The 42,936-nt window shown below is 64.2% G+C and carries 27 protein-coding genes and 7 pseudogenes; 19 read left to right on the top strand and 15 right to left on the bottom strand.

Annotated features, from left to right (window positions below):
• The 3 genes and pseudogenes from BLT68_RS00780 to BLT68_RS00770 form a co-directional block, all read left to right on the top strand.
• Positions 1 to 885: pseudogene (locus tag BLT68_RS00780) on the top strand (peptidoglycan-binding protein); the annotation flags it as partial.
• Positions 882 to 1,578, top strand: a pseudogene (locus tag BLT68_RS00775) (ABC transporter ATP-binding protein). The pseudogenes BLT68_RS00780 and BLT68_RS00775, both read left to right, overlap by 4 nt.
• The gene (locus BLT68_RS00770; RefSeq protein WP_050694962.1) at positions 1,568 to 2,776 is read left to right on the top strand and encodes an ABC transporter permease; all 1,209 of its coding nucleotides are present in this window, start codon (positions 1,568 to 1,570) and stop codon (positions 2,774 to 2,776) included. The pseudogene BLT68_RS00775 and the gene BLT68_RS00770 overlap by 11 nt, the downstream one beginning before the upstream one ends.
• Positions 2,777 to 2,871: 95 nt before the next feature.
• Here the strand turns inward: BLT68_RS00770 and BLT68_RS00765 are convergent, their stop codons facing one another.
• Positions 2,872 to 4,779 (bottom strand): AMP-dependent synthetase/ligase, encoded by a 1,908-nt coding sequence (locus tag BLT68_RS00765; protein ID WP_074632460.1) that lies wholly within the window; start codon positions 4,777 to 4,779, stop codon positions 2,872 to 2,874.
• Between the two features lie 195 nt (positions 4,780 to 4,974).
• Here BLT68_RS00765 and BLT68_RS00760 point away from each other — a divergent pair, with 195 nt between their 5' ends.
• Complete coding sequence (locus tag BLT68_RS00760; protein ID WP_074632458.1) at positions 4,975 to 5,991, top strand: LacI family DNA-binding transcriptional regulator; 1,017 nt, start codon at positions 4,975 to 4,977, stop codon at positions 5,989 to 5,991.
• Positions 5,992 to 6,048: 57 nt separating this feature from the next.
• On the opposite strand, the gene lacZ is transcribed toward BLT68_RS00760, so the two are convergent.
• Positions 6,049 to 9,114, bottom strand: a complete 3,066-nt coding sequence (gene lacZ, locus BLT68_RS00755; protein ID WP_074632456.1) for a beta-galactosidase, LacZ type — start codon at positions 9,112 to 9,114, stop codon at positions 6,049 to 6,051.
• Between the two features lie 197 nt (positions 9,115 to 9,311).
• Here lacZ and BLT68_RS00750 point away from each other — a divergent pair, with 197 nt between their 5' ends.
• Both BLT68_RS00750 and BLT68_RS00745 read left to right on the top strand, forming a co-directional pair.
• Complete coding sequence (locus tag BLT68_RS00750; protein WP_074632454.1) at positions 9,312 to 10,775, top strand: glycoside-pentoside-hexuronide (GPH):cation symporter; 1,464 nt, start codon at positions 9,312 to 9,314, stop codon at positions 10,773 to 10,775.
• A 1,433-nt stretch (positions 10,776 to 12,208) separates the two neighbouring features.
• Positions 12,209 to 13,873 carry a hypothetical protein gene (locus BLT68_RS00745; RefSeq protein ID WP_074632452.1) on the top strand — a complete coding sequence of 555 codons (1,665 nt, stop codon included), beginning with the start codon at positions 12,209 to 12,211 and terminating at the stop codon, positions 13,871 to 13,873.
• Between the two features lie 123 nt (positions 13,874 to 13,996).
• On the opposite strand, the gene valS is transcribed toward BLT68_RS00745, so the two are convergent.
• On the bottom strand, positions 13,997 to 16,711 hold the full coding sequence (gene valS, locus BLT68_RS00740; protein ID WP_074632451.1) for a valine--tRNA ligase: 2,715 nt from the start codon (positions 16,709 to 16,711) through the stop codon (positions 13,997 to 13,999).
• A 402-nt stretch (positions 16,712 to 17,113) separates the two neighbouring features.
• On the opposite strand from valS, the gene argF reads away from it, so the two are divergent.
• From argF to BLT68_RS00720, 4 genes are all read left to right on the top strand, one after another.
• The gene (argF, locus tag BLT68_RS00735; RefSeq protein WP_050694958.1) at positions 17,114 to 18,109 is read left to right on the top strand and encodes an ornithine carbamoyltransferase; all 996 of its coding nucleotides are present in this window, start codon (positions 17,114 to 17,116) and stop codon (positions 18,107 to 18,109) included.
• 14 nt (positions 18,110 to 18,123) lie between these two features.
• Positions 18,124 to 19,062: a carbamate kinase gene (arcC, locus tag BLT68_RS00730; protein ID WP_050694957.1), complete on the top strand. Its 939-nt coding sequence runs from the start codon at positions 18,124 to 18,126 to the stop codon at positions 19,060 to 19,062.
• A 76-nt stretch (positions 19,063 to 19,138) separates the two neighbouring features.
• Positions 19,139 to 20,758: a YfcC family protein gene (locus tag BLT68_RS00725; RefSeq protein ID WP_074632449.1), complete on the top strand. Its 1,620-nt coding sequence runs from the start codon at positions 19,139 to 19,141 to the stop codon at positions 20,756 to 20,758.
• Positions 20,759 to 20,974: 216 nt separating this feature from the next.
• A complete protein-coding gene (locus BLT68_RS00720) occupies positions 20,975 to 21,925 on the top strand; it encodes a helix-turn-helix transcriptional regulator (RefSeq protein WP_074632447.1) in 951 nt (316 codons plus the stop codon).
• Positions 21,926 to 21,976: 51 nt separating this feature from the next.
• On the opposite strand, the gene BLT68_RS00715 is transcribed toward BLT68_RS00720, so the two are convergent.
• The 3 genes from BLT68_RS00715 to BLT68_RS00705 all read right to left on the bottom strand — a co-directional run bounded on the left by BLT68_RS00715 (position 21,977) and on the right by BLT68_RS00705 (position 26,306).
• A complete protein-coding gene (locus BLT68_RS00715; protein ID WP_074632445.1) occupies positions 21,977 to 23,341 on the bottom strand; it encodes a Na+/H+ antiporter family protein in 1,365 nt (454 codons plus the stop codon).
• Between the two features lie 78 nt (positions 23,342 to 23,419).
• The gene (proC, locus tag BLT68_RS00710; protein ID WP_050694953.1) at positions 23,420 to 24,226 is read right to left on the bottom strand and encodes a pyrroline-5-carboxylate reductase; all 807 of its coding nucleotides are present in this window, start codon (positions 24,224 to 24,226) and stop codon (positions 23,420 to 23,422) included.
• 190 nt (positions 24,227 to 24,416) lie between these two features.
• Positions 24,417 to 26,306 (bottom strand): helicase HerA-like domain-containing protein, encoded by a 1,890-nt coding sequence (locus BLT68_RS00705; RefSeq protein ID WP_074632443.1) that lies wholly within the window; start codon positions 26,304 to 26,306, stop codon positions 24,417 to 24,419.
• A 209-nt stretch (positions 26,307 to 26,515) separates the two neighbouring features.
• Between BLT68_RS00705 and BLT68_RS00700 the strand changes: the two genes are divergently transcribed.
• From BLT68_RS00700 to BLT68_RS00680, 5 genes are all read left to right on the top strand, one after another.
• Positions 26,516 to 27,247 carry a ComEA family DNA-binding protein gene (locus tag BLT68_RS00700; RefSeq protein ID WP_232618774.1) on the top strand — a complete coding sequence of 244 codons (732 nt, stop codon included), beginning with the start codon at positions 26,516 to 26,518 and terminating at the stop codon, positions 27,245 to 27,247.
• The gene (locus BLT68_RS00695; protein ID WP_232618775.1) at positions 27,244 to 28,791 is read left to right on the top strand and encodes a ComEC/Rec2 family competence protein; all 1,548 of its coding nucleotides are present in this window, start codon (positions 27,244 to 27,246) and stop codon (positions 28,789 to 28,791) included. The genes BLT68_RS00700 and BLT68_RS00695 overlap by 4 nt, the downstream gene beginning before the upstream one ends.
• A 150-nt stretch (positions 28,792 to 28,941) precedes the next feature.
• Positions 28,942 to 29,919, top strand: a complete 978-nt coding sequence (holA, locus tag BLT68_RS00690; RefSeq protein ID WP_074632442.1) for a DNA polymerase III subunit delta — start codon at positions 28,942 to 28,944, stop codon at positions 29,917 to 29,919.
• 72 nt (positions 29,920 to 29,991) lie between these two features.
• A complete protein-coding gene (locus BLT68_RS00685) occupies positions 29,992 to 31,740 on the top strand; it encodes an ABC transporter ATP-binding protein (RefSeq protein ID WP_074632438.1) in 1,749 nt (582 codons plus the stop codon).
• Positions 31,740 to 33,668: an ABC transporter ATP-binding protein gene (locus tag BLT68_RS00680; protein WP_074632436.1), complete on the top strand. Its 1,929-nt coding sequence runs from the start codon at positions 31,740 to 31,742 to the stop codon at positions 33,666 to 33,668. The genes BLT68_RS00685 and BLT68_RS00680 overlap by 1 nt, the downstream gene beginning before the upstream one ends.
• Positions 33,669 to 33,915: 247 nt before the next feature.
• Here the strand turns inward: BLT68_RS00680 and rpsT (BLT68_RS00675) are convergent, their stop codons facing one another.
• The 3 genes and pseudogenes from rpsT (BLT68_RS00675) to BLT68_RS09510 form a co-directional block, all read right to left on the bottom strand.
• Positions 33,916 to 34,182 carry a 30S ribosomal protein S20 gene (gene rpsT / locus BLT68_RS00675; RefSeq protein ID WP_050694948.1) on the bottom strand — a complete coding sequence of 89 codons (267 nt, stop codon included), beginning with the start codon at positions 34,180 to 34,182 and terminating at the stop codon, positions 33,916 to 33,918.
• Between the two features lie 209 nt (positions 34,183 to 34,391).
• Positions 34,392 to 34,856 (bottom strand): annotated as a pseudogene (locus tag BLT68_RS09060) (type II toxin-antitoxin system PemK/MazF family toxin); the annotation flags it as partial.
• Between the two features lie 33 nt (positions 34,857 to 34,889).
• A complete protein-coding gene (locus tag BLT68_RS09510) occupies positions 34,890 to 35,033 on the bottom strand; it encodes a hypothetical protein (protein ID WP_165603234.1) in 144 nt (47 codons plus the stop codon).
• Positions 35,034 to 35,152: 119 nt separating this feature from the next.
• Between BLT68_RS09510 and BLT68_RS09350 the strand changes: the two genes are divergently transcribed.
• On the top strand, positions 35,153 to 35,794 hold the full coding sequence (locus BLT68_RS09350) for a hypothetical protein (protein ID WP_242649295.1): 642 nt from the start codon (positions 35,153 to 35,155) through the stop codon (positions 35,792 to 35,794).
• A gap of 512 nt (positions 35,795 to 36,306) precedes the next feature.
• Positions 36,307 to 36,537 (top strand): annotated as a pseudogene (locus BLT68_RS00660) (GTP-binding protein); the annotation flags it as partial.
• Here BLT68_RS00660 and BLT68_RS00655 read toward each other — a convergent pair.
• From BLT68_RS00655 to BLT68_RS09340, 3 genes and pseudogenes are all read right to left on the bottom strand, one after another.
• Positions 36,535 to 36,846 (bottom strand): annotated as a pseudogene (locus tag BLT68_RS00655) (GTP-binding protein); the annotation flags it as partial. The pseudogenes BLT68_RS00660 and BLT68_RS00655 sit on opposite strands and share 3 nt — an antisense overlap.
• A gap of 287 nt (positions 36,847 to 37,133) precedes the next feature.
• Positions 37,134 to 37,430, bottom strand: coding sequence for a hypothetical protein (locus BLT68_RS09345; protein ID WP_242649294.1), 297 nt, complete (start codon positions 37,428 to 37,430; stop codon positions 37,134 to 37,136).
• Entirely contained in the window at positions 37,412 to 37,681 is a 270-nt protein-coding gene (locus tag BLT68_RS09340; RefSeq protein WP_242649293.1) for a hypothetical protein, read from the bottom strand. The genes BLT68_RS09345 and BLT68_RS09340 overlap by 19 nt, the downstream gene beginning before the upstream one ends.
• Positions 37,682 to 37,732: 51 nt before the next feature.
• Between BLT68_RS09340 and BLT68_RS09335 the strand changes: the two genes are divergently transcribed.
• A complete protein-coding gene (locus BLT68_RS09335) occupies positions 37,733 to 37,885 on the top strand; it encodes a hypothetical protein (protein ID WP_242649292.1) in 153 nt (50 codons plus the stop codon).
• A 241-nt stretch (positions 37,886 to 38,126) separates the two neighbouring features.
• Here BLT68_RS09335 and BLT68_RS09200 read toward each other — a convergent pair whose 3' ends face one another.
• Positions 38,127 to 38,276 (bottom strand): hypothetical protein, encoded by a 150-nt coding sequence (locus tag BLT68_RS09200; RefSeq protein ID WP_165603233.1) that lies wholly within the window; start codon positions 38,274 to 38,276, stop codon positions 38,127 to 38,129.
• Positions 38,277 to 38,950: 674 nt separating this feature from the next.
• Here BLT68_RS09200 and rpsT (BLT68_RS00640) point away from each other — a divergent pair.
• Positions 38,951 to 39,217, top strand: a complete 267-nt coding sequence (gene rpsT, locus BLT68_RS00640) for a 30S ribosomal protein S20 (RefSeq protein WP_050694948.1) — start codon at positions 38,951 to 38,953, stop codon at positions 39,215 to 39,217.
• Between the two features lie 246 nt (positions 39,218 to 39,463).
• On the opposite strand, the pseudogene BLT68_RS00635 reads toward rpsT (BLT68_RS00640), so the two are convergent.
• Positions 39,464 to 41,390: pseudogene (locus BLT68_RS00635) on the bottom strand (ABC transporter ATP-binding protein).
• Positions 41,390 to 42,936 (bottom strand): annotated as a pseudogene (locus BLT68_RS00630) (ABC transporter ATP-binding protein); the annotation flags it as partial. The pseudogenes BLT68_RS00635 and BLT68_RS00630, both read right to left, overlap by 1 nt.

Genomic DNA, 42,936 nt, shown 5'->3' with positions numbered 1-42,936 from the left:
TCAAGAGCGCGTTCGAGGGTGTCGTTACCTCGTTGCCGACCCCCGGCACCACGCTCACTCAAGGCACATGTCTACACGGTTGCCGGCAGCAATACGTACCTGCTGCACGGCGCCACCCCCGCCTGGCGAGCCTTCGCCGAGGGCATGAGTGACGGCGATGACGTTAAGCAGTTGGAGACCGCTCTGTCGGAGCTTGGCCACTTCCGCGCCAACCCCAACGACCACTTCGACGGGAACACGATTGCCGCCATTAAGCGTTGGCAGAAGGCGCTCGGCCTTGAGCAGGACGGCACCCTGCCTCTCGGCACCGTTCTCTTTGCGCCGGAGGACGTGCGCGTCGGGGCTCTCAAGTCCCGCGTCGGTGACACCGCGACGCCGGAGACAGAGCTCTTCACGGCCTCGTCTTCGCGCCAGATTGTTTCCGCCAACCTCAAGCTTTCTGACCAGGCCCTGGGCGTCGTCGGTAACAAGGTGACCATTCGGTTGCCGGGAGCGGCTTCGACCACCACCGGAACGATCACTGCCGTGGAGCCGCCGACCGAGAAGCCCGGCGAGGAAGGCGCTAAGGAGAAGGGCCGGCAAGGAGACAAACAAGGAACGGATCATTCCGATCACTGTCACCCCCGATGACACTTCGCGCTCGAAGGAACCCAGGAAGCATCCGTGTCGCTGGGGCTCACCTCGGAGACACGCAAGGACGTGCTCTCCGTGCCCCTGAGCGCACTCGTTGCACTGAGCGCCGATCAGTTCGGCGTCGAGATCGTCGATGACAACGGCGAGGTGCGGCGCGTTCTCGTCACCGTCGGCCTGTTCGCGGGTGACCGCGTCGAGATCAGTGGCGATGGGATCACAGAAGGTCAGCGCGTGGTGGTGCCCAACAGATGAGCCACATTCTGCAACTGACCGACGTGCACCGGTCCTTCGGCAGTCCGCCTGTGCACGCTTGCAACGGAGTGTCGCTGACCGTGGACGAAGGTGAGTTCGTCGCCATCGTTGGTCCCTCCGGATCCGGTAAATCGACTCTGCTCAACCTCATCGGAACCCTCGACCGCCCTCCTCCGGGAGCGTCAGCATCAACGGTACCGACGTGTCTTCCCTGAGCGACACCGACCTGTCCGGAGTACGGTCGAACTTCATCGGTTTCGTGTTCCAGCAGTTTCACCTCACGCAGGGGGTCTCTGCCTTGGATAACGTCGCCGACGGCCTGCTCTACCGGGGGGTGCCCCGCTCCCGCAGGCGCGACGCAGCCCGCGAGGCTTTGACGCGCGTCGGGCTCGGACACCGGATGGACCACAAGCCGCACCAGATGTCGGGCGGTGAACGCCAGCGCGTCGCCATCGCGCGAGCCCTCATCGGGCACCCCGCCTGTTGCTCGCCGACGAACCCACCGGCAACCTTGACTCCCGATCGGGTGCTTCCATTGTCACCCTTTTGCGTGAGCTCAACGAAGCCGGCACCACGATCATCGTTATCACGCACGACAACGATCTGGCAGCTTCTCTGCCTCGCCAGATCGCTATCCGTGACGGACAACTTGTTTCTGACTCAGCATATTCGGGAGGTAACCATGAGGCATAGCAGGAACTCCCGCGCCATTCGCTCCAGCTTGCGTGCCAGCGACGTGGGTCGCTTAGGACTGACCGGCCTGCGTTCGCGTCCCATGCGTGCCGTTCTTTCGGCCCTGGGCATCGCCATTGGTATTGCGGCGATGGTCGGCGTCGTCGGAGTGTCCTCGTCGTCGCAGGCGCGCCTGCAGGAACAGCTGCGTGCGCTCGGCACCAACATGCTGACGGCACGTAGCGGCTCCGACCTGTCCGGTGCTGACCTGGTGCTTCCGGAAGACTCCGTTGGCCGGACCCTCATGATCCCCGGCGTCACCTCGGCGGCATCCACCTCGACACTCAAGGGTGTCTCCGTCTACCGCTCTCGGCTCTCCGATCCGAACGCGACCGGTGGAACACTGACGATGGCTGCCGATACGAACCTGCTTGACGTCGTTTCTGGGACCATGAAGCAGGGGGTCTGGATGAACGAGGCCACCGCGCACTACCCGGGTGTGGTCCTCGGCTCGAAGGCCGCGCAGCTCTTGGGCGTCGTGCGGCCCGGCACCCAGGTGTGGCTTGGGGGCACGTCCTTTACGGTTCTGGGAATCATGAACCACTTGCCCCTCGCTGAGGAGCTCGACAACGCGGCGCTGATTGGTATTCCGGCGGCGACGACGCTCTTTGGCGCGGGCAAGACCCCGACGACCATCTACGAGCGCTCCGAGGAGTCTCAGGTCGAGACGGTTCGTTCCCTCCTGGGTCCCACTCTGGCCCCGCAGGGTGCGACGGGCCTGAAGGTCTCGCGTCCGTCGGACGCGTTGGCCGCCCAGAATGCGGCTGATCAGACGCTGACGACGCTGCTCGCTGGAGTCGGTTCGATCGCCCTCCTCGTCGGCGGTATCGGCGTCGCGAACACCATGATCATCTCGGTGCTCGAACGCCGAAAAGAGATTGGTTTGCGTCGCTCGCTCGGTGCGCGGAGATCTCACATCAGCGTGCAGTTCCTAGCGGAGGCCCTGATCCTGTCCTTCCTTGGTGGCCTGGCCGGTTGCCTGATCGGCGCGGCCGTCACGTGGGGCATGTGTCTGGCCTACGGCTGGCCGCCCACCCTGCACTGGTGGGTGATTGCTGCGGGACTGAGTGCCACTCTCTTCATCGGTGCCGTCGCCGGCCTCTACCCGGCGATCCGAGCGGCCCACACGCCGCCCACCGCGGCCCTCGCCTCCCAGTAGCAACAGCGGTCGAGGCCGTGGCAGGCTCGCACAACCATCCGTCGGGTGGTGCGCGGGTCGGCCACGGCCTCGTTCGTATATGCGTATATGTGCGGTCACCCCTGGATCGGGCCGCCGTACAATTCGTCGATCACCGACGCCAATCGGCGCATTGCCTCCGCGCGTTTGACCTTCAGGGAGGGCGTGAGGAGCCCGTTGGCCTCGGTGAAGTCCGAGGTGAGCACCTTGAACTTGCGGATCGACTCGGCGCGCGAGACATGCTCGTTCGCCCCGTCCACCGCCTTCTGCAAGGATGCCAGGACCTCGACGTTCGTGGCCGCCTCGGCGACGCTCATGACCGGCAGGCCGTGGGACTCCAGCCACACGGGCAGCATCTCCGCGTCCAATGTGATGAGCGCAGCCACGAAGGGCCGCTGGTCGCCGACAACCAGGACCTGGGAGATCAGCGGGTGGGAGCGCATCGGGTTCTCCAGGGCGGCCGGGGCGACGTTCTTGCCGCCGGCGGTCACGATGATCTCCTTCGCGCGGCTCGTGATCCTCACGTACCCGTCGCGGTCCAGGGAGCCCAGGTCGCCCGTCTTGAACCAGCCGTCCTCGGTGAAGCAGGCGGCGGTGGCCCCGGGGTCGTTGTTGTAGCCGTGGAAGACCGAGGGGCCCTTGAGCAGGATCTCGCCCTCGTCGGAGACTTTGAAGGACATGGGCGGCAGCGCCGGGCCGACGGTGCCGATCTTCGACAGGCGCGGGGTGTTGACCGAGACGGGGCCCACCGTCTCCGTCAGGCCGTAGCCCTCCAGGACGGGGATGCCCAGGCCCCGGTAGAAGTGGCCGAGCCAGGTCGCCAGGGGCGCCCCGCCCGACACGATGTAGCGGGCGTTCCCGCCGACCAGTTTGAGGATGGTCTGGAACACCAGCCTGTCCGCCAGGGCGCGTTGGGCGCGCAGTGAGCGCGAGGGGCCCTGTGGGGTGTCCAGCGCCTTGGAGTACTCGATGGCCACGTGGGCGGCCCACCGGAAGACCCGTTTCTTCGCGCCCTTCGTGGCCTTCGCGTCAGCCGAGTTGTAGATCTTCTCCAGGACGCGCGGCACGACCAGCAGGTAGGAGGGCCGGAAGGAGGCCAAATCGGGCAGCAGGTTCTTGATGTTCGACACGTGCGCCATGACGCCGTTGCCGCTGATCTGGAAGACCTGCAGGAAGCGCGCGAACACGTGGGCCAGTGGCAGGAACAGGAGCAGGCGGGAGTCCTCGCCCGCCGCGATCTCGGGCATCCACGCGTGGGAGTTGAGGCACAGGTTCGTGAAGTTCTCGTGGGTGAGCACCGTGCCCTTGGGGGTGCCCGTCGTCCCCGACGTGTACACGATCGTGGAGATGTCGTCCTTCGTCAGGGCCTCGGTGCGCGCGGCGACGGTGGCCCGGGGCACGCCGGCGCCGTCGGCGACCAGGGTCTCGATGGCCTCGGAGTCCAGTGACAGGACGGCCACGTCCTTGGCCGCGTCGCGCTGGGCCGCCGCGCGCACGATCTCCGCCAGGGACACGGTCTCGGTGACGACCAGGTCGACGTCGGCGTCGGAGAGCACGTGGGCGACCTGCTCGATGGAGCTCGTCTCGTAGATGGGAACGGGGACCAGGCCCGCGCACCAGCACGCGAAGTCGAGCAGCGTCCACTCGTAGCGGGTGCGGCTCATGATCGCGACCCTCTGGCCGGGCTCCAGCCCGCGCGCGATGAGCCCGGCGGCCACCTGCTGGACCTCTTCGTGGAAGTCCCGGGCACTCACCGGCCGCCACGTCTCGCCCATGCCCAGTTTGCGCAGGATGAGGGGGCGGCGGGGGCTGCGGCCCACGCGGTCCTGAAGCAGGCAGGGGATCGTGCAGGTCTCGTCGATGCGCACCAGCGTGGGGGCGTGCCACTCCAGTGCCTCCGTGGCGCCCTCGCTGGTCGGCGCGGGCACGGCCTCGAGCTCCGTGGCGCTGTCCTCCGACGAGGCGGGGGTCGGGTTGTCGCTCATGTCTGCTCCTTCGTCCGTGGCGCGCATGGGCCCTATCTTACGGCACCGTAGGGTGGGGCAGGGGCGGGATCGGATCCGGTTGGTGGCGATCGGATCGCCATACGGGCACGCGCTAGACTAGGGAACCGATTGCGGGAATAGGCCCTCAGCGGCGCGAACACCGCGGAGGAACTGTTCTCGAAGGAGGGTAGCAAAATGGTCAGCCTCAGTGATATCGCCGTCGCCACCGGGTATTCGAAGGCGACGGTGTCACGGGTGCTCAACGGGGATCCCACGTTCTCAGTCCGGGAGGACACGCGCCGCCGGATTATCGAGGTCGGCAACGAAATGGGGTACGCGCTCAAGGGCAGGCGCGTGGGAATCCCCCAGAACGTGGCGATCCTCGACAACGTCGATCCTGAGCGGGGGCTCCACGACGCCTACTTCTTCGACGTCCGCGAGGCGCTGAAGATCAAAGCCTCCGAGCACATGATGTCGCTCGCGTCCTTCCCGGATTGCGATTCGCTCATCGGCGCAGCCGATCGCTTCTCCGGTTTCATCTCGGTCGGCCCCTCCCCTTTGAAGGGGGGCGACCTCGAAAAGCTCCACGCCGCGCTGCCCCACGGTGTTTTCATTGATATCAATCCAGCGCCGACCCTGTTCCACTCCGTGCGCCCCGACCTCCAGCAGACGGTCCTCGACGCGATCGACGCGCTGAGGGACCAGGGACGCCGGCGGATCTCCTTCGTCGGAGGCGATGGCCATATCATGGGCATGCATTTCTACGAGGAGGACATCAGGACTTTCGCGTTCGTCAACTGGATGGAGCGCCTGGGGCTGTCCGCCGAGGCGAGGGTCTGCGCGGAGGGCTCTTTCACGGTGGAGAACGGCCGCCGCCAGATGGAGCAGATACTGGCGGACTCCACCGGTCCGGCGCCGGACGCGGTCGTCGTCGCAGCGGATCCGCTGGCCGTTGGAGTGCTCCAATGCCTCGTGGCGGCTGGAATGCGTGTGCCCGATGATGTCGCGGTGGTCTCGATCAACAACCTCGAAGTGTGCGAGTACACGGCCCCGCCGCTGTCCTCCTACGCGATCAACCGCGAGGAGCTCGCCGAGTCCGCGATCCTCCTCCTCTCCGACTCGATCATCGGCCGCTACGAGCAGCGCCACCATGTCCTGATCTCCACTGAGCTGGTGGTCCGCTCGAGTTTCGTTCCCGCCTCGGCGGTCTAGGGCGCGGTCGACGGGCCCGGGGCCGGAGCGCACGGTCCCGGGCACCGGCGGCACCGTTCACAGCATCGACAGGACGACGTCCAGGACGTGCGCTTGCTCGGACGGCACAAGGTACTCCGGGTGGACTTCGGAGCCCCAGGAGTCGTCGCCCCCAACGCCCATCTGGGCCGCGAGGAGCCGCAAGTGGGTCGCCGGACGGCGCCCGGGATCGGGGAGCTCCCACCAGTGGGCGGCCTCCTCGATCTGGGCGCTCGAGTACGGTAGGAGGGAGACCTCGAACGGGTTGCCGACCGCACTCACGACCCGGATCCCGTTCCCCCGCTCATCGCTGGCCTCCGCCCACTGCGCGCCCATGTGGTTCCCGCATTCCTGCGGCACCACGTAAGGAGTGAGGTCCTCTGAGAGGGAACGCGACCATATCCCGAGGCGGCCTCCGCTGAGCCGGTCGATGTACGTCTCGTCGGGGCCGATGCCGTAGAAGCGCAAACGGGAGAGCGACGGCGGAAGCGCCCACTCGATGCCGAAGCAGGGGAGCGTCGGCAGATCCGGCGCCCCCGGGTACGAGGCGGTGAACCTGATCGTGCCGTCATCGTTGAGGCGGTAGACCACGGAGACCGGGATGCCCACGGCGGCGAGCTCGTAGCAGTAGGCGACTTCGACACCGCGGTCCTCCCGGCGCACCGAGACATCCGAGCAGCGGGCGTACCGGCCCGCGACGGTCCAGACCGCGCGCTCGAAGCCGTGGGAGGCACCCCGGTCGTTGTCCGTGAGGGGCCGGAACGTCGTGAGTTTTGGGGGATGGAGCACGAGGGGGTCGCCGTCCTTCGCCCAGAGGACCATTCCTCCAGCCGTCCGGGACAAGAGCGCCTCCTCACCGCCCGTTCTCATCCCGATGTTCCAGCGTCCGACCGTGTACGACGCGTCTTTCCGATCGGCGGCGCCCAGGGGGAACGGGGGCGCGGCGAGGGGGAGCACGGACTGGCCGAAGCACACTTCGTGCCCCGCCGGGCACCACGCGGTCCGATGGAGGTGGACCAGCGAGGCCACGAGGACGATCTCGCGGCCGGGCGCCGAGTACTCGTCAATGGGCCACGGGCACGGCACGGTGGCGCGATCGCCGGGGCGGACATCAGAAGACACTGTGATCCGCCAGACCGCTTCGCCGTCGACCAGGAGCGAGCACACCAGGTCGTAGGCGCTGCTGGACGTGAACAGCGACCGGTTCGTGACATCGACGCCGGTTGTGGACGGGACGAGTGAGAAATCCGAGTACAGTTGTTTGACCTCGCGCGCAGCGGGGGAGGGGGTGCGGTCGGCGAAGAGCAACCCGTCAGCGGAGAACTCCCAGTCGCAGGGCCGGTCCCCGAAGTCCCCTCCGTAGGCGAGGAACTCCCCGGCGCTCGCGGGGGTCGCCGGATGCCACAGGGCCTGGTCGATCAGGTCCCAGATGAACCCTCCCTGGTAATGGGGGTAGCGCTCCAAGTCCGTGTACAGGCCCAAGCCGCCGACCGAGTTCCCCATGGCGTGCATGTACTCGCAGGAGATGTACGGTTTGGTTGGCGAGGACGCGAGGTACTGCTCGATCTCGTCCGGGTGGACGTACATGCGGGACTCGATGTCGCTCACGTCGTCGTACTCCCGGTCCCAGGTGATCCCCTCGTAGTGCACTGGGCGCGCGGGGTCGAGTTCATGGGCACGCCGGCTCATGGCGCGGAAGACCTCACCGCCGTAGGACTCGTTGCCCAGTGACCAGATGAGAACGCTCGGGTGGCTGTAGTCGCGGACCATCATCCGCTCGAGGCGGTCGACGCACGCGTCCTGCCACTGCGTCCGCGATCCCGGGATGGCTGTGTCTGGCGTCGGGACGTCTCCGGGGAGGATCCACGTTCCGTGGGTCTCGAGGTTGGCCTCGTCGATGACGTAGATCCCGTACTCGTCGCACAGGTCGTAGAAGCGGGGGTCGTTGGGGTAGTGGCTGGTGCGGATCGCGTTGATGTTGTGGAGTTTGCAGAAGCGGATGTCGGCGAGCATGTCCGCCTCGTCGAGCGCGCGCCCTTTGCGCGGGTGGAACTCGTGGCGGTTGACGCCCTTGAAGACGATGCGCCGCCCGTTGAGCGTCATGATGCCGTTCTCGATTCCGAAGCGCCTGAAGCCGACGTTGAGGGCCACCGTTTCGCACGTGCGCCCATCGCGGTCGATGACGTCAAGGTGGAGGCGGTAGAGGGTGGGGGACTCGGCGGACCACGGCGCGATCTGGGGGATCCCGTCGGACACGAGGTCCGCCGCCGCGCTCCGGGGTGTTTCGGTGCTCCACACGGGCGCATCGGAGTAGTCGAAGAGCTCCGCGCGGATTGATGCGCCCCCGAGGGGGTCGACGACATCCGCTTTGATGTGGAGTCGGCCGACCTCGCTGTGGTGGTCGAAGTCGGCGTCGATGCGGACGCTGTTGACGTGGGTGGGGGGCAGGGCCGTGAGGCAGACGCCCCGGAACAGGCCGTGGAAACGCCACGAGTCCTGTCCTTCGAGCCATGAGGCGCTGGAGTGCTCGTAGCACGCGACGACGAGTTCGTGGATGGTGTCGGGGGACGCCCCGCCGATCAGGCGGGTGATGTCGAACTCGCTGGCGGTGTACCCGTCTTCGCAGTAGCCGACGAACACGCCGTCGCACCAGATGTAGAGCGCGGTGGCGAAACCCCCGAATGAGAGCAGGACGGTTCCGCCGTCGAGCGCGGCCCCCCGGAGGTCCTCATCGAGGGTGAAGAGGCGGCGGTAGAGGGCGACGCGGTTGGTGTCTGGGACCGAGGGGGCCTCCGGGTCCGCGTGCCCGTCCCAGGGCATTTGGATGTTGACGTACGCGGGCCTCCACCCTCCGTTCGTCTCAAGGGTGGAGGGGACGGGGATGGTGGCGATCCGATCCGATGCGGACCGCAGTACGGAGGCGGGCGACTCGGGATCGGCGACGTCGATGGCGCGCGCGTCAGTGTTGAGCACCTCCCATGGGCCGTTGAGGGACTGCCTGGGGGCGTCGGTGCGGTGCTGCGACCGCTGTGGGTGCCGGTTCACGGCGAACACGGTGGGGTCTGTGAGCCACTGGGCTGAGGGTGTGGCGGCTGCGGGTGGCATAGGATCTACCTCCTGAGTGATGGCGGCGCTGCTGATCAGGTAAACCGGATTACCCTTGAGTCTACAGATATTGGGGGTGTGATGGCAAGGTTTGTTGTACAGTTCGAGGCGGATGTGGTTGGGTGGGTTTACATCTGGAAGTAAAACAGTATACTTCGGTGGGTAGGTGAGTTTCGCCGACTTCGAAGGAGAAGAACATGTTAACCGCATCGGACGGCTCCAGGGCCCGCCCCCTCCTGGTCCAGAGGATCTGCTACGCCTTCGGCAACCTCGGACAGGCGGCGTTCTACAACGCGCTGTCCACCTACTTCGTCACGTACTACGCGGCGCAGACGCTCTTCGCCCAGTACGAGAGGACGGAGGCCGAGGCGCTCATCGGTGTCATCACCGTGCTGGTCTTCGTCATCAGGATCGCTGAGATATTCCTCGACCCCCTGCTCGGCAACCTCGTCGACAACACGACGACCCGGTTCGGGCGCTTCCATCCCTGGCAGGTCGTCGGGGGTGTGGTGTCGTCCGTGCTGCTCTTCGCGATCTTCACCGGACTGTTCGGCCTGGTCAACATCAACAAGATGGTGTTCATCGTTGTTTTCATCATTGTTTTCATTGTTCTTGACATTTTCTACTCACTTCGCGATATTTCGTACTGGGGGATGATCCCGGCGCTGTCGTCCTCGTCCCACGAGCGGGGGGTCTTCACGGCCCTCGGCACGTTCACAGGGTCCATCGGGTACAACGGCGTCACCGCCATCGTGGTGCCCGTCGTCGCGTTCTTCAGCTCGGTCTTCGCCGGGATCACGGGGGAGAGCCAAGCGGGGTGGACCGGGTTCGGGGCGCTGATAGCGGTACTGGGGATAGTCACGTGCCTCGCTGTCGCGTTCGGGACGACCGAGCAGGACAGCCCCTTGCGCGCCCACGCCGCCGAGAGCTCCAACCCTGTGCAGGCTTTCGCCGCGATCGCGAAGAACGACCAGCTCCTGTGGGTGTCCATGTCGTACGTCCTGTACTCCGTGGCCAATGTGGCGACCACCGGCTTCATGATCTACCTGTTCAAGTTCGTCCTCGAAATGCCGAACAGCTACTCGGTGGTGGGGCTCATCGCCTTCGGCATCGGCCTGGCGACCACGCCCCTCTACCCGTTCATCAACAAGCGCGTGCCCAGGCGCGTCCTGTACCTGGCGGGCATGGCGTTCATGGCGGCGGCCTACGTTCTCTTCATCTTCTTCTCGAACAACGTCCTAGTCGTCTTCGCCGCCCTGGTCTTGTTCTACATCCCCTCGACCTTCATCCAGATGACCGCCATCCTCACCCTCACCGACTCGGTGGAGTACGGGCAGCTCAAGACGGGCCGGAGGAACGAGGCGGTGACCCTCTCCGTCCGCCCGATGCTCGACAAGATCGCGGGCGCGCTGTCCAACTCGATAGTCGGATTCGTCGCGATCGCCGCGGCCATGACCAACGACGCGGACCCGGCCTCGCTGACCGCGGCGAACATCACGACGTTCAAAACCGCGGCCTTCTACGTCCCCCTCGCGATCATCGTCGCCTCGGCCGCCGTGTTCGCGGTCAAGGTGACCCTCAGCGAGAAGAAGCACGCCGAGATCGTCGAGCAGCTGGAAACGTCGTTGGGAGGAGAAGAAGCGGACGCCGCAGAGAAGTGACTGGGCCTGCCCGCGGGCCCGTCCCGCCCATGGGCCCGACGAGGGCGAGAACCTTAGAAGCGGATACCGCAGGGGTGTGGCTGAGTCTCAGCGTCGCGGCCCCCGGTGACCGCCTGCTCTGAGTGTGACGGCGTCGGTGCAGGCAGTGAGTGGGTCCCAGCGCCGGCCCCCGGTGACCACATGAATGGCAATGCGGTCACCGGGGCTCGGCGCGGCGATCAGGGCCGGGATCGGGCCGAACCCGCCTCCTGCGGGACTTCCTTCGCGGGGCAGTCCGGGAGTCCGAGTCGGGGGAGCTCGGCGCCTCTGCCGATCCGCGACGCTCCCACGCGAAGCCCCGGGCAGCCGTTTGGGATGCACCACCGGAAGGCGGCGAGAACAGTTGCGCGTGGCGTTAGCGTCGTGGACAAAGAAGCTATCGCAGTCGGGGTCTTTGACGGACAGGCCAAGGCACAGAGTCCGACGAAGTCGGGTTGGGCGGGTGCCGCAGTAGTTGTTTCTGTCCGCTACGGCGGCGTCCCCCTGGCTCCCACTGAGACCACGACTCTCGACCCGTTGCTCCGACCGCTACGGCGTCCCCTTTACTCGTGGATCCACACGCCATTGGCAGGAGCATCGCTTGGGGGCATGGGATCGTGTTGCCCTCACGGCGGTGGGCGTGCATAAGTGGACGCCCATCCGGGGGTGTGAGCCGCCCGGGTCGTGGGTATGCGGTTCCTGGCGGGCGCCCTGATATCGACGACTGGGGGTACCGGGAAACTGGGAAGGCGTGCCCCGACCATCGGCATGAAGTGGGGCCAGGGCGACGGGCCGCGCTGACCGCTCGCCACCGGTTGTCTCGTCCTGGTGGGCCATCCCCCGGGGCCGGAAGAATGTGGCCTGGTGTGCGACGCTCTCCCCTGCCGTATCCGCGCCCTGACCGATGGCGCGACTACCGCGACGGTATGAGGTTGGAGAAGTAAGAATGATAGCTCGCAACCAGTGTTGGGGCACCGCCAGCGGAACCGGGCGTGTGCTTCCGCCCCCCAAAGCCCCTGGGAAAGGCAGAGCAAACGAGAACACGAACTGTTGCCGCTGGCCGCTACCTGCCCAAAGATGCCCCCATTACCAGCCATCAACCCTACCTGGGCGCCATCGCCGACGAACCGTGCAACTGTCCCCGCGTCACCCTCGACTACCTCACGCCAGAAGAAGCATTCACCCAACTCATTGCCCCCGCCCCATCCTGTATGTATCGCATACTCGAATACTATTGGGACTAAGGCCCGCCAATATTCCACAGTTGGGGACAAGGCGATGGTGAAGGGGTGCTGACTGGCGGTTCGTCGCTCTCTGTGACTATGGAGGTGTGTAAGACTTATGTGTGTGAGACCAATGAGTTTGCGTGTAGCTCCGATAGGGCTGCACATATTCCCTACGGAGAGGAAGATGTCATGAATTATGATTCGAGCGCTATTTCTGGTAACTTCGAGGAAGTGGTAAGGGTGTTGAAGCAAAAGTCGGTGATCGACTCCTTCTATGTGAATGGTGATGGTCCGTGGACCGTAATTTGTGATAATTGGAATGGAGGTGATGGGTTCTTTGGTGGGCAGTTTATTGCTCTGTCTCAACCGAAGTTACGTGAAAAAGTAATTCGTGATGCCAGCTGGGACATTCGAAAGGGTGAGGGTGTTCCAGGCTTTGTTGATGATGGGGCCGGGGTTAGCTATTTCAAGTCTGAATCGCTTCCGGAGTTCGAGCCCCTGGTTGTGGTTCAGGACTTCTTTGGCGTTGTTCCGAATGAGTTGAATCTCTCAGAGAACTTTAGATTTCTGATGCGATTGTGGCGTGATCCAAAGTCGGGAAACTACTATGAGATTCAAGAAAGTGGCGACAAGGAACTTGCAATCAGAATATCAGATAAGAAGATTGAAGTTCGCACCTCGCTCCTCAAGAGGTATTTGGCTGCGAGGCAGCTTGATGCTGTTTTGTACATCGATTCCAACGTGAGTGTGGAGTATGATGGCGATCTCGCTGATTTAGCTGACCTTGATTGTGAGTCTTGTTCCGTTGAAAAGCTTAGCTGTTTGTCTCGAAATGTGTGGAGCGATCCATTGCGAGGGCTTCGAGTGTCGACGCGAGTCTTGGCGAAACGAGTTTTGAAAGCTCCGCCAAGAGAGAAGTGTGGGATTTGGCCGTGGGATGAAGTTGCTGCCGATAAGTATCCTGAGTTCATTATTAGTGAGAATGAGTTCGGTGAGCCTGTTAGATGGACCTGTAATCCCGAGAGCCTTAGAAACTGCTACGGTAAAACCCCTGATGCGCCTCATTACCTTACTCCAGTGTATTTTAAACCCGGTGTTCTGGGTCGATACTATGATGGTGATGATTATGAGGTCAAAGATGGATACCTGTCGTGTGGGCAGCTGTGGGGAGTGAGTCTCGATAATGGTTGCTGTGATTATGTCTCAGTGTTCTTGGGGGACATTGGTCGTGATATTCCCCGGAGTCACTGGGATCACTGGAGAGCCTACAATATTGCGCCGATAGGCGGTATGAGTGAGGCGGCGATCCGGCGTTCGTTCTTTAATCAGGGTGTCGAGAGTAGGAATCCGGAGCATCGTTTTAAGCGTGTGTACGCTGCTCTGCAGGACAAGTGGGAGGTTGCTTGGGGGTGGCGTCTTCACCGTCAGGCTGAAGGGGCTGATGTGGGCGTTCTTTCCCGGCTTCGTATTCCAGTGGATGAATCGGAAGCTGAGTTTCGGGCTCAGTCGCTAAATCTCGCTCTCATTTTGGTTGACCTGCTGAATGAGAAGTGCTTGATTCAAGGGATAGATAGAGTTTCTGGCGAAAAAGGGATTGATAAGCTAAGACGGTTTCTTGAGGGCAATGATTATGAGTACACCGAACGCGATATTTCGCTATTGAAAAAGGTGCAACAGATGCGCTCGCGTATCGGTGCGCACGCGTCCGGTAGCGGAGGGCAAGCATTTCTTGAACAGGAGCTTGGGGATCGTAGTCATCGAGAGTACTTTATTGAACTCATCGAAGAATCCACTCAAGTGCTTCTTGACCTCAAGAGGTTCGCAGTGAGCCGCGCATCTGTATCTGATAGTTAGGAACCGACGATCATGGAGTGTATGCCGGCAGGTATCGCAAATACCAGTTTGGACACTGATGATGACTAAATAAGGGGGCGCCCGCGGATTTGTCCGCGAGCGCCCTTTTCAACAGCTTGAGCGTCAGCCCTTCTTGCGCTTGGCCGGAGCCTCGCCCAGTTCGAAAGACTCGACCACGGCGCCGGTGGCCTCGGAGTCCTCGGACGCGACCACGGTCAGCGCGCCCACGGCCTTCGACGCGGCCTCCAGGTCGCCCTTGACGGACTCCAGGGCCCCCAGGGACGCGGCGGGCACCTCGAGCACCACCGACAGGAACGGGGTGCGCGGGGAGACCTTCGCCTCGGACTTCACGCGGCGCAGCGCGATCAGGGCGCCGGAGGCCGCGGCAAGCACGGACGGGTCCCCGGCGGCGGAGGCCAGGGGGGCGCCGGTCGGCCACGGCGCGGTGTGCACCGAACCCTCCCGGTACCAGCTCCACACCTCCTCCGTCACGAACGGCAGGAACGGGGCCAGCAGGCGCACCACCGTGTCGATCACCAGGGCCAGGGCGGCGCGCGCAGACGCCGCCGACGCCTCGTCCCAGGCGCCCTCGCGGTTGTAGGCGCGCTCCTTCACCAGCTCCAAGTAGTCGTCGCAGAACGTCCAGAAGAACGACTCCGTGACCTCCAGGGCGCGCGCGTGGTCGTAGGAGGCCAGGGCCCCGGTCGCCTCGGCGACCACCCCGGCCAGCTCCGCCAGCACGGAACGGTCCAGGTCCACCGTCACCAGGGCCGGATCCAGGTCCAGCTGGGCGCCCTCGCCGCCCATGGTGAGCGCGAACTTCGAGGCGTTGAGGACCTTGATCGCCAGGCGCCGCCCGATCTTCATCTGCTGCTCGTCGAAAGCGGCGTCCAGGCCCAGGCGCGCCGAAGCCGCCCAGTAGCGCACCGCGTCCGACCCGTACTTCTCCAGCAGGCCCATCGGGGTCACCACATTGCCCTTGGACTTGCTCATCTTCTTGTGGTCGGCGTCCAGGATCCACCCCGACAGGCCCGTGTGGCGCCACGGCAGGGCCCCGAACTCCAAGTCGGCGCGCACCACCGAGGAGAACAACCACGTGCGGATGATGTCTTGGCCCTGGGGGCGCAGGTCCATCGGGTAGGTGCGGGCGAAGAGGTCGTCGTCGTGCAACCAGCCGCATGCCAACTGCGGTGACAGGGAGGACGTGGCCCACGTGTCCATGATGTCGAGCTCGCCCACGAAACCGCCCGGCTCGCCGCGCTGCTCCTCCGTGAAGCCCTCCGGCGCGTCCGTGGACGGGTCCACGGGCAGGCTGTCCTCGGAAGGCGTGATGACGGAGTCGTAGTCGACCTGGCCGTCCGCGCCCACCCGGTACCACAGCGGGAAGGGCACGCCGAAGAACCGCTGGCGCGACACCAGCCAGTCGCCCTTCAGGCCACGCACCCAGTTCTCGTAGCGCACGCGCATGAAATCCGGGTGGAACTCCAGCTGGCGGCCCCGCTCCACCAGTTCGTCGTTGAGGTCGGCGCCCGAGGCGGGCCTCGTCCAGGGGCGGCCGCCGTTGCGGATGTACCACTGGCGGGAGGCGACGATCTCCAAGGGCTTGTCGCCCTTCTCGAAGAAGTTCGTCTGGCGGACCGTCTTGGTGGGCTCGCCCTTGAGCTCGCCGCTGCCGCGCAGGCGAGCCACCACGGCCTCGCGGGCCGAGAACGTCGTCTTGCCCGAGATCTCGGTGAACGCCTCGCGGCCCGCCTCCGTGGTGATCCACTCGGGCGTATCGGCGACGAGGCGCCCGTCCTTGCGCAGGATCGCGCGCAGCGGCAGGCCCAGGTCGCGCCACCAGTCGATGTCCGTGGTGTCGCCGAAGGTGCAGCACATGGCGATGCCCGCGCCCTTGTCCTTCTCAGCGGCCGGGTGGGCCAGGACGGGCACCTCGACGCCGTAGACGGGGGAGGCCACCGTCGTGCCGAAGAGCGGCTTGTAGCGCTCGTCGTCCGGGTGGGCGATCAGCGCCACGCACGCGGCCAGCAGCTCCGGGCGGGTCGTCTCGATGCACACGTCGACGCCGTTTTCCACGGGGGCGCCCGCCCGGGCGGCCTCGGCTGCGGCCGACGCGTCCGTGAGGTGGAAGGCGATGCGGTGGTAGAAGCCCGGGTACTCGCGGGACTCCAACTCAGCCTGGGCGACCGCCGTCTGGAAGGTCACGTCCCACAGACCCGGCGCCTCCGCCTGGTACGCCTCGCCGCGCGCCAGGTTGCGCAAGAACGCCGCCTGGGCGACCTTGCGGGCGCGCCGCCCGATCGTCTGGTAGTTCTGCTTCCAGTCCACGCTGAGCCCCAGGTAGCGCCACAGGGCCTCGAACTGGGCCTCGTCCTCTTCCGTGAGGCGCTCGCACAGCTCCACGAAGTTGCGGCGTGAAATAGGCTTCTGGTCGCGGGCCTTGATGGACTTGCCCTCGCCGCCCACGTGCGGCGGGATAAAGTCGGGGTCGTAGGGCAGCGTCGCATCCACGCGCACGCCGAAGTAGTTCTGCACGCGGCGCTCCGTCGGCAAACCGTTGTCGTCCCAGCCCATCGGGTAAAACACGGACTTGCCGATCATGCGCTGGTAGCGCGCCACGACGTCCGTGTGCGTGTAGGAGAAAACATGGCCGATGTGGAGCGAGCCGGATACCGTGGGCGGGGGAGTGTCGATCGAATATACTTGCTCGCGCGTCGCGCTGCGGTCAAAAGCGTAGGTGCCCTGGTCCTCCCAGGTCTCACCCCACTTCGTTTCGAGGCCTTCGGGTGCTGCGCGATCGGGCACGCGGGGCGCCGCCGCGCGGGGGGTTGTGGCCATGATTGAGTTTTCTCCATCCGAGTCGTGGATATGAACAGGTCAAGTCTAGAGGCACAAGGTCGCACCGTCCAAAGACGAGACAGCGGCACGCGAGGTCATAGATCCTCGATCGGCCCCCTTAGCTCAGTCGGGGCGGCAGCGGCGCGACACGACCAGCATCCTCGAACTATCAGGAAACCAGCCGTTGAAATGACAAGGTTTTGTAAGGGGGATTAGGGGAGTATTAATCCGGACAGGCGGCAAATTTCATCCCGCAGCGCACAATGTTCACCCCCCAGTAGTACTTGAAACAGGTCACTATATTGCCTCAATGTGGGGAGCGAGCGCGATCCATAACGATGTGGACACCTCACACAGATGTGGGGAGCTCGCAGCGAATACAAAACAGAAAGGCAAACGATCATGCCACGCAGTCTCTCGGGCCGTCACTTCCTGAAGCTCCTCGACTTCACTCCCGACGAAATCCGCTACCTCATCGACCTGTCGGCGCAGTTTAAGAATCTGAAGCTCACGGGAACACCCCACAGGTATCTGGAGGGGAAGAACATCGTGCTCCTCTTCGAAAAGACATCGACCCGCACGCGGTGCGCCTTCGAGGTAGCGGGAATGGATCTGGGCATGGGGGTGACCTACCTCGATCCGGGGTCTTCCCAGATGGGGAAGAAGGAATCGATCGAAGACACGGCGCGCGTGCTGGGACGAATGTACGACGGGATCGAATACCGCGGATTCGCCCAATCCATCGTGGAGGACCTCGCGGCCAACGCCGGGGTTCCCGTGTGGAACGGGCTCACGACGGACTTCCATCCGACACAGATGATCGCGGATATGCTCACCGTCCGAGAAAACTTCCCCACGGGCATTGAGGGACTGAAATTTGTTTTCATGGGGGACGCCAGAAACAACGTCGCGAACTCCCTCATGGTCGTGTGCGCGAAGCTCGGACTCCACTTCGTTGCCTGCGGCCCGAAAGAACAGATGCCGGAAGAGTCGTTGGTCGCGACGTGCCGGGCGATCGCGAAGGAATCGGGCGGTTCCGTGACACTCACCGAAGACGTGCACGAGGCCGCCAAGGATGCCAACGTGGTTTACACCGACATCTGGGTGTCGATGGGAGAGGCCGACGACCTGTGGGAGAAGCGCATCAAGGCGCTCGAACCGTACCGGGTGACCGAAGAACTGATGGCCGAAACCGCTCCCGATTCGATCTTCATGCACTGCTTGCCGTCCTTCCACGACACGCTCACCACCATCGGCGCAGAGATCGCGGAGAAGTTCGGCGTCACCGAGATGGAAGTCGAGGACGCGGTCTTCGAATCGGCGCGTTCGCGTGTCTTTGACGAGGCTGAGAATCGTATGCACACGATCAAGGCCGTCATGTACGCCACACTGTCGTGATAGGGAGGTCTGAAATGGCACGCAAACGGATTGTTGTGGCGCTGGGTGGGAACGCCCTGGGCAAGACGCCGGAGGAACAGCTCTCACTCATCACACACACCGCCGAAACGATCGTTGACCTCATCGAGGCGGGCGAGGACGTTATTGTCACCCACGGGAACGGTCCACAGGTCGGCATGATCAAGGTCGCGACGGATACCGCGCACGAGGTGGCGGGCACCGCGAGCATTCCCTTTCCAGAGTGCGGCGCCATGTCCCAGGGGTATATCGGTTACCACCTGCAACAGGCGATTGACGGGGAGCTGAGCAAGAGAGGGATTTCCCGGCAGTGCCTGTCGATCATCACGCAGACCGAGGTGGCGCGCGATGACCCCGCATTCCACAAGCCGACGAAACCGGTGGGCGCCTTCTTCACCAAGGAGGCGGCCGAAAAAGAAATGAAAGAAACGGGGAAAGTCTTCGTTGAAGACGCCGGGCGCGGCTGGCGCTGGGTGGTGGCATCGCCCCTCCCCGTGAAGATCATCGAGGCCCCCACCATCGCGCAGCTGGTGGACGCGGGGACAGTCGTCATCGCGTGCGGCGGCGGAGGCGTGCCCGTTATCGCGGAAGGGGGCGGATACGTCGGCGTTCCGGCCGTCATCGATAAAGACCGTTCCGCGGCGCTCCTAGCCGAACAGGTCTCAGCCGATACGCTCCTGATCCTCACGGCGACGGACGGGGCCTACAAGGACTACGGCACCGCGGACCAGACGATCATTTCCACCATGAACATTGACGAGGCAGAAAACGCAGTCTCGCAGGGCTGGTTCGCCGAAGGCTCGATGCTCCCGAAGATTGACGCCTGCATCTCCTTCGTCAGAAACGTTCCCGCCGGTGTCGCAATCGTTTCCTCCCTGGAGCGCGCGCGTGATGCGCTGGAAGGAAAAACCGGCACTCGGATCACCGAAAAGTGATCTTTTCACCCCGCGGTGGGACGGCGCCCGGCGCCGTCCCACCGAACCCCTCTACTGATGAATTGAGTGATTGATAATGGATGTCGCCACTGCCGTCGACCCTGAACTCCCTGAATCCACCAGCGCGGACACACCAAAAGCGGAACCCACCAAGCGCAAATGGAAGCTGCACGTTCCGTCCGCCTTCACAATTTTGTTCTTCCTGACGATCCTCGCCGTGCTCGCCACATGGGTGATTCCGGCGGGACAATACGAAAAACTTTCCTACAACGCCGAAACGTCCATGCTCGAATTGACCGATCCGACGGCACAGGGCGCGAAGAAACAGATAAAGGAGCTGCCTGCGACGCAGGAGACTCTCGACGAGCTTGGCGTGAAGGTTGAGATCGAAAAGTTCACATCCGGCGAATTGAAGAAGCCGATCTCCGTTCCCGGCACGTACGAGCGCCTGCAACAACGCCCACAGCCCATTTCCTCCGTTGTCACAACAATGGTCAACGGAACGATCGAAGCGATTGACATCATCGTCTTCATTTTGGTGCTTGGCGGACTCATCGGTGTCGTCCGAGTGACGGGGGCATTCGAGTCCGGCCTCGTTGCGCTGACGAAGAAAACAAAAGGAAAAGAATTCGCCCTCGTCTTCGCAGTGTCCGTATTCATGCTGGTTGGGGGCAGCCTGTGTGGGCTGGAGGAGGAGGCCGTCGCCTTCTATCCGATTCTGGTTCCAATATTCCTCGCCATGGGGTACGACGCAATCATCTGCGTGGGGGCAATCTTCCTGGCGGGATCAATGGGGACTGCGATGTCGACCATCAATCCGTTCTCCGTGGTCATCGCCTCCAACGCCGCGGGCATCAAGTTCACCGACGGCCTCGGATGGCGCATCGGGGGACTCATCGTTGGCGGCGTCGTCGTGATTGGACACCTATACTGGTATTCGAAGAAAATCAAGGCGAACCTGGCCAATTCCTACACCTACGAGGACCACAAGAAGTTCTATGAAAAATGGTCTCTGACCACTTCGGAACCAAAACCCTTCACCTGGCAGCGCAAATTGATTCTTGCCTGCTTCGCCTCGGCATTCGTCATCATGGTCATCGGGGTAATGCAGTTAGGGTGGTGGTTCCCGCAGATGGCAGCCTCCTTCCTCACCATCACGATCATTGTTGTTTTCCTCGCGATGACGGGACGCGACAGGCTGGGGGAGAAAGACCTGATGGACGCGTTTGCCGTGGGCTCCTCCTCGCTCGTTGGCGTGTCCCTGATCATCGGCCTGGCGCGCGGCATTAACCGAGTCATGGAACACGGCCTCATCTCCGACACGATCCTTGATGCATCAACAAAGGCGGTTCAGGGCATGCCCGCCCCGCTGTTCATCATCGCCCTGATGTTCATCTTCTTCGTGTTGGGCTTCGTCGTTCCCTCCTCTTCGGGGTTGGCCGTACTTTCGATGCCGATCTTTGCTCCCCTTGCCGACACCGTGCATATCCCGCGCTTCATCGTCGTGTGCGCCTACCAGTGGGGTCAGTACGCGATGCTGTTCCTCGCGCCGACGGGCCTGGTGATGGCGACGCTGCAGATGCTCGACATGAAGTACACCCACTGGTTCCGCTACGTGTGGCCGCTGGTGGCATTCCTCCTCGGCTTCGGTGGAATCCTGCTCGTCGCGCAGGTGTTGATCTACGGAGGTGCGTGAGGGCTGATAGGAAACCGTTTCGATACCCCATCCGGTAGCCGTATCGCGCCTACCGGATGGGGCGTCGACTGGAAAGGTGTGGTGCACGCCCCTTATTCGCGTTAATCTGGTCTCAGTGGAGCGGGGCTGCACCGACCGTCTGGCGACGGGTCACCAAGTGGACGATGACCGCCCACCGGGGTGCAGCAGGTGGAACGGCGAAGAGTAGAGAGGCGAATGTCAACATTCTTCCTGTACTATTTCCTGATCGTGGTGTCGCTCATGGCGCTTGCGGCCGCGTCGTGCGCGTGCACCTTCCTCTTCGTTCGTCGCCTCGTGTACTTCTGGTCGGCCTGCCTCTTCCTTGTTTATATCTTTGACGTCTCCCTTGTATTCCGTCGGGACTTCTCGTTCGAGCGCCGCGTCGGAATTGCTATCTACGAGGTCACGAGCGAAGTGGAATCGGTCTTGCTCGGGGCACTACTTATTCTGTTTCTCTGGCTCGGGATGGCAGACTATTTCAACCTGAATCGAAGCGAAGCGGTGGCTCCGGTACTCGTGTTCGTCGCGGGCTCTTTCATCATCCTCCAGCAGCTGGAAAAGGGAGCCATCGGTGAGTTCCTTTTCTATTCCATGAGAGGGGTGCTGTCCCTCTGGATATTGGCCAGGATCGCCTACCTGCACCTCAAGACGCCGGACGATTACGTACGTTCGCTGCGCCGACGGCACCTTCCCGTTGTCGCGATGACACTGGCGTGGGTGCTGCTCGCGTTCTTAGAAAACGCGATCTTCATGCTCCTTCCCTTCTTTTCCCAGGAGAATCCGCCTCCATTCCTTCCCGAGCATAATCCGATGGAGAACTTCTTATTCGTGACGCTGGCACTCTACGCCCTGGTTCAGTGTTGGCGCGCGCTGCGCGTGTACTCCAGTGGGACCCCCGACGCTTTTCATCAGCCCGTCCTCGACTATCGCGAGGCCACTGAGAAAACCTGGGTGAGACGCTACTCGCTCTCGGCGCGGGAAGCGGAGATTTTTTCCTACCTGCTAGAAGGGAAATCGAATCGTGAAATTGCCGAGGAGCTGGTCCTCTCGGTGAATACGGTGAAGGTCCATGTCCGCAACATCCTCAGGAAATGTGGGACGGCGAATCGCAAGGAGCTCACAGAACGCTTCTGGCATGCGGATTGACGGGCGCAACGAGGACACCCGTTGGCCCATGGGCCTTTGCGCCGCCGGGGATCACAGGACCATTGCGGCCACCCACCCGCCGAGGAGCAACGGCACGTTGTAGTGCAGGAACGTCGGGATCACCGTGTCGCGCATGTGGTCGTGCTGGCCGTCGATGTTCAGGCCGGCCGTCGGGCCGAGCGTCGAGTCTGACGCGGGCGAACCGGCATCACCGAGCGCTCCCGCCGTCCCGATGATCGCCACCGTCGCGACGGGCGAGAACCCCAGGGTGAGGCACAGTGGCACGTAGATCGCGGAGACGATGGGCAGCGTCGAGAAGGACGAACCGATACCCATCGTGATGACCAGGCCGACCAGCAGCATGATGAGGGCGGCCAGAGCCTTCGACCCGTTGAAGAGGGCCGAGGTCTGTTGCACGAGCGGCTCAATGTGGCCGGAGGCCTTGAGGACGGACGCGTAGCCCTGGGCGGTGATCATGATGAGGCCGATGAGGCTCATCATCTTCATGCCGCCGCTGAACACGTCGTCAGCCTGCTGCCAGGGGACGACTCGCATGGCAAGCATCATGCACAGGCCCACCAGGGCTCCCACCAGCAGCGGGTCGGCCTGTGAATCCGTCTTCGTCAGGACAGTCTGGATGATAAAGCACGCCACCAGGGCGACCACGGCCGCCCACACCTTCCTCATCTCGATGGGCTTATCGTCTGGGGAACCGCAGGAGGAGTCACGATCCTGATACTGGCGTGGCTTACGATAAGACACGAACAGTGCGATAAAGCAGCCCACCGCCATCGACGCGGCGGGGATTGCCATGGCAGCCGTCGGATTGACGACCCCTTCGACGGGAAGCCCCGCTTCCTCGATGTTCTTCAAGAGGATGTCGTGCAAGAAGATGCGACCAAAACCCAGGGGGACGAACATGTACGTGGTGACGACGCCGAAGGTGATCGCACAGGCGATGAGGCGCCGATCCATCCTCAGCTCATTCATGACGCCGATGAGCGGCGGCACCAGCAGGGGGATGAACGCGATGTGAATGGGGATCAGGTTCTGGCTCATCACGCCCATGACGACGACTCCGCCGATGATGCCCCACCTGGCGGAGCGGGCCAGGCGGGTCGAGTGCGAGTCGTCGGCGCTACGCAACCGGTTGATGATCCGATTCGCCAGCAGGCGAGGCAACCCCGAGTGGGCGACCGCCATGGCGAACGCGCCGAGCAGCGCGTAGGACAGGGCGATCTTCGCGCCGCCGGCGAGGCCCTCCTGGAAGGCGACCATCGTGCCGGATATCCCCATTTTGGCGACGAGCCCGCCGACGAGGGAGGCGACGAAAAGGGAAATGACGACGTGCACGCGCGCGATGCTTAATATCAACATGACCAGCACGGACAGCACGACTGCGTTAAAGAGCAACATAGTGTTCCTGCGTTGAGGGTGCGCGGGGGTGCGCACAATCGAGGGAAGCCAGGTTAAGCCGCGTCGCGGCAGGCGGTGTCAGCCGAGATGGGAGTCGGCGTGGATAGACGCGTCGACGGCACCTATCAGTGCGGTCGACAAACCACCTTCCTCAGCGGCCAACAATCCTGCGATCGTGGTCCCGCCGGGGCTCGTCACCCGATCAATGAGTTGCGCGGGAATCGTGCCCGCCTCGCGTTCGGCGAGGATCAGCGCAGCAGCTCCCGCCATGGCCTGCGCGGCGATTTCGACTCCGCTGTCCTTGGACAGGCCGTGTTTTAGTCCCGCGCGGGCGAACGAATCAACGATCTGGAAATACCAGGCCGACGAGCACGAGGCCAGGGCCTGGAAGACAGGGAAGTATTCCTCGTCAATGAGGATGGTGCGGCCCACCGAATCCATCAGGGAGCACACCGCCTCCACCTGCGCGTCGGTGGCGCCGGAGGAGGTCACGGCCGTCATGGACTGTCCGACGGTGGCCGCGACGTTCGGCATGATGCGCAGCAGCGGAATGCCCGCGCCGAAGTCCGCGGCAATCTGGTCGAGGGTGCGCCCGGCGGCAAGGGAAGCGACACAGACCTCGGGCCGACTGACCACGGTGGGGGAAATCTCCTTGATGACCGCGCGCTGATCCTTGGGTTTGACCGCCAGGATGACGACGTCGACCTGATGGGCCAGGGACACGTTGGACGAGGCGGCGCTGGCGCCGAGTTCGTCCGCCAGGTCGCACGCCTTGGCTGGCGTGCGGTTCGCAAACACCAGGTCCGCGGGGTCGACACCGGACGCGACGGCGCCGCGAGCGATGGCCTGAGCCATGGCTCCCGTTCCGATGAACCCGATGCGCACGTGTCTCCCTGTCGTTGTATGGACGATCACGTCGCATGCTACTCCCATTCTGGCCGATCGTGGCACTACTGGTCGCAGTATGAGACGGGGCCGAGGCCGCCACTGACGTGCTGCCCGGAAGTTGGACTGGGGTTGCCAGTTCCTTCTTCCGGGGAGTTTTCACGTATCGGGGTAGTTTGTTGTCTGAGGGTCAGCGCTTGCGCGTGCCAAAGATGGAGCGCGTGATCTCGCGCCCGGCGGTGCGCAGGACCGAACCGAGGACCGACTCGACCTGGCGGGTGCGTCGCTCGGCGGCGCGCTGACGAGCGGCCTCTTCCTTTTCCTGCTGCTTCTCGACCTGCTTGCGCAGCCTCTCCATTTCCTTCTCGCGCGCCGCCTGCTCCCTGGCGGCTGCCTTCTCGGCCTCCTTGGCCGCCTTCTCCGCTTCCTTGGCGGCCGCCTCCTGGGCGAGCGCCTCCTCGCGGGCTGCCTGAGTCTCGTTAGCGCGGCGGGCGAGCTTCTCTTCGGCCGAATCGGGGTTCACGGCGTCGCGGTACCGGCCCATGATAACGCTGGACTGGTTGATGCGGGCGATGGTGTCGACTGACGCGGGGCCCATGACGGAGGCCGGTGCCCAGATACCGACGGGCGTGACGGGGGTCGGGTTGCCCTTCGGGTCCAGGACGGTGACGACGGCTTCGCCCGTTCCCAGGGTGGTGAGCACTTCGTCCAGCTCGAGGCTGGTCTTCGGGAAGGTCTGGACCGTGGCCTTGAGTTTCTTGAAGTCGTCCGGGGTGGAGGCGCGCAGACCGTGTTGGATGCGCGAACCCAGCTGGGCGAGGACGTCGGAGGGGATGTCCTTGGGCGTCTGGGTGACAAAGACGACGCCCACGCCCTTGGAGCGGATGAGGCGCACGGTCTGGACGACCTGACGCTCAAACTCTTTCGTGGCGTCGGCGAAGAGCAGGTGGGCCTCGTCGAAGAAGAACACGAGCTTGGGGCGCGGGGCGTCGCCGACCTCGGGCAGGGCGGAGAACAGGTTGGCCAGCAGGAACATGATGACCGCGCTGACCAGGGCGGGGCGAGAGGAAATGTCTCCCACGCCCAACAGTGAAATGATGCCGCGTCCCGAGGAATCGGAGCGGATCAGGTCAGCGGTGTCAAAGCCTGGGGCGCCGAAGAACTGACCGCCGCCCTGGGACTCAAGCGCGGTCAGGGCGCGCAGGATCACGCCGGCCGTGGCCTTGGAAACGCCGCCGATTCCCGCCAACTCATCCTTGCCGTCCTCGCTGGTCAGGAACGAAATGACGGAACGAAGGTCCGGCAGGTCCACGAGCTCCAGTCCCTGGGCGTCCGCCCAGGCGAAGATCAGCTGGAGGGCCTGCTCCTGCGTCGTATTAAGCGACAGTGCGCGGGCCAACAGGATGGGGCCAAAGTCGGAGACCTGGGCGCGAACAGGCACGCCTGGGAACTGTGAATCATCCCCGCCCAGGCTCAGCAGCTCGACGGGGAAGGCTGCGGGCGCCCACTCCTGGCCGTTCGCCGCCGTACGGGACAAGAGCTTGTCCGAGCTGGCTCCCGCCTCGGCCAGGCCCGTCAGGTCGCCCTTGACGTCGCACAGGAGGACGGAGGAGCCGGCCGCAGACAGCCCCTCGGCCAGCAACTGCAGGGTGCGGGTCTTGCCCGTGCCCGTCGCGCCGGCAACCAGGAGGTGGCGGTTCAGCATGGGAAGCGGCACCGCGGCGCTGACCCCACTCACCCGCGTCCCGTTATCAATCAGGGTGCCGATCGTCACCGCGGGAACCTGCCAGGAGTAGGCGCCCTGGACCTGGGTGGCAAAGGGGGAAAGGTCAGGGGATGAGGCCGGGGCTGCCTGCGCCTCTTGGGGTGCCTGCGCGGAGCCGGGGGAGGGCGGCTCCCCGGTGCCACCGGGCCCGCCCGCCGGGGCTGAGTCGTGCGCCGGGGCGGCAGGCCTGGTGGAGGCTTCGAGCTGGGCGCGCAGCGCTTCGGCCTTCGCGCGGGCTGCCTCGGCCTCTGCTGCTTTTGCGGCTGCCTCCGCCTCGGCGAGCCGTGCCTTGAGATCCTCGATGTTCTCGCTCATGGTGATGTCTTTCGGACCGTGGGCGCGCGAGCGCCGCTGTGCTGTGTCTGTCCCGCAACAGTATCCCTTGAATCCGCGCTTTAATGCGACTTTTGGACAGGAAAGTCTCGTGTGGAGCCTATCCACAGCCAGCGCGAACGCGTCGCGGTTATTCACAGGCGATGGCTGGCGCGCTGACGGGGGCGCTACCTGGGGGTTAGCGTCCGGATATGAACTTTTCACGAGTGCTGGCGCGCAGGCGCATGGCCGCGCTGACAAAGGCCGTGTACGACTCCGCTGCGACCCAGGAGGACACAGCCGACGAGCCCAGGGTCGCGCGTTTGCTGCCGGGTGGTGCCACGGTTGCGGCGCTGATCATCGTCATCGTCCTGATCGCCGGAGTGAGTGTCTGGAAGCACGCGCGCCTCGCCGACCATGCCCGCGCGACCGAGCGATCCACGAGCGAACAGAGCCGCGAGGCCCAATCCGGCGCCGAGACGCCCGCCCCCGCGGCCACCTCAGCCCCGGGCGATCGCGGAGAGGTCATCGTCTACGTGTCCGGCGCGGTCGGCGCCCCGGGGGTGCTCACCCTTCCCACCTCTTCGCGCGTCATAGACGCCATCAACGCGGCCGGAGGGGCACTGCCGGAGGCCGACCTGGACGCCATCAACCTCGCACGCGTCCTGGTCGACGGGGAACACATTCGCGTCGCACCCGCGGGACAAACACCCACCGAAGCGGGCGGCAACACAACCGATGCGAGAGTGGGTGGCTGCGTTAGGCTCGACACGGCCAGCGCGACCGACCTGCAAACCCTGCCGGGCATCGGCCCCGCCCTGGCCGCCCGAATCATCGAGTACCGCTCCACCCACCCCCACATCGCCTCCGTCGAGGCGCTTGACGAAGTACCCGGCATCGGCCCCTCACTGATCGAAAAGATACGCCCGGGGGTGTGCCCATGACCGATCAGAGCGCCCCCGTCATGATCGACCTGCGGCTGCTGCCAGCAGCCGCAGCGACGTGGGCGGCCACCTGGTGGGCGACCACACACCCCGCACCGTGGACCCTGGTCGGGGCGTGCGTGCTGGCCGCATGCGCCGGTGCGGCCTCCTACGCGCGCTCGCGGCACTTCGCCCGTCCTCCCAGGCACGCGCTCACGCCGCCTCGGTCCGTGCGAATGGCGATCACCCTCCTGTGCACCTGCCTCGCCTGCGCCCTCGCCGTCGCAAGCGCTGCCGGGCGCCAATACGACGCGGACCCTGCCCGCCGCGATTCCGGCCCGATCCGGGTGCGCGTCGCGCTCGCGGGAGACCCGGTGCCATCCTCAGGATATTTAGCGCGAAGACGAGCACGCGTGCGCATCGTAGCGGTGGCCCACGGGCAGCACTGGCTGCCCTCCCAGGCCAGCGCCCTGGTCAGCGCGCCCGGCTGGGAGGAAGCCGCGCGCGGGGATGTTTTCGAGGTGAGTGGGAGCCTGGACGCGGCATTCGCCGCCGATCCGCCCTCCGTCGGATCCATACGCGCGCGCCACGTGGAGCTCCTCGAGCGACCGGGAGGGCTGTATGCGTGGATGCGCGCCGTCCACCGTTCCTTCGCCGAGGCGTGTCGAGCGCTCCCCAGGGATGCTCGCGCCCTCGTTCCCGGCATGGCCATCGGGGACGACCGGCTGATGCCACCCGACCTGGCTGACGCCATGAAGGCCACCTCTCTGACCCACCTGACGGCCGTGTCTGGAGCCCACATCGTCATCATCCTCGCCGCTGTTAACCTCGCGTTGCCCGCACGAAAAACCGTGCGCCTCACGGCGACTGTCGCGGTGCTGTCGGGCATCGTCGTGCTCGTCGGACCTCAGGCCTCTGTCGTGCGATCCGTGTGCGTCGCATCGGTGGCCGCACTGGGGCTCATTCTCGGACGCGAAGGCCAGGCCATCGCTGCCCTGAGCGCCGTCGTCATCACGACTCTCCTCGTCGACCCGTGGGCCTCGCGGTCCTACGGATTCGCGCTGTCATCGTTGGCCGCCCTGGCCCTCGTCGGCCCCTCCGCCGCCATCATCAGGCGTGCGCGCCGACGATTGCGAGGCGATACGCGGGTGGGAAAGGCGTTGCGCGGCCTCGTGGAAATGACGTGCGTGCCAGCCCTGGCCGAGCTCTTTACCGCACCCCTCATCGTCTCCCTGTCCGGCTCGGTCCCCGTGTGGGGGATAGCCGCCAACGTCGTCGCGGAACCCGCTGTCCCCGTGGCGACCCTGGCTGGATTTCTTGGGGCACTCATCGCGCCCGCGAATCCGACCGCCGCCGCGGCGTTTGCGCGCGTGGCCTCCTGGGCGACCGGTTGGATAGCAGCAGTCGCACGCTTCTTTGCGGGGCTGGCCGCGCCCGGCATGCAGGTCCCCGGAGGAGCGCCGACCCTCCTCGCCCTGTACGCGTGCGCGGCGGCCGGGTGGGTGGGATGGTGCGCGTGGAAACGCTGGGGTGCACCGCTGACCGGCCAGGGCACGAAAAGATGAGTGCTCAAGGGGCGACCACCGATAGTCGCCGCCGCGGGGGTCGGTGAACCCTGCCACGACTTGCGTGCTTCCCGGACAAAGACGGCCCCAGATGAGTGCCCACGGTGGCAAACTAGGACAGTTACCACCGCTGTGGAAAGGTAGGGAATCGTGGCAGCACGCGGCACGCGACCGGCGACACCCGCCCGGGTCACGCTGGCCCCTATCGTCCTTATCAAGGGAAGCGAGGGGCTCCTGGTCGACCGTGGGCTCGACCAACTGCGCGCCCTGGCATACCAAGCCGACCCGCACCTCGAACGCACGGACCTCGTTGCCGCCACCTACCGGGCGGGGCAGATCGACGTGATCGCCTCGCCCTCCCTCTTCGGGGAGTCCCGCATGGTCATCATCCGCGACCTGGAGACCATGAGCGATGCCCTCGCGGCGGACCTTATCGCCTACGCGTCCAGCCCCGCACCCGACGTGTGGATGTTCCTGACGCACCCCGGCGGCAACGCGCGAGGCAAGAAAGTCATCGACGCGATCAGCAAGGCGAAATGGCCCATCATCCCCGCCGAACCGCTCAAGAACGATTGGGATAAGCTCGCGCTCATCGCCGCTGACGTGCGCGACGCACACCGACAGATGGACAACGATGCCATGCAGGCCCTCGTAGACGCGCTGGGAAACGACCCGCGTGCCATGGCCGGGGCGCTTGCTCAGCTCATGTCAGACGTGAGCGGGCGCATCAGCCTGGAGGACGTACGGCGCTATCAGGCCGGACGCGTTGAGGCGACCGGGTACGACGTTGCCGACGCGGCCGTCGCCGGGCATTCCGCGAAGGCGCTGACCCTGACCCGTCACGCTTTTGCGACGGGAATCGCGCCGCAGGTGTTGGTCGCCGCACTGGCCATGAAGTTCCGCGCGATGGCGAAGGCATCGATCGGAGGCTCAGCCTCGGCGCTCAAGATGGCCCCCTGGCAGGTGGACCGCGCCCGGCGCGAACTGCGCGGCTGGTCCGACGCCTCGCTGGCCGCAGCTTTTGGCGCGATAGCCACCGCCGATGCCGAAACGAAGGGCGCGTCGCGGGACCCGCAGCGCGCCATTGAGAAAGCCGTCATCACCATCTGTCGGCTTCACGGGCGCTGAGAGGAGCCACAGCCCCGCCCGCAGCGGTTTCGCGCGTCGATACAGAATGATGAAGGAAGTAGAAGGAGATTAATGAAGACCATAAGAACGTTGGTGGGGCGGTTGCGGGAGTACAGGACGCCCGCTATCGAGACCTCGCTCCTTATCGTCGGCGAGGTCATCCTCGAATGCCTGATCCCGCTGGTCATGGTGTCCCTGGTCGATACGCTGGACGGAGCCTCCCTCAGCCCCGTCCTGCGCCTGGGGTTGATCCTCATCGCCCTGGCCTTCGCCTCGCTCGCGTGTGGCGTGCTGGCCGCGCGCCTTTGCGCAACCGCGTCGGTTGGCCTGGCAAAGAACCTGCGCCAGGACCTCTTCTTCAAGGTCCAGGACTTTTCCTTCGCCGACATCGACCGCTTCTCAACGTCCTCCCTGGTGACGCGCATGACGACGGACGTGACCAACGTGCAAAACGCGTTTAGCATGCTGATCCGCGTCGCCGTGCGCGTCCCCCTCATGATCATCTTTTCCATCGTCATGGCGTGGCGCATCAACGTGTCGATGGCGCTCGTTTTCCTGGGCATGCTTCCCGTGCTGGCCATCATTCTCGCAATCATCGTCCTGGTGGCCTTCCCGATTTTCCGGCGCATTTTTAAAAAGTACGATGCGCTGAACAACTCCGTCCAGGAGAACGTCGCCGCGATCCGCGTGGTGAAGTCCTTCGTGACGGAGGAGCATGAGACGAAGAAGTTTCGGCGGGCCTCCCAGGACGTGCGCACGGACTTCACGAACGCCGAGAAGCTCATTGCCCTCAACAGTCCCGTGATGATGCTGTTCATCTTCGGCGCGATCACCGCGGTCGACTACTTCGGCGCGACCATCATCGTGGGATCGGGGGGCACGGAGCTAACGAAGGGCGGATTGACGGCCCTGATCACCTACGGCATCCAGATTCTGTCCCATATGCTCGGGCTCGCCTTCATTTTCGTGATGACTACCATGGCCGCCGAGTCCGCGAACCGAATTGCTGAGGTCCTCACCCACGAGCCGTCCCTGTCCTCGCCCCCCGGCGGGGCAACCGAGGTGGTCGACGGCGCCGTCGAGTTCGAGGGTGTTTCCTTCAAGTACTCGGCCACCGCTGAGGAAAACGCGCTGTCCGACATCAACCTGCGCATCGAGTCCGGCCAGACGCTGGGCATCGTCGGCGGGACGGGATCGGCCAAGACCTCTCTCATCCAGCTGATCTGTCGGCTCTATGACGCCAGCGAGGGAACCGTCACGGTCGGCGGCCTGAACGTGCGCGATTACGACCTGGAAACCCTGCGCGACGCGGTCTCCGTTGTCCTGCAGAGGAACGTTCTCTTCTCCGGGACCATCAGGGACAACATGCGTTGGGGCAACCCCGATGCGACCGACGAGCAGATCGAGCACGCCTGCAAGCTCGCCCAGGCCGACGAATTCATCACGCAGCTGCCCGGCGGCTACAACTACGTGATCGCGCGCGGCGGGACAAACGTGTCGGGCGGACAAAAGCAGCGGCTGTGCATCGCCCGCGCGCTGCTGAAGAAGCCGAGGATCCTGATCCTGGATGACTCCATGTCGGCGGTCGATACCAGGACAGATTCGCTCATCCGCGGTGCGCTTGAGACAGAAATCCCGGGGACCACGACCATCATCATTGCTCAACGGCTGTCTTCCGTCGAGCACGCCGATCAGATCGTCGTCCTTCACGACGGGCGCATCACGGAGCGCGGCACCCACGCCCAGCTGATGACAGCGGGCGGAGAATACCGAGAGATCTACGACTCCCAGAACGCGTCCAGCGAAAGCGAGGTGGCCTGATGTCCCGCGCACGCAACGCCCGCGTTGACAGTGAGAAGCTGGAGGGTATCCCGCATCCATTCCCTCGCCTGATGCGATACGTTGTTCGCCACTACCCGGTGCGCATCGGCCTGACGGTCGCGTGCATCATCATGGCGGCGGTCGCCTCGGCGGTCGGGGCGATCTTCATGCAGAGAATCATCGACACGGTTGTCACCCCCGGCCTGGAAAACGGTTTCGACACGGTGCGCGCGACCCTCGTGCGCCTGGTCATCACGATGGGCATCATCTTTTGCGCCGGCGTGATCGGTAGCTTCATCTCTACCCGCGCCATGGCGATCGTGACGCAGGGGACCCTCAAGCACATGCGCGACGACATGTTTGATTCGATGGAACGTCTGCCGTTACGATTCTTTGACACGCACCCGCACGGCGCGATCATGTCGACGTTCACAAACGACACGGACGCCATTCGTCAGCTGATCGGCCAGTCCATCCCGACGCTCATTCAGTCGGGCCTGACGATTGTGGTCCTCATCGGCACGATGCTGTACTACTCCGTGTGGCTGGCCCTGGTCGTGCTCCTCGTCGGCGGACTCATGGTCTGGCTGACAGGCAAGCTGGGCGGCCTCTCCGGGCGGTTCATGAGCGCCCAGCAGAGCGCGCTGGCGGACGAGGAAGGCTTCATCGAAGAGATGATGGACGGCCAGAAGGTTGTGCAAGTCTTTAACCACGAGCAGGACGCCAAGGACGATTTCATTGAGTACAACCAGGAGCTCTTCGAAGTCTCCGAGAAGGCGAATATTTACGGTAACGTTCTCATGCCGGCTCTGGGTAACATCGGCAACATCATGTACGTCGTGGTCGCCGTCGTCGGCGGTGTCATGATCCTGCGCCAGGCGCCGAACCTTCGCCTCGTCGGTATCGACGTGGTGACGGTCGGTATCGTCGTGTCCTTCCTGGGCATGGTCCGTAACTTTTCGCAGACCATCGGTCAGATGTCCATGCAGGTCCCAATGATCGCGTTGGGGCTGGCGGGCGCGGGACGAGTATTCGCCTTGATCGATCAGGAACCCGAGGAAGACCACGGGTATGTCACCCTCGTGCGTGCGCGCGAGAGGCCTGACGGAGTGATCGAGCCGACCGAGGAACGTACGGGCGTGTGGGCGTGGCGCCACCCCCACCAGGCGGAGGGCACCGTCACCTACACCCGATTGCGCGGGGAGCTCGTCATGGAGGGTGTCGACTTTTCCTACGATGGAGAAAAAGAGGTCCTGCGCGACATCTCCCTGTGGGCAAAACCGGGGCAGAAGATCGCCTTCGTGGGGGCCACCGGCGCCGGAAAGACGACGATTACGAACCTGATCAACCGCTTCTACGACATTGACGACGGCAAGATCCGTTACGACGGCATCAACGTGAACAAGATCCACAAGCCGGACCTGCGCCGTTCCCTCGGGGTCGTGTTGCAGGACGTGAAGCTCTTTACCGGCACCGTCATGGAGAACATCCGCTACGGGCGCCTGGATGCGACGGACGAGGAGTGCATCGAGGCTGCGAAGCTGGCGAACGCGGATTCCTTCATCCGTCGTCTGCCCGACGGCTACGACACGATGCTCACGGGCAACGGGTCGAACCTGTCGCAGGGGCAGGCGCAGCTCCTGTCGATCGCGCGGGCCGCCGTGGCCGATCCGCCGGCGATGATCCTGGACGAGGCAACCTCCTCAATCGACACGCGAACCGAGTCGCTGGTGCAGCAGGGCATGGATAACCTGATGCAGGGGCGCACGGTGTTCGTGATCGCACACCGCCTCTCCACGGTGCGCAACTCTGACGCGATCATGGTCATGGATCACGGCCGCATCATCGAGCGCGGCAGTCACGATGACCTGATCGCCCAAAAGGGCCTCTACTACCAGCTGTACACGGGTGCCTTCGAACTCGAATAGGACACGAACCCCGGGCCTCGCCGATGTCTCCGGTGAGGCCGGGGTTGCTTCGCCTGCGCGTGACGAGCGAAGCGGAGACCAAGGGATCTGGCGGGCACCTTAGCGCCGGGGTGGGGAAGGACTGTGGCGGCACTCAGCCGTCAGGCCGTGCCGGGGTCCGGGCTGGGGGAGCGCAGACGAGCGCGGGCATAAGCGTGCGGGCCGCCCCAGTGGGGCGGCCCGCATCACGTCAAGCGTTACTGCCTGGTCAGTCACCGAGCGAGGCAACGCGGCGAGCAAGCTTGGACTTGCGGTTCGCGGCCTGGTTCTTGTGGATGACGCCCTTGGAGACGGCGACGTCCAGCTTGCGCGAAGCGATGCGCAGGGCAGAGAGAGCCTTCTCCTTGTCGCCGGCCTCAACGGCCTCGCGGGTCTGGCGGACCAGGGTCTTCAGCTCGGACTTCACGGACTGGTTGCGAAGGCGGCGCTTCTCGTTGGTGAGGATGCGCTTCTTCTGGGACTTAATGTTTGCCACAGTCGGATTTCTCCTTGATGTATGTCTGACAGGGTCGGTGAGGGCTGTGTCAAGACCAGGACCTAGGCGTGGGGACACCCGCAAACGATCTCAACCAGACCCCCTGCCCGACCAGGCCGGGAGTCCAACGAACGATTCTACCAGGAGTGGGGCGCTGCGCCATACCCCGGAACCCGCCACGGCCTCGTAAGGTCGGTCACGTGTGGTCGTTACTCGCCGTGGGAACGGTGGTGATCTTCAAGGGCGTCGACGATGCGTTGCCAGGTTGCCCTCGGCAGGATCGATCCTTCGCGGCGTACCTCGGTGGCTTTGACCCATAGGGCGCGGTCGAGTCGCACTTCGGAGGGGCGCCCCTTCGAATCCCACGCCCCCGATCCGATGTCGAACCAGTAGCGGCCGGCCGCGGCTTCCTGATCCGCGTCGCGCGTGTGGTCCTTGCTGGTGAGCTGCAGGATGTACACGCCCTCTCCCTGCGCGCCGATAACGACGGCGGGGCGGTCCTTGCCGACGGAGGCATCCTCTTGGAAAGGAACCCACGTCCAGATAACTTCGCCGGGTCGGCGTCCCCGTCCATGACAGGCTCGTACGAGGCAATGGGCGAGCGCGTCGGCGATGCTCGCCTCGCGAATCGACGTGTCGGGTCGCTTGGAGGCAGCGGGGTCTTGGCGGTGGTGAGCGGAATGGGAACGGGGAGTCCCCGGAGCGCTTCACGGGCCGAGCGGAGGGCCCGCGTGGGAGGATCGGCGCGTCGGCGGAAGCATCCGTTCGCGCCGCAGGTTTGTTGGTTTCCGCCCTGCCTCGAAGAAGAAACCGATGGCGGCATCAATGAGGCCGCTGATGAGTGATTTCATGGCACCAGCATACGTGAGGGCCAGAGGAGCTGGTTATTCACAGACTATGCGAAGAGGGCGAGTTATCCACAGGGGGCGTAATCGAGGGAGACAGCGCACGCGGTTCAGCGTCATTCTGAGTGCGTTCGCAGATGATCTCGCTGGCAAAGAAAGGTGATGACGATGTCTGGCGCAACAATGCACGGCCCGACGGTTTCCCTGGACGCATTCGGGCTCCCGATACCCCAGGCGCTCAGGAAAGCCCCGCTGACGTGCAGGCCAGGGCGTCCATCAACGTGGCGATGCGCTGCGCGGCATCGGGCAGGATCGACGACGCACTCGACCGGGCGACGGAGGTGTATGAGGACGAGGACGTGTCGATCGAACGGCGTCTCGAAGCTGCCAAACTGCGCGTCGACTGGCACGCCGTAATGGGAGCCTACCCGCAGTGTCGCAGGGTGGCCGCCGATGCGGTGCGCCTGGGGACGCGATACCTGGAACATGACCACCCGCTCATCCTCATGCTGCGCAACTCCGAGGCCTACTGGCTGTCCATCCTCGGTTGCGAGGACATGGCGATCCGAAAGTTCGCGACCCTGGTTGCCGACATCAGGACTGCTCTCAGCTTGATCCGCAGATCGCGTTCGCGATCCGCAACAACTCTGCTATGCCCTGGAAGAACAGGGGAAAGTGGCGCAGGGCGGCACGCGTGTACGCGGGCTCCTAGAGGATATGGAGGGCCAGCTGGAGGCCACCGACGCGACGGTGCTGACGGTGCGTGACAACCTCGCGGAGGTATTATCGGCCGACCGCCACTACGAGAAGCGATCCGCCTATACGAGACAAACATGGCGGCGTTGCTGACGGTCGCTGAGCGGGGCGACTGGCGCGTCCTGCGCCTGCGCAACGAGATTGCGCGCAACGTCTGGATGGGAGGCGACCGGTCCGGCGGGAGGGATCTGTGGACGGTCCTGGCGGAGGACTGCCGCAGATACCTGGGGGATAGGGATCCCCTCACGGCGCGCATCCGCACGATCCTCCTGACGCTGGCCGCCCTGAGCGGAGACGAGGAGAAGGCCTGTCGACTGGCCCGCAAACTTGAGGACGATCACCCCGACGACTGGGAGGAATACGGCATGCCGAGGCCATCGCCCTGGTCGCGGAGGCGGAGCTTGGTGCCGACGAGGCGGATGGGTGAAGCCCCTCCACTGTGCGCGACTTCCCGCGCCACGACTAGCACAAAGGGGCGCGTCAATGGGACGATGAGGAGGTTAACGAATTCACGGAGGTTCACGTGCCCATCCCCACACCCGCGCAGCTGGCTCAGATCCGCCGTCTCGCACCCCGCAGACGCAGATCCGTAACTTTTGCATCATCGCCCACATCGATCATGGAAAGTCGACGCTCGCGGACCGCATGCTCCAGCTGACCGGCGTCGTTGAGGCGCGCGAAATGCGCGCCCAATACCTCGATCGCATGGACATCGAACGCGAACGAGGAAATCACGATCAAGAGCCAGGCCGTCGTAGCTGAAGTCCACGTGCCCCGGCGTGTCGATCATGTTGAGCGCGTACGGAGTCTCTCCCTTCACCCACGGCATGCGCACGGCCTGGCTCTTGATCGTGATTCCTCGTTCGCGTTCGATGTCCATGCGATCGAGGTATTGGGCGCGCATTTCGCGCGCCTCAACGACGCCGGTCAGCTGGAGCATGCGGTCCGCGAGCGTCGACTTTCCATGATCGATGTGGGCGATGATGCAAAAGTTACGGATCTGCGTCTGCGGGGTGCGAGACGGGCGGATCTGAGCCAGCTGCGCGGGTGTGGGGATGGGCACGTGAACCTCCGTGAATTCGTTAACCTCCTCATCGTCCCATTGACGCGCCCCTTTGTGCTAGTCGTGGCGCGGGAAGTCGCGCACAGTGGAGGGCTTCACCCATCCGCCTCGTCGGCACCAAGCTCCGCCTCCGCGACCAGGGCGATGGCCTCGGTCATGCCGTATTCCTCCCAGTCGTCGGGGTGATCGTCCTCAAGTTTGCGGGCCAGTCGACAGGCCTTCTCCTCGTCTCCGCTCAGGGCGGCCAGCGTCAGGAGGATCGTGCGGATGCGCGCCGTGAGGGATCCCTATCCCCAGGTATCTGCGGCAGTCCTCCGCCAGGACCGTCCACAGATCCTCCCGCCGGACCGGTCGCCTCCCATCCAGACGTTGCGCGCAATCTCGTTGCGCAGGCGCAGGACGCGCCAGTCGCCCCGCTCAGCGACCGTCAGCAACGCCGCCATGTTTGTCTCGTATAGGCGGATCGCTTCCTCGTAGTGGCGGTCGGCCGATAATACCTCCGCGAGGTTGTCACGCACCGTCAGCACCGTCGCGTCGGTGGCCTCCAGCTGGCCCTCCATATCCTCTAGGAGCCCGCGGTACACGCGTGCCGCCCTGCGCCACTTTCCCTGTTCTTCCAGGGCATAGCAGAGTTGTTGCGGATCGCGAACGCGATCTGCGGATCAAGCTGAGAGCAGTCCCTGATGTCGGCAACCAGGGTCGCGAACTTTCGGATCGCCATGTCCTCGCAACCGAGGATGGACAGCCAGTAGGCCTCGGAGTTGCGCAGCATGAGGATGAGCGGGTGGTCATGTTCCAGGTATCGCGTCCCCAGGCGCACCGCATCGGCGGCCACCCTGCGACACTGCGGTAGGCTCCCATTACGGCGTGCCAGTCGACGCGCAGTTTGGCAGCTTCGAGACGCCGTTCGATCGACACGTCCTCGTCCTCATACACCTCCGTCGCCCGGTCGAGTGCGTCGTCGATCCTGCCCGATGCCGCGCAGCGCATCGCCACGTTGATGGACGCCCTGGCCTGCACGTCAGCGGGGCTTTCCTGAGCGCCTGGGGTATCGGAGCCCGAATGCGTCCAGGGAAACCGTCGGGCCGTGCATTGTTGCGCCAGACATCGTCATCACCTTTCTTTGCCAGCGAGATCATCTGCGAACGCACTCAGAATGACGCTGAACCGCGTGCGCTGTCTCCCTCGATTACGCCCCTGTGGATAACTCGCCCTCTTCGCATAGTCTGTGAATAACCAGCTCCTCTGGCCTCACGTATGCTGTGCCATGAAATCACTCATCAGCGGCTCATTGATGCCGCATCGGTTTCTTCTTCGAGCAGGGCGGAACCAACAAACTGCGGCGCGAACGGATGCTTCGCCGACGCGCCGATCCTCCCACGCGGGCCCTCCGCTCGGCCCGTGAAGCGCTCCGGGACTCCCGTTCCCATTCCGCTCACCACCGCCAAGACCCGCTGCCTCCAAGCGACCCGACACGTCGATTCGCGAGGCGAGCATCGCCGACGCGCTCGCCCATGCCTCGTACGAGCCTGTCATGGACGGGGACGCCGACCCCGGCGAAGTTATCTGGACGTGGGTTCCTTTCCAAGAGGATGCCTCCGTCGGCAAGGACCGCCCGCCGTCGTTATCGGCGCGCAGGGAGAGGGCGTGTACATCCTGCAGCTCACCAGCAAGGACCACACGCGCGACGCGGATCAGGAAGCCGCGGCCGGCCGCTACTGGTTCGACATCGGATCGGGGGCGTGGATTCGAAGGGGCGCCCTCCGAAGTGCGACTCGACCGCGCCCTATGGGTCAAAGCCACCGAGGTACGCCGCGAAGGATCGATCCTGCCGAGGGCAACCTGGCAACGCATCGTCGACGCCCTTGAAGATCACCACCGTTCCCACGGCGAGTAACGACCACACGTGACGACCTTACGAGGCCGTGGCGGGTTCCGGGGTATGGCGCAGCGCCCCACTCCTGGTAGAATCGTTCGTTGGACTCCCGGCCTGGTCGGGCAGGGGGTCTGGTTGAGATCGTTTGCGGGTGTCCCACGCCTAGGTCCTGGTCTTGACACAGCCCTCACCGACCCTGTCAGACATACATCAAGGAGAAATCCGACTGTGGCAAACATTAAGTCCCAGAAGAAGCGCATCCTCACCAACGAGAAGCGCCGCCTTCGCAACCAGTCCGTGAAGTCCGAGCTGAAGACCCTGGTCCGCCAGACCCGCGAGGCCGTTGAGGCCGGCGACAAGGAGAAGGCTCTCTCTGCCCTGCGCATCGCTTCGCGCAAGCTGGACGTCGCCGTCTCCAAGGGCGTCATCCACAAGAACCAGGCCGCGAACCGCAAGTCCAAGCTTGCTCGCCGCGTTGCCTCGCTCGGTGACTGACCAGGCAGTAACGCTTGACGTGATGCGGGCCGCCCCACTGGGGCGGCCCGCACGCTTATGCCCGCGCTCGTCTGCGCTCCCCAGCCCGGACCCCGGCACGGCCTGACGGCTGAGTGCCGCCACAGTCCTTCCCCACCCCGGCGCTAAGGTGCCCGCCAGATCCCTTGGTCTCCGCTTCGCTCGTCACGCGCAGGCGAAGCAACCCCGGCCTCACCGGAGACATCGGCGAGGCCCGGGGTTCGTGTCCTATTCGAGTTCGAAGGCACCCGTGTACAGCTGGTAGTAGAGGCCCTTTTGGGCGATCAGGTCATCGTGACTGCCGCGCTCGATGATGCGGCCGTGATCCATGACCATGATCGCGTCAGAGTTGCGCACCGTGGAGAGGCGGTGTGCGATCACGAACACCGTGCGCCCCTGCATCAGGTTATCCATGCCCTGCTGCACCAGCGACTCGGTTCGCGTGTCGATTGAGGAGGTTGCCTCGTCCAGGATCATCGCCGGCGGATCGGCCACGGCGGCCCGCGCGATCGACAGGAGCTGCGCCTGCCCCTGCGACAGGTTCGACCCGTTGCCCGTGAGCATCGTGTCGTAGCCGTCGGGCAGACGACGGATGAAGGAATCCGCGTTCGCCAGCTTCGCAGCCTCGATGCACTCCTCGTCCGTCGCATCCAGGCGCCCGTAGCGGATGTTCTCCATGACGGTGCCGGTAAAGAGCTTCACGTCCTGCAACACGACCCGAGGGAACGGCGCAGGTCCGGCTTGTGGATCTTGTTCACGTTGATGCCGTCGTAACGGATCTTGCCGTCGTCAATGTCGTAGAAGCGGTTGATCAGGTTCGTAATCGTCGTCTTTCCGGCGCCGGTGGCCCCACGAAGGCGATCTTCTGCCCCGGTTTTGCCCACAGGGAGATGTCGCGCAGGACCTCTTTTTCTCCATCGTAGGAAAAGTCGACACCCTCCATGACGAGCTCCCCGCGCAATCGGGTGTAGGTGACGGTGCCCTCCGCCTGGTGGGGGTGGCGCCACGCCCACACGCCCGTACGTTCCTCGGTCGGCTCGATCACTCCGTCAGGCCTCTCGCGCGCACGCACGAGGGTGACATACCCGTGGTCTTCCTCGGGTTCCTGATCGATCAAGGCGAATACTCGTCCCGCGCCCGCCAGCCCCAACGCGATCATTGGGACCTGCATGGACATCTGACCGATGGTCTGCGAAAAGTTACGGACCATGCCCAGGAAGGACACGACGATACCGACCGTCACCACGTCGATACCGACGAGGCGAAGGTTCGGCGCCTGGCGCAGGATCATGACACCGCCGACGACGGCGACCACGACGTACATGATGTTGCCGATGTTACCCAGAGCCGGCATGAGAACGTTACCGTAAATATTCGCCTTCTCGGAGACTTCGAAGAGCTCCTGGTTGTACTCAATGAAATCGTCCTTGGCGTCCTGCTCGTGGTTAAAGACTTGCACAACCTTCTGGCCGTCCATCATCTCTTCGATGAAGCCTTCCTCGTCCGCCAGCGCGCTCTGCTGGGCGCTCATGAACCGCCCGGAGAGGCCGCCCAGCTTGCCTGTCAGCCAGACCATGAGTCCGCCGACGAGGAGCACGACCAGGGCCAGCCACACGGAGTAGTACAGCATCGTGCCGATGAGGACCACAATCGTCAGGCCCGACTGAATGAGCGTCGGGATGGACTGGCCGATCAGCTGACGAATGGCGTCCGTGTCGTTTGTGAACGTCGACATGATCGCGCCGTGCGGGTGCGTGTCAAAGAATCGTAACGGCAGACGTTCCATCGAATCAAACATGTCGTCGCGCATGTGCTTGAGGGTCCCCTGCGTCACGATCGCCATGGCGCGGGTAGAGATGAAGCTACCGATCACGCCGGCGCAAAAGATGATGCCCATCGTGATGACCAGGCGCACGAGGGTCGCGCGCACCGTGTCGAAACCGTTTTCCAGGCCGGGGGTGACAACCGTGTCGATGATTCTCTGCATGAAGATCGCCCCGACCGCCGAGGCGACCGCCGCCATGATGATGCACGCGACCGTCAGGCCGATGCGCACCGGGTAGTGGCGAACAACGTATCGCATCAGGCGAGGGAATGGATGCGGGATACCCTCCAGCTTCTCACTGTCAACGCGGGCGTTGCGTGCGCGGGACATCAGGCCACCTCGCTTTCGCTGGACGCGTTCTGGGAGTCGTAGATCTCTCGGTATTCTCCGCCCGCTGTCATCAGCTGGGCGTGGGTGCCGCGCTCCGTGATGCGCCCGTCGTGAAGGACGACGATCTGATCGGCGTGCTCGACGGAAGACAGCCGTTGAGCAATGATGATGGTCGTGGTCCCCGGGATTTCTGTCTCAAGCGCACCGCGGATGAGCGAATCTGTCCTGGTATCGACCGCCGACATGGAGTCATCCAGGATCAGGATCCTCGGCTTCTTCAGCAGCGCGCGGGCGATGCACAGCCGCTGCTTTTGTCCGCCCGACACGTTTGTCCCGCCGCGCGCGATCACGTAGTTGTAGCCGCCGGGCAGCTGCGTGATGAATTCGTCGGCCTGGGCGAGCTTGCAGGCGTGCTCGATCTGCTCGTCGGTCGCATCGGGGTTGCCCCAACGCATGTTGTCCCTGATGGTCCCGGAGAAGAGAACGTTCCTCTGCAGGACAACGGAGACCGCGTCGCGCAGGGTTTCCAGGTCGTAATCGCGCACGTTCAGGCCGCCGACCGTGACGGTTCCCTCGCTGGCGTCATAGAGCCGACAGATCAGCTGGATGAGAGAGGTCTTGGCCGATCCCGTCCCGCCGACGATGCCCAGCGTCTGGCCGGACTCGATGCGCAGGTTGATGTCGGACAGCGCGTTTTCCTCAGCGGTGGCCGAGTACTTGAAGGAAACACCCTCGAACTCGACGGCGCCGTCGACCACCTCGGTTGCCCCGCCGGGGGCGAGGACAGGGACGGCTCGTGGGTGAGGACCTCAGCAATTCGGTTCGCGGACTCGGCGGCCATGGTAGTCATCACGAAAATGAAGGCGAGCCCGAGCATATGGGACAGAATCTGGATGCCGTAGGTGATCAGGGCCGTCAATCCGCCCTTCGTTAGCTCCGTGCCCCCGATCCCACGATGATGGTCGCGCCGAAGTAGTCGACCGCGGTGATCGCGCCGAAGATGAACAGCATCATCACGGGACTGTTGAGGGCAATGAGCTTCTCGGCGTTCGTGAAGTCCGTGCGCACGTCCTGGGAGGCCCGCCGAAACTTCTTCGTCTCATGCTCCTCCGTCACGAAGGACTTCACCACGCGGATCGCGGCGACGTTCTCCTGGACGGAGTTGTTCAGCGCATCGTACTTTTTAAAAATGCGCCGGAAAATCGGGAAGGCCACCAGGACGATGATTGCGAGAATGATGGCCAGCACGGGAAGCATGCCCAGGAAAACGAGCGCCATCGACACGTTGATGCGCCACGCCATGACGATGGAAAAGATGATCATGAGGGGGACGCGCACGGCGACGCGGATCAGCATGCTAAACGCGTTTTGCACGTTGGTCACGTCCGTCGTCATGCGCGTCACCAGGGAGGACGTTGAGAAGCGGTCGATGTCGGCGAAGGAAAAGTCCTGGACCTTGAAGAAGAGGTCCTGGCGCAGGTTCTTTGCCAGGCCAACCGACGCGGTTGCGCAAAGGCGCGCGGCCAGCACGCCACACGCGAGCGAG

It is taken from the genome of Schaalia meyeri (assembly GCF_900105015.1).
Lineage (GTDB): Bacteria > Actinomycetota > Actinomycetes > Actinomycetales > Actinomycetaceae > Pauljensenia > Pauljensenia meyeri.
This window is presented reverse-complemented; position numbering and strand designations above follow the sequence as displayed.

What these genes read in the sequence shown, in the direction of transcription:
- BLT68_RS00770 (WP_050694962.1), top strand. Translation starts at nt 1,568, where the DNA reads ATGAGGCATAGCAGGAACTCCCGCGCCATTCGCTCCAGCTTGCGTGCC.
- BLT68_RS00765 (WP_074632460.1), bottom strand. Translation starts at nt 4,779, where the DNA reads ATGAGCGACAACCCGACCCCCGCCTCGTCGGAGGACAGCGCCACGGAG.
- BLT68_RS00760 (WP_074632458.1), top strand. Translation starts at nt 4,975, where the DNA reads ATGGTCAGCCTCAGTGATATCGCCGTCGCCACCGGGTATTCGAAGGCG.
- lacZ (WP_074632456.1), bottom strand. Translation starts at nt 9,114, where the DNA reads ATGCCACCCGCAGCCGCCACACCCTCAGCCCAGTGGCTCACAGACCCC.
- BLT68_RS00750 (WP_074632454.1), top strand. Translation starts at nt 9,312, where the DNA reads ATGTTAACCGCATCGGACGGCTCCAGGGCCCGCCCCCTCCTGGTCCAG.
- BLT68_RS00745 (WP_074632452.1), top strand. Translation starts at nt 12,209, where the DNA reads ATGAATTATGATTCGAGCGCTATTTCTGGTAACTTCGAGGAAGTGGTA.
- valS (WP_074632451.1), bottom strand. Translation starts at nt 16,711, where the DNA reads ATGGCCACAACCCCCCGCGCGGCGGCGCCCCGCGTGCCCGATCGCGCA.
- argF (WP_050694958.1), top strand. Translation starts at nt 17,114, where the DNA reads ATGCCACGCAGTCTCTCGGGCCGTCACTTCCTGAAGCTCCTCGACTTC.
- arcC (WP_050694957.1), top strand. Translation starts at nt 18,124, where the DNA reads ATGGCACGCAAACGGATTGTTGTGGCGCTGGGTGGGAACGCCCTGGGC.
- BLT68_RS00725 (WP_074632449.1), top strand. Translation starts at nt 19,139, where the DNA reads ATGGATGTCGCCACTGCCGTCGACCCTGAACTCCCTGAATCCACCAGC.
- BLT68_RS00720 (WP_074632447.1), top strand. Translation starts at nt 20,975, where the DNA reads ATGTCAACATTCTTCCTGTACTATTTCCTGATCGTGGTGTCGCTCATG.
- BLT68_RS00715 (WP_074632445.1), bottom strand. Translation starts at nt 23,341, where the DNA reads ATGTTGCTCTTTAACGCAGTCGTGCTGTCCGTGCTGGTCATGTTGATA.
- BLT68_RS00705 (WP_074632443.1), bottom strand. Translation starts at nt 26,306, where the DNA reads ATGAGCGAGAACATCGAGGATCTCAAGGCACGGCTCGCCGAGGCGGAG.
- BLT68_RS00700 (WP_232618774.1), top strand. Translation starts at nt 26,516, where the DNA reads ATGAACTTTTCACGAGTGCTGGCGCGCAGGCGCATGGCCGCGCTGACA.
- BLT68_RS00695 (WP_232618775.1), top strand. Translation starts at nt 27,244, where the DNA reads ATGACCGATCAGAGCGCCCCCGTCATGATCGACCTGCGGCTGCTGCCA.
- BLT68_RS00685 (WP_074632438.1), top strand. Translation starts at nt 29,992, where the DNA reads ATGAAGACCATAAGAACGTTGGTGGGGCGGTTGCGGGAGTACAGGACG.
- BLT68_RS00680 (WP_074632436.1), top strand. Translation starts at nt 31,740, where the DNA reads ATGTCCCGCGCACGCAACGCCCGCGTTGACAGTGAGAAGCTGGAGGGT.
- BLT68_RS09510 (WP_165603234.1), bottom strand. Translation starts at nt 35,033, where the DNA reads ATGAAATCACTCATCAGCGGCCTCATTGATGCCGCCATCGGTTTCTTC.
- BLT68_RS09200 (WP_165603233.1), bottom strand. Translation starts at nt 38,276, where the DNA reads ATGGGAACGGGAGTCCCGGAGCGCTTCACGGGCCGAGCGGAGGGCCCG.